This is a genomic window from Paraburkholderia sp. UCT2, from assembly GCF_014397665.1.
GTDB classification, from domain to species: Bacteria; Pseudomonadota; Gammaproteobacteria; order Burkholderiales; family Burkholderiaceae; genus Paraburkholderia; species Paraburkholderia tuberum.
Map to the genome: position 1 here is coordinate 1 of NZ_VZQO01000044.1, position 57,289 is coordinate 57,289.

The window sequence follows — 57,289 nt, forward strand, 5'->3', positions numbered from 1 at the left end:
CTTCCGGCATCATCGCGATAATCCGTTGCCGTATGACGTGGTCGTGATCGACGAGGCGTCGATGATCGACGTGGCGATGGCCACGCATCTGCTCGACGCGATCGGGCCGCAAACGCGGCTCGTGATGCTCGGTGATAAGGACCAGCTCGCCGCGGTCGAAGCCGGCGCGGTGTTCGCCGAACTCAGCGCGCGGCCGGCGTTGAGCGCGCGCGGATTGCAATGGGTCGCGCAGGCGCTCGACATCGACGAGGCGCGGCTCGCGCGGGCTTTGCCGCGCGCGTTGCGTGAAGTCGATGAAGCTCCGTTGGACGATTTATTTGCGCTGCCCGAGACGCCGCAAACTTTCGAGTCACCCGCGTCGGGCGATCTGTTCGGTGACGGCGTGACATCGGCGACTGGCGAGCAGGCGGATCGCGATAAGCGATCGGCGATCGAACGCAACCCGCTCGCGGACTGCGTCGTCTGGCTCGAGCGCAACTACCGGTTCGGTCTCGAGTCGCCGATCGGCCGTTTGTCCGTCGCGATTCGCAACGGCTCACCGAGCGCGGCGCTCGACGTATTGCAGATCGACCCGACCGAGGTCTGCGCCGCGGCGCTGCACGAGGACGCTCACACGATGCTGGCCGAGCGCACCACCGCAAGACTTGCCGGTGGCTTCGCGCCGTACGCCGACGCGCTTGCCAGGGCGCTCGCCGTCGATACGCCCGATCCAGTGCCGCTCTTCGACGCGCTCAACCGCTTCCGCATCCTCTGTGCGACGCGGCTCGGACCTCGCGGCGTCGATCAGGTCAACGCGGCGATGGCGGCTGAGGTGCGCCGCGCCGCGGGCGTCACGCTCGCGGTCGGCGCGCAGTGGTTTGCCGGACGTCCGGTGATGGTGACGCGCAACGATTACGCGCTGGGTCTGTTCAATGGCGACATCGGCATTGCGCTGCCGGGCGCGGGTGGCGCGCTGCGCGTGTACTTCCGCACCGGCGACGGCGGTGTGCGCGCGGTGTCGCCGGCCGCGCTGCCGCCGCACGACACCGCGTTCGCGCTGACGGTCCACAAGTCGCAAGGTTCGGAGTTCGAGCAAGCGGTGCTGGTGCTGCCGTCGGCGTTCAGCCGGGTGTTGTCGCGTGAGCTCGTGTATACGGCGATTACTCGCGCGCGCGAACGCGTCGAGGTGATCGGCGCGCGGGCCGTGCTCGCGCAGGCGATCGCGACGCCGACGCAGCGTGATTCGGGGCTGGCCGCGCGGATTGCCGAAGCATCGCGTTGATCGCGCGGCAGCAGGCAGAAAAAGCGGAGTGGCGGACTTGTGGTGCGAGCGGCGCTCAACCGGCAACCCCGCTTGCCCGCTCGATGGCCTCGACGCGGCTGCGCATCGTCCTGCGATACCACAGTGTCCACAGCGCGAGTCCCGCGTAGATGCCGTAGCCGATCAAGGGCGACACGACGAGGAAGCGTTCGATCGGCCACGTCAGCGCCATCCACGCGCGTAGCGCGGTTTCGGCGGTCAGCCCGATGCCCCACACGAGCGTCATGGTTCGCATCGCGGTGGCGAGACCGGGGCGCTCGCGCCATAGCGCCTCGAAATGCGCGGCGCCGCCTTCCATTTCGCGCGCGACCGTCGCGCGCGCGAGGTAGAAGATCAGAGGACGACGCATCGGCAGTGACAGCAGGAACGCGACGCCGACCGCGCCGGACACCAGCGACTCGCGCAACAGCAGCATGCGCGGACTGCCCCCGAGCGCCATGGCCGCGACCGACAGCACGATGCCCGCCACCACCATCACGCTGAGCGCATCGACGCGCCTGAAGCGCGCGAGCTCGATCGCGCTCCACACGAGCGGCGGCACGGCGGACGCGATCAGCGCGCCGGTCTCGCCGACCCGCGGCAACGCGAGCCGGTAGGCAAGCCACGGCAGCAGAAAGTTGACGGCCAGTTCGAGCACGAAACCGGGACGGATTTTCATATGAATTTACGCCGTAAGCGAAAGAACCAGTATCGATGAACCGGTCGGGCCGACGCAAATGGTTTTTTTCGTAGCGTTCGCGAGCCGGTGCCGCCGGGCGCCGCACCGGGCGCTCCGCCGCCTTCCCGCGAGTTCGCGCATCTCGCGCCGAGCGCTTGTACACTGACGCATCTTCCTTGCCGACCACACATGACATCCCGCTATCCGGTCCCGCCCAACGAAATCGAATTGACCGCCGTGCGCGCGCAGGGGGCGGGTGGTCAGAACGTCAACAAGGTGTCGAGCGCGATCCATCTGCGTTTCGACGTGCGTGCCTCGTCGCTGCCGGAAGTGCTGAAGATGCGTCTGCTCGCGCTGTCCGACCACCGGCTCACGCGCGACGGCGTCGTGATCATCAAGGCGCAGGAGCATCGGACCCAGGAGATGAACCGCGCGGCGGCGCTCGCGCGGCTCGATGAACTGATCGAAAGCGTCAGCGTGACCCGCAAGCATCGGGTCGCGACGCGGCCGACCCGCGCGTCGAACCTGCGGCGGCTCGACAGCAAGACCAGGCGCAGCGAGGTCAAGACGGGGCGCGGCCGCGTGCACGAGTAGCGGCGTGGGTCGCTAACGCCCGGCGCCGCGTCTGCCGGTGCGCACATCCGGCGGTGACGCCTCCGGCACGAAGTCGACGCACAGCACGTGCGTGCCGTCGCGCTCGAACGCGATCGCCGCGGTGTAGCAGTCCTGACCATCGGCGAGCGAATAATGCGGCCCCATCATCGCGACGCGGCCCGGCGCCGCGAGCGCGTGCCGGAAATACGCGCGACGCGACCAGTTGCTGCGCGTCTCCGTATAGAGCGGCGCGAGCCGCTTCGGAGGCGGCGGGACCGACGCCGCCGTCACCGAAGGCTGGGTCTGCTCGCCCAGGCCGTCGGTGAGGAATACGCGGCGCGCTTCGGGCAGATGCCAGATCTTTTGCGCGGCCTGTTCGAGGTCACCGGTCGCCTTGTAGGTGTCGACGGCGGCCAGCACCGCTTCCGCGAAGCCCTCGAACCCGAGCCGCTGGTGGCCGGCGTGCGCACGCTCGTATTCGGCGAACTTGCTCCAGATCGACGCGACGAGCGCAGGCACCTTCGTGCAGGCGGCCAGCACGCTGCTCTTTGGCTGACCGAACCAGAACCCCTGCACGAAATCGACGTCGGCCTGCATCAGGATCATCAGTTCTTCATCGGTTTCGACGCCTTCGGCGAGCACGAGCGTGCCCGACTGATGCAGCATCGCGATCAGATGGCTGATCATCGATTCGTCGCCCTCGCGCTTGCCCGCGCGCGCGACGAGCGAGCGGTCGAGTTTGACGATGTCGGGGCGGAAGCGCCACACGCGATCGAAGTTCGAGAAGCCGGTGCCGAAGTCGTCGATCGCGATCAGAAAATCGCGCGGCTGCGAGGCGGCGAGCATGCTGGCGACGGCGGATTCATCGTCGGCGGGCTGCTCGAGCACTTCGATCACGATGCGCTCCTGCGGCAGCCCGAAATGCGCGGACAACTCGTCGATGAAAGCGCGCTGCGGCCAGCCGGTTTCGAACACCTGCGGGCGCGTGTTGAGAAACAGCCACCCGGTGCTGATGCCTTGCTCCATGAAGTTCGCCACATGCAGGCAGCGCGCGATGCGATCGAGTTCGCGCGCTTCGGCGGCCGAGCGCGTGCCCGAGAACAATACTTCGGGCGAGACGGGCAGACCGACCGGATCGAACGCGCGCAACAGCCCCTCGTAGCCGACCACGCACTGATGCGTGACCGACAGCACCGGCTGGAACACGCTGTGCAATGTCAACGCGCGCCAGGTCGCGGTCCAGCCCGACTCGCCGCGGGCCAGGTGCGGGAGCAGGCCGCTCACGGTCAATTCGCTGACGGATGGCATAGAAGCGGGCATGAAAGCTGACATGGGATCGTTGCGGCAAGGGAATGAAGTGGCACGCAAACCCATTCGGCGCGTAGCGCTCGCACACCCGAAGCGCCGCCGGAACGAAACGAATGCGTCCCGCGAACACGGAGGGCGGTACCAGCCACGCTGGACTCCGGCGAATTGGTCAAAATGAGTCTAGCAGTTTGCAGCGCGCGACAATGTGCGGGTTATCACAAACGCATGGGCGCGAAAATTGTCTGCAAAACGGCTGCCTACGGCCGTGCGGCAATCCGTTGCGGTAATGCGCCGGGGCGTCCCGCGCGCTTGCCACGCGCGAAACCGATTCTCAATCGCAATGAGTTACCGTACCACGCCGAGGGTAGCAGGGCGCCCGGTGGTCGCCCGCCAAACTCCAGGCCGACGGTGCTCACATGCTAGTGCCGCTGTAGGCGCTGATGCGGCCATTCGGGCGGCGGGCTTGGCACTGCTCTGCCGGGCGGATTCTGGCGCGACGTGCAGGAGCCGCGCCGGTTCGTGTTCATCGAGCGGTGGGAAAGCCCATGAAGCGCTCGCGGCGCATGCGAAATCCGCGCATATCCAGGCTTATAAGAAGGAAGGCGGCCGCGGCTTGGATCGAGCACGCGGAGATTCGCGTGGTGTCGAAGATCGCCTGAATTCGGGCGCGGGCGTCAGCGGCGCGCGGACACGCTGGACAGGTGGGGCGGCCCTGAGGCCGCCGGCGCGCCGTCAGCGATCAGTGGGTTGCTTGCGGGACATCGAGAATCAGGATGATGGTCCAGTCGGCGTCGCCGTCATGGTGATACTGGCGCTCCGCGACAATGAACGGCTCCTGCTTGCCAGCCGGGCCGAGAAACAGCACGTCGCCTTCCATCGGCAGGCATTCGACGGGCGGCAGCGCGAGGTACGCTTCCTGACCGCCACGCGGCATCAGTTTTTCGATCTTGCGAGATGCTGCTTCGGTCCATTCGATATCAAGCTGGATGTTGCTCATGCTGTCCTCCGCACCAGGGTGCGCACGGGTTAGGGGATGCCGGCGGCTCGCCGGTCGGTGCGCGACTTTAGCATACAGAGAGCAGAGCGCCGGCGGCTTGCCAAGCCGGTGCGCGCTCGGAGTGCCTTGCCAGCGGCGAGCGGGTCGCACAAATAAAAAAAGCCGAAACCGGCGCTGCCAGCTTCGGCTTTTTCACCTTCACGACGAGGCCGCGAGGCGAGATCCGCGAAGTCGTTCAGGTGCCCGACGCGTCGGCACCCTTCTTCGGGTGATGCGGGGCCATCTTGTGATGCTTGGCCGGCGCGGCGGGTGCGCTTCCCATCGACTGCTCGCGGTTTTGCAAATCTTGCGCACGCTGCTCGACGTCGGCGGCCTTCGCCGGATCGGTGCTCGTCGTGATGCCGTTGTCCTGCGCGTGAGCCGCGCCGGCTGCGGCACACAAGGAAACCAGGATCGCCATGGACACTTTCTTCATCGTTACCTCCGTAGAATGGTGGTGGACCCGAGTATTGCCTGTCCAGTGGGAAAGACAATGCATTCTATCGAGCAAACTCTTCTCCAGCCGATGGCTTTGTAACCGTGCTCAACACTTGTTACGTTTTGTAATAGCTGGACGCTGTTTGAATAAACCGCGACGTCCTCGAGTGCGAGAGCGCAGCGGCCTACATCGTCCGTCAGAACCAGCCGATCGCGCGATACAGGTGAAATTGCGCGAGACCGATCAGCTCATGCAACGCTATCTCCGCGGCCACGAGATTGGCGAAGCGCGGCAGCACGCCGATCCGCGCGCGCCGCGCGCTCGAAATCTGTGGCTGCGGCTCGACGCCGAAGCGCTGAAAATCGAGCAGCGCACGCGGCATGTGATACGCGGAGGTGACGAGTATCAACGTGTCGTAATGTGATTGACCGACAATAACCGAGACGTTGCGCGCGTTCTCATAGGTCGTGCGGCTGCTTCGATCGAGCACGATGTCCGAGCGCGCCACCTGCTGACGCAGCAGATAGGGCAGGTAGGTGTCGGCTTCGGTCGCGCTATGCCGCTGCGGATTGCCGCCGCTGACGATCACCCGGCACGTGCTCGCCGTGCGCTTGCAGGCCGCGTAGTTCTGCGCGCTGACCTCGATGCGCGAGAGTACGTCGCGCGGTGGCACCAGCACGTGGTCGTGGTCGTAGACCGTGCCGCCGCCGAGCAGGATGATCGCGGTGCGTGGCGCGAAGGTGGCGGCCGTGGCGCTCTGTCGTTGTGGCTGCGCCAGATCGAGCAGTGGCGCGGTTAGCCAGCCGGCCGCGAGCAGCCAGAACAGCGCGATCATGCAGACGATGAGCGGCCGGCGCGCACGTTTCCATAGCACGATTGCTGCAAAAAAAAGCGCTAATAAAGTGAATAGAATCAATTTAAATGGGGTAACGTATGTCTTTCGGGACAAATCCACGGGCCTGCCATCGCGCCGCGGCGGTTGCATCGTCGGTTCATGGAGAGAACGCTAACATGCCGTTCTGACGGGGGTTCCGAAAACGAGACCAGGCAGCACCTGGCGGAAATCCGCCGTCAGACAGGCGGCGAGCTTCCGACCAGGAGCGGGTGCTACGCGCGTCGCCGGTGGCGCAGTGACGCGTGGGCATGAATGTGTCATAGCTGCACTTTAAGAAAGAAGTGAGATGACCACGTATTCCAACGAAGCGGTACTTGAAGCGCTGCGGCGAGCGCAATATCGTCAGGTTCCCTGGGCCAGAAGGCCGGGTGTCTTCCAATATCTTCGCGCGCTGGGGCTGATGGACACCGTTCGTCAGCGAACCGTCGCACCGGCGCCAGGCTTTCATGCTCCCGTCGACATCGCGGTGCTCACCGAACGCGGCAAAGCGGAGTTTGCGCGGCTCGAGCATGACGAGCGTCTGCTCACATGGACAGCGCAACGCATGAACGATTATGTTCTCGGCGCGGCCGAACCGCAGTCCGCCGCGACAGCCGAAGTCAGATCTTAGCTCAAGGTTCATCGTTTATCTGAACTGAGTCACTGTCCGCCCGGGCCTGTCGCCCCCTCGGCGGGCCGTCGCTGACGTCGACCGGTCGCCGTGCGCGTCCGGGGGCGAATCTCGGCTTCCCATCGACAAGGCGGCGACGCGATCCGCGCAGGTCGTTGCCGTTGCGCGCCTTTCATTCCATCAACGCCTCGAGGGCGAAAAAAAGCCCGTATCACGAAGATACGGGCATACCGGAATTACTACTGCCACGCTGTGCTAATGGCGTTGAGTCAGACTGGTGCCGCGTCCGGTGGTTCCCCGATCGTAGCTGCGCAATGCAAGATACTGGGCGACCGCGTCGCGCCACGCGCCGTCCGAGCGGCGACTTAGCAAATCAACGCCGCCGCTGATCCTCACGCGGCGCATCGGGCCGTGCCCGCACATTGCTGGCGATATCGCCGCGCAGATCGCCACGCGGCGTCGGCGGCGTGAAGTCGCGATTATGGGCCTCGCTCTGCTGCCACGCTTCCAGCGTGGCTTGGCGGTCCGGGCGCCAGTTCCACCCTTGCGGGCGTTGTTGCGCAATTGCGGGCGCGGCCATCGATGAAATCACAATGCCGCACAACACCAGTGACATTGGTTTCATTCCGAAATCCCCCTCAACCTCGAGCCCCTCGACTCAAGGCCTGTTTGCATAAGTATTAACGTATGCCGGGGGACGAAAGCACGCTGTAATTAATAGTAAATGGATGTTTCACCCGGAGCTATCGGGTAGTTTGGCAGTCTGAGGCAGCGCGCAAGGAGCGCTGTGGCGGTCGTGCGGGAGGCGCGACGAAAGGGGCACGCGAAGCGGAGAAGACAGCGTCTCGCGGCGACCGTCAAATGCTGGCGGGTCGTGGGCGCGCACGCAATCGTGGAAAAGTCGGCTGGATAAAAAAACCGGGTGCCTACGGGCGCCCGGTGACCGCGTAGTTTCGCGTCAGGCCATCTTGACCGGCGCGCGCCACGATTCCGGATTGGTCCAGAACGCGCCGCGTAGGCGGTCGCGGCTCGGCGGTGCCGGCGGTTTCGCGGCCGTTGCGCCGATCCGGCCGCGCAGCGAGACTTCGCGGCCGCTCGTGCCAAGCCGTTTCACAATTTCAGCGAGCGTGCCATCGGCTTGCCACTCGTCGAAGCGTCGGCGGCAAGTCGGGGGGGACGGGTAGCGGCCCGGCAACTTGGACCAGCCTTCGCCTGTCGACAACACCCAAAGCACGGCGTTGACCACCGCCCGAGCTTCCACGCGCGGTCGACCGCGCCGTTCGCTGCGCGCCGGCTCGGCGCAGAACAAAGCCTCGACCAGCGCCCACTCGTTATCTCTCAAATCGTCGAACAGCATCATGTTTCACCTCAGCGAAGCTAACTCCGGTGCGCTGCCCCGCGCCGCGCACTCTTCACGCACTCGATAGGCGAGTGCCAAAGGGGACGGGCTTGCCACGGATTGCCATCGGAAATCATGGCGCCCTCCCTGTGCGTTTCTCAACGCACGAAGTGTGCCAATCTGCTGCCGATTGCCTGAAAGCCCCGTGGCGGCGGGCCAACGCGGGCGCCAGCCAGGGCCGTATAAGAATCCAAAAAACCCATCTCGCAAATCGGGACAATCACCAATCTGGGGCAGAAAAGCCCGGCCGGCGTGCGTTCGCGCTTTTTTGCTGCATTGCAGCGGCCACGTGGACGGTGCTATGCCGCATGTATTTGGTCGTACAATGCGCATCAAGCTGCGCTATTAATGAGGTGAACAAATGAATGTGACGCTGCGACAGCTCAGGGTTTTCATCGAGGTGGCGCGCTTGCAAAGCTTCAGTCGGGCCGGCGACGAAATCGGCCTCACGCAGTCGGCGGTCAGTCGCTGCGTACGCGAGCTCGAAAGCGAGATCGGCCTGAAGCTCATCGATCGCACGACGCGCGAAGTGCAACTAACCGACGTAGGCGGCAACCTCGTGGCGAGTGTGTCGCGACTGCTGGGGGATCTCGACGACGCGTTGCGCGAGATCCGCGAAATCGGCGAGCAGCGCCGCGGACGCGTGGTGGTCGCGGCGAGCCCGACCGTCGCGTGCCGGCTGATGCCGCGCGTAGTCGCGTCGTGCGGACAGCAGTTTCCTTATGTGACGCTTGGGCTGCGCGACGACGTGCAAAGCGACGTAGTGCGCAAGGTGAAGTCGGGTGAAGTGGACTTCGGCGTGATCATCGGCCCGTTCTCCGACGACGATCTGCTCAGCGAGACGCTGATGACGGACTCGTTCTGCATCGTGTCGCGTGACGATCACCGGCTCGCCGCGCGCAAACAGGTTACGTGGAAGGACCTCGACGGCGAGCAACTCGTGATGCTCGATTATGCGTCCGGCAGCCGCCCCCTCATCGATGCCGTGATGCAGGCGCAGGGCGTGAACGCCACCGTGGTGCAGGAACTCGGCCATTCGGCGACGGTGTTCGGGCTCGTCGAGGCGGGCGTCGGGATCAGCGTGCTGCCGTGGCTCGCGCTGCCGCTGCCGGCGGGGGCGTCGCTGGTCGCGCGTCCGCTGGTGCCGCGCGCGGAACGCCTCGTCGAACTGGTGCGGCGGCGCGACCGGTCGCTGTCGCCCGCGGCCGAGGCGGTGTGGAATCTGATCCGCCAGTTGCCGGGCCGGGCCGAGGAGTTGAATTAACGGGCGGGATCGCGTGCGATCCGTTCGACCGGTGGATTGGCGCCGGGCGCGGCCCGCCGCCCACACCCCGCCTACCGCTACTCGCTGCGCCGCTGTCCGGTTACCCGGCGCGCTAAACTACCATCTTCATCGCGCACGCCTTCGCGGTTGCGCTTCGAGCCTCTTATCCTTCACCCACCCGGAAGCCTCGATGAGCGAATTGGACCTGCCCGTGCCCTCCATCCCGAATGCGCGCGACGCCGTACGCGCGCTGCGTCCATCGCAAATCCGTGAAGTCGCGAACGCCGGTTTCGGCGTCGACGACGTGCTGCCGTTCTGGTTCGGCGAGTCCGATCGCGTCACACCCGCATTCATTCGCGATGCCGCGAGCGCCGCGCTCGCCGCCGGCGCGACGTTTTACACGCACAATCTCGGCATCGCGCCATTGCGCGCGGCACTTGCGGGCTACGTCAGCGAGTTGCACGGGGCGACGTCGCCCGAGCACGTCGCGGTCACGAGCGCGGGCGTCAACGCGCTGATGCTCGCCGCGCAGCTGGTGGTCGGCGGCGGCGACCGCGTCGTCGCGGTGACGCCGCTATGGCCGAATCTGGTCGAAATCCCGAAGATTCTCGGCGCGCATGTCGAAACCGTCGCGCTCGGCTACGGCGAACGCGGGTGGGAGCTCGACGTCGGGCGATTGCTGAGCGCGCTGACGCCTGACACGAAAATGCTGATGATCAACTCGCCGAACAACCCGACCGGCTGGGTGATGAATCGCGACGACCAGCGCAGCGTGCTCGAACACTGCCGGCGGCACGGCATCTGGATCGTCGCGGACGAGGTCTATGAGCGGCTCTACTATCCCGGCGATGACGCCGCCCAGGCGGCCGGTGTGCGCACCGCGCCATCGTTTCTCGACCTCGCGACACGCGACGAACGCGTGATCTGCGTGAATTCGTTCTCGAAAGCCTGGCTGATGACGGGGTGGCGGCTCGGCTGGATCGTCGCGCCGACCGCGTTGATGGACGACCTGGCGAAGCTGGTCGAGTACAACACGTCGTGCGCGCCGTCGTTCGTGCAGCAGGCGGGCATCGCGGCGCTCGAGCAGGGCGAGCGTTTTACGCAGCAGCTGGTGCGCGACCTGAGGACGTCGCGCGATCATCTGGTGCGCGCGCTGTCGGCGGTTCCCGGCGTCGATGTGAAGGCCCCGCTGGGCGCGATGTATCTGTTCTTCTCGATGCCGGGCTCGACGCGCAGTCTCGATTTGTGCAAGGCGATGGTGCGGGAGGTCGGGCTCGGCGTGGCACCGGGCAGCGCGTTCGGGCCGCAGGGCGAGGGGTTCGTGCGCTGGTGCTATGCGTGCGATACGGTGCGGCTCGATGCCGGCGTCGAGCGCTTGACGCGGTTTCTGGCGCGCCACGCCGGGGCCTGATCATGCGGCCTCGTACGCCCCCCGCGCTTCGTGTTGACGCACCGCGAGCGGCGAAAAGCCGCGAATCGTGAGAATCTTCTTGCTGTCGACTCGACCCGGGCGGGCGCGGCTACACCGGTCGGCGCCGCACCAGAAGAGGCACGGCAGATCGCGGCTTTACGCCCCGGTCGTTTTTGCGTAATATGGCGCTCAGTCACGCGATTCCTTTCAGGAATATCGCCGCTCCGTCCGGCTGGGTCTGGCTCGATAAGTCTGTTCGCCACCCCCCGGTGCGTGCTCCCATCAATATGACCGATCAGAATCGGGCGAGCGCGTCTTCAGTTCCACATCGTCTGTTTGATCCGGTTCTTTGACCACAGGGTCTGACCTAGCTGCATGAATACCCAAGAGGCGAAGATCGTCCTCGAGACTGCCTTGATCTGCGCGCAGGAGCCGTTAAAGCTCGGCGAATTGCGCAAGCTCTTTGCCGACGGCGTGTCGGCGGACACTGTTCGGACCTTGCTCGAAGACCTGAAGCGGGACTGGTCTGGGCGCGGTGTGGAGCTGGTCGGGCTGGCGTCGGGCTGGCGGTTTCAAAGCAAGCCCGCGATGCGTTCGTACCTGGATCGGCTGCATCCGGAAAAACCGCCGAAATATTCGCGCGCGGTGCTCGAAACGCTCGCGATCATTGCCTACCGGCAACCGGTGACACGGGGCGATATCGAAGAAATTCGCGGTGTGACGGTGAATACGCAGGTCGTCAAGCAGCTCGAGGATCGCGGCTGGATCGAGGTGATCGGTCATCGCGACGTGCCGGGGCGTCCGGCGCTGTATGCGACCACGCGCCAGTTCCTCGATGACCTTGGTCTAACGGCGCTTGACGAGTTGCCTCCGCTTGCCGATCCGTCCGCACAACTGAACGCGGATCTGCTGGGTCAGCACGCGATCGAGTTTGCCGAGGGCGACGCGCAAAGCATGCAGCAGCCGATGCAGGATGCCGGGCACGACATCGCGGGCGAGGCTGGCGAGCCGGCTCCGCCGGAAGCGGCGCAGCACGCCGCGTCGGGATTTGAAGCAGCGCCGCCCGAGACGGTAGCCGAGTCGACGCTCGAACCGGAGCCCCGTGCGGAAGCGACCGGGCAGGCCGGCACGACGAGTGCGTCAGACGCGTCGAGCGCGCCGCACGACATGCAACAACAGCCCGAACCGGCACCCGCGGCAGCGCATGCCAGCGTCGCCGGCTCGGCACAGCATTACGATCCGGTCGCCCAGACCGATCCGGCAACACCCGCGCACGGCTCGGGCGTAGCTCGCAATACGGAGCACGCTGCCGAGCCGAACCCGATCGAGGCGGCGCACGACGATCCCGAGGATCGCCGCGATGCCGCGCAGGACGCAGGTTTTCTGACCGACGACGAAACCGAGTCACGCAGCGCCTGACGTAACCGAACTTTTTTGCCGCGCCCGCAACGGGCGCGCGCGACCTGACATTTTGAGGTTGTTTTGACACATACCCACGACACCGATTCGTCCGAATCCGAGCGCCCCGTGCCGTCGGCGCGGACCGACGAACGCACTACGCAAGCGGCGACAGGCGAGAGCGAGCGCCCGGCTCATGGCGCGGAAGCAGAGGGCGAAGAGCGCCCCCGCCGCGGTCTGCGTCGCGGGCCGCGCAGCCTGATCGCGCGACGCCGCGCCGGCGCGAAGACGAAGGCAGCCGAGGGCGCGCCCGCGCAAGGCGCGCCGGTCGTCGCCGAAACGCCGCCGGACGGCGAGGTCGTCGCCCAGGTGCGCATGCCGCGCAAGGACGCGGGCGCGAAACAGAGCGGGCGTCGTAACGCTGGCGGTGCGAAGCGCGAGGGCGCATCACGCGAAGACCAGCGCGAACGTCAGCCGCGCGAAGGTCAACGTGAGGGCCAGCGCCAGAATCGCCGCGGCGCCGATGCGGCCGCGGAGTCAGCTCAGGACGATCTGTTCTCATACGTGACGTCGCCCGCATTCGATGCCGACAACACCACGACTGGCGGCGTACGCGCGCCGATGCTGCGCCGTGGCAAGGCAGCGGGCCCGAAGCGCGTGCTGTCACCCGATGACGACGCGCCGAAGCTGCACAAGGTGCTCGCCGAGGCGGGCATGGGCTCGCGCCGCGACATGGAAGAGCTGATCATCGCCGGCCGCGTGTCGGTGAACGGCGAACCGGCGCACATCGGCCAGCGCATCATGCCGACCGACCAGGTCCGCATCAACGGTAAGCCGGTCAAGCGCAGGCTCGCCAGCAAGCCGCCGCGCGTGCTGCTGTACCACAAACCGACCGGCGAAATCGTCAGCCACGCGGACCCGGAAGGCCGTCCATCGGTGTTCGACAAGCTGCCACCGATGAAAACCGCCAAGTGGGTCGCGGTCGGGCGTCTCGATTTCAACACCGAAGGTCTTCTGATGCTGACCACCTCGGGCGATCTCGCGAACCGGTTCATGCATCCGCGTTATAGCGTCGAGCGCGAATACGCGGTGCGTGTCGTCGGCGAACTCGCCGAGGGTATGCGTCAGAAGCTGCTAAACGGCGTCGAACTCGAGGACGGCCCGGCGAATTTCTTGCGCATCCGCGATGGCGGCGGCGAAGGCACGAATCACTGGTACCACGTCGCGCTCGCCGAAGGGCGGAATCGCGAAGTACGCCGCATGTTCGAAGCGGCCGGCCTGATGGTCAGCCGGCTGATCCGTACGCGCCACGGCCCGATTTCCCTGCCGCGTGGTCTGAAGCGCGGCCGCTGGGAAGAACTCGAGGACAATCAGGTGCGCGCACTGATGGCATCGGTCGGCCTGAAGGCGCCGGCTGAGGAGCGCGGTAGCCGCAATGCGGCGCCGGAGCGTCGTCAGCCGGATCCGATGCAGACGTCGATGGGCTTTATTAACCGCGAGCCGGTGTTGATGTCGCACAGCCGCTTCGAGCAGCAGCCGCGCGGACAGGGTCGCCGTGGCGCGGCGGGCGGCGGCTTCGGCGCGGGCATGGGGGGCGGCACTGGTTCTGGTGTCGGTGTGGGCAATCGCGGCGCCGGGGGGCAGCGCGGCCGCGACGTCGACGGCAATCGCGCGTCGTCGCCCAACGGCAACCGTGCGCGCACTGGCGGCAAGCGTGCCGGCGCGTCCGGCGACAGCGGCGGCAATCGCGGGCCGGGCGGCAATCGTAGCGGCAACGCCAACCGTGCCGGCGGCAACGCGGGTTCGGGCGGCGCGAATCGTGGCGGCGGCACGGCGCGCGGTCGCTCGCGCGGCCGTTGAGCGGGGCGCTGTACCGCGTTTGAGGGGTGGCCGTTGAACGGCCATACCCTTTGGTGCAGTTCGCATGACCTGCCAGGCTGATATGACTCCCGGTGTCAATCGGGATCGGGTTTTTAGTTTCTCGAATTCATGTTGCCGGAATTTCCTCAGGGCGGCGTAGCAGTACATTTCGGCGGTGGATCAAGCTGATATCCGCGGGTTGGGTACCGCACTACAGATGTCCGCCCAATGAGCCTGCCGCTATCTGGAACCGCAAGTCGGATGCAGTAGTCCGTTGCGTAGCCTGGTCGCGGGTTACTCGTCCCAAGCGAGAGTAGAAAGGCCTTCACGCGTTGCCGTGCGCGCTTCAGGTCGTCTTTGGCGCCAGCCACGTCCGTGCCAGATCGCGTAACGCTTCGTCGTCGTCGCTCGGCACGTACACCGCGCAGAGGTCACCGGCGCGCAAAGACCACACAAGCTTGATCGCATCACGCCGCTCAGTCTTGACCCGTTCACCCGGTTTTTTCGGAATCAGTGATCGGGCGCACACGATGCACCCGAATCCCTTCTGCACGAACTGCCGGTAAAGTCCGTAGCCGCATGGACCGGCCTCGCAGACAACGCAGATGTGCCGCACTTTCGACTGCAGGCGCCTGCACAGGTGATCGATATCAGCCTGCGTCATGCCGATCTTGCCCAGCAATTCGACTTCGCCCGAGCCCGGCGCATACGCGACTTTGATCGAGTCCTTGTGTACATCGAGACCGACGCACAGCGTGCTGTCGTCTTCCATGCTGGCCTCCGTGCCGGAAATCGCCGGGAGCGGCCGTGTCCGCACTGTGCTGCTCTGGCTGCAATGCTAACCCGCGCTTGATTCCTTACGGCGGGCCAGCCATTGCCTCACGGGAGTCATACTGCATACTGACTAGCAATGTCGAGTGCTTCCCGGCCGAGCCGTTTATCGTTTTGGCGATTTTATGCCGCCTCTTGTTTGCCGCGTTCGCACGGCGTTCCGATGCGTCAAACGCCGTGCGAAACTGCGCTGAAGACCGACAGGACGCATCGCCGCAAAGTGTTGGCGTAGCCCGTCCGGCTCCCCTTCCCGACGGCTCGGGCGATCTTGCAAAAGCCCGGATTTGCCGCCACATTGTCGAAAGATTCCTATCAAATCAAGCGGAAATACGCATCGCCCGGCGTTCCGCAGATTGCGTTTGGGCCGGAAAATGGCTACAATCGCGAAGTCGCTGGGCGTACGGTTTCATGTGCGGCTCAGGTGCGACCACCGGCAATAAGATGATGGGCGTTCAGCCCATTTTTTTTTGCCGCTCAGTTCATCGTGGTTCGGCATCTCGGGTTCGCACGAACGTGCGCCGGCTTGGCGCGCGGCCCGCATTGGTTGTTTGCAGAAGAGGCGAGGCTCGCTGCGCGAACATCTAAGAGGGCACTGTGCAACTGACGGAACTGATTGAAACCACGGTCGTGGGACTCGGCTACGAGCTCGTCGATCTCGAGCGCACCGGGCGCGGCATGTTGTGTATCTATATCGACCAGCCAGCCGGCATCGCAATCGAAGACTGCGAGAAAGTTACGCGTCAGCTCCAGCACGTTCTGACGGTCGAAAATATCGATTACGAGCGGCTCGAAGTATCGTCACCCGGTCTCGATCGCCCGCTGAAGAAACTGGCGGATTTTGAACGTTTCGCGGGCAGCGAAGCGGTTATCACACTGAAAAAGCCATTGGACGGTCGGAAATCGTACCGGGGCATTTTGCATGCTCCGCAAGGCGAGACGATCGGTCTGGAATTTGAAGGAAAAGAAGGGGCCGCGATGCTCGATTTCACGCTCGCGGACATGGACAAGGCGCGCCTTGTTCCGAAAGTTGACTTTAGGAGCCGCAAACAATGAGTCGCGAAGTGTTGATGCTGGTGGATGCGCTGGCACGCGAGAAGAATGTCGATAAGGACGTGGTATTTGCCGCGCTCGAAGCGGCTCTCGCTTCGGCCTCCAAGAAACTCTTCGAAGAAGATGCGGATATCCGCGTCCACATCGACCGTGAAAGCGGCGAGCACGAAACGTTTCGCCGCTGGAAGGTAGTGCCGGACGAAGCAGGTCTGCAGGAACCGGATCAGGAAATTCTGCTGTTCGAGGCGCGCGAGCAGCAGCCCGATATTCAGCTCGACGAGTTCATCGAGGAGCCGGTGCCGTCGATCGAATTCGGCCGTATCGGCGCGCAGGCCGCCAAGCAGGTGATCCTGCAGAAGGTGCGCGACGCCGAGCGCGAGCAGATCCTGAACGACTTCCTCGAGCGCGGCGAACACATCATGACCGGCTCGGTGAAGCGCCTCGACAAGGGCAACTTCATCGTCGAATCGGGCCGCGTCGAAGCGTTGCTGCGCCGCGACCAGCTGATCCCGAAGGAAAACCTTCGGGTGGGCGACCGCGTGCGCGCGTATATCGCGAAGGTCGACCGCACCGCGCGTGGTCCGCAGATCGAGCTGTCGCGTACGGCGCCGGAATTCCTGATGAAGCTGTTCGAGATGGAAGTGCCGGAAATCGAGCAGGGCCTGCTCGAGATCAAGGCGGCGGCTCGCGATCCGGGCGTGCGCGCGAAGATCGGCGTGGTGGCTTATGACAAGCGCATCGATCCGATCGGCACCTGCGTCGGTATTCGCGGCTCGCGCGTGCAGGCCGTACGCAACGAGCTCGGTGGCGAAAACGTCGACATCGTGCTATGGTCGGAAGACCCCGCCCAGTTCGTGATCGGCGCGCTCGCGCCGGCAGCCGTGCAGTCGATCGTCGTCGATGAAGAAAAGCATTCGATGGACGTCGTCGTCGACGAGAACGAACTCGCGGTCGCGATCGGCCGCAGCGGCCAGAACGTGCGGCTTGCCAGCGAGCTCACCGGCTGGCAGATCAACATCATGACGCCGGACGAATCTGCGCAGAAGCAGAATCAGGAGCGCGGCGTCCTGCGCGACCTGTTCATGGCGCGTCTCGATGTCGACGAGGAAGTCGCCGACATCCTGATCGACGAAGGCTTCACGAGCCTCGAAGAGATCGCCTACGTGCCGCTCAACGAAATGCTCGAAATCGAGGCATTCGACGAAGACACCGTTCACGAACTGCGCAACCGCTCGCGCGACGCGCTGTTGACGATGGCGATCGCGAACGAAGAAAAGGTCGAGAATGTAGCGCTCGACCTGAAGAGCCTGGACGGCATGGACGCCGACCTGCTCGCGAAACTGGCCGAACATCAGATCCAGACGCGCGACGAACTCGCCGAGCTGGCCGTGGATGAACTGGTCGAGATGACTGGGATGGGAGAGGATGCCGCTAAGGCGTTGATCATGAAAGCACGTGAACACTGGTTCCAGTGAGAAATGACCATGGCGCACTGAATTGAACGCGGCCGTCAGGCCGCATGACCCGATGCTAACCGCAAGGAATCGGTCCTTGCATTAAGAGGAATGAATGGCGAGTAACAACGTAGCCCAATTTGCCGCGGAACTGAAAATGCCTGCAGGCGTGCTGCTTGAGCAGCTGCAGGCAGCTGGCGTCACAAAAGCGAGCGAAGCCGACTCCTTGTCCGAAACGGACAAGGCGCGTCTGCTCGACCACTTGCGCAAGTCTCACGGCTCGACTGATGCAGACAAGCGCAAGATCACGCTGACGAAACGGCATACGTCGGAGATCAAGCAGTCCGATGCGACGGGCAAAGCTCGCACCATTCAGGTCGAGGTGCGCAAGAAGCGCACGTTCGTCCGCCGCGACGAGACTGTCGCGGAAGGCGGGGATGCATCGAATCATGTGGCCGAGAACGCGGACGCAGAAGATCTCGAACTGCAGCGTCGTGAGGAAGAAGCACGTCACGAAGCTGAGCTGCTCGAAAAGCAGGCGCAGGAGCTGAAGGCGCGCCAGGAACAGCTCGAGCGCGAAGAAGCCGACCGTCAGGCGCGCGAGCAGGCTGCGGAAGCCGAGCGTCAGCGCGCGGAAGAAGATGCAAAGAAGCGCGCAGCGGCTGCGACCGAGGCGGCGGCTCGCGAGAAGGCCCAGCAGGCGGCGGCGAAAGCCGCTGCACCGGTTGCCGAGAAGGCAAACGAGCAGGACGACGAACGCGCGGCAGCGGAACGCGCCGCGCAACGCGAAGCCGCGAAGAAAGCGGAAGACGCCGCGCGCGTGGCCGCCGACAAGGCGCGCGCCGAACAGGAAGAAATCGCCAAGCGCCGCGCGGCGGCCGAAGCCGAAGCGCGCGCGATTCGCGAAATGATGAACACGCCGCGCAAGGCGCAGGTGAAGGCGCCGGAACCGGCACCGAAGCCCGCCGAGCCGGCCAAGGCGGCCGAAGCCAAGGGCACGCTGCATAAGCCGGCGCGTCCGGCTGGTGAAGCACCGGCGCGCCCGGCAGCGAGAAAGCCGGCAACCGCCGCGACTCCGGCGCCCGCGAGCGCACCGTCGGCGGGCGACAAGAAGAAGCCGGGCGGCGGTAAGAGCGGCTGGCAGGACGACGCAGCGAAGCGCCGCGGCATCAAGACGCGCGGCGATTCGAGCGGCGGCGTCGATCGTGGCTGGCGCGGCGGTCCGAAGGGGCGTGGCAAGCATCAGGAGCAGAGCACCACGTTCCAGGCGCCGACCGAACCGATCGTGCGTGAAGTGCATGTGCCGGAAACCATCACGGTCGCGGATCTCGCGCACAAGATGGCGGTGAAGGCTTCGGAAGTCATCAAGGTGATGATGAAGCTCGGCCAGATGGTCACGATCAACCAGATGCTGGACCAGGAAACGGCGATGATCATCGTCGAGGAACTGGGCCACCATGCGCTCGCGGCGAAGCTGGACGATCCGGAAGCCATGCTGGTCGAAGGCGAAGCGAGCGACGCCGAAGCGCTGCCACGTCCGCCGGTCGTCACGGTGATGGGCCACGTCGACCACGGCAAGACCTCGCTGCTCGACTACATCCGCCGCGCGAAGGTTGCGGCAGGCGAAGCGGGCGGTATTACGCAGCACATCGGCGCCTACCACGTCGAAACGCCGCGCGGCGTGATCACGTTCCTCGACACGCCGGGTCACGAAGCCTTTACGGCAATGCGTGCCCGCGGTGCGAAGGCGACCGACATCGTGATCCTGGTGGTGGCCGCCGACGACGGCGTGATGCCGCAGACGAAGGAAGCGATCTCCCACGCGAAGGCTGGCGGCGTGCCGCTCGTCGTCGCGATCAACAAGATCGACAAGCCGGAAGCGAATCCGGAGCGCGTGAAGCAGGAACTCGTCACGGAAGGCGTCGTGCCGGAAGAGTACGGCGGCGACTCGCCGTTCGTGCCGGTGTCGGCGAAGACCGGCGCGGGCATCGACGATCTGCTCGAAAACGTGCTGCTGCAGGCCGAGGTGCTGGAGCTGAAGGCACCGGTCGAATCGCCGGCCAAGGGTCTCGTCATCGAAGCGAAGCTTGACAAGGGTAAGGGTCCGGTCGCAACGATCCTCGTCCAGTCAGGTACGCTGAACCGCGGCGACGTCGTGCTGGCAGGCAGCGCCTACGGTCGCGTGCGTGCCATGCTCGACGAAACCGGCAAGCCGACCAAGTCCGCGGGTCCGTCGATCCCGGTCGAAATCCAGGGTCTGTCGGAAGTGCCGCAGGCTGGCGAAGAAGTAATCGTGATGCCGGACGAGCGCAAGGCGCGTGAAGTTGCGCTGTTCCGTCAGGGCAAGTTCCGCGACGTCAAGCTCGCAAAGCAGCAGGCCGCGAAGCTCGAGAACATGCTCGAGCAGATGGGCGAGGGCGAAGTGCAGTACCTGCCGCTCATCGTCAAGGCCGACGTGCAGGGTTCGCAGGAAGCGCTGGTGCAGTCGCTGCAGAAGCTCTCCACCGACGAAGTACGCGTGCAGATCGTGCACGGAGCGGTCGGCGGCATCAGCGAGTCGGACGTCAATCTCGCGACGGCGTCGAAGGCGGTCATCATCGGCTTCAACACCCGCGCGGATGCGCAGGCTCGCAAGCTCGCCGAAGCTAATGGCGTCGACATCCGCTACTACAACATCATCTACGACGCCGTGGATGACGTGAAGGCGGCAATGTCGGGCATGCTGGCGCCGGAGAAGCGCGAAGTCGTGACGGGCACGGTGGAAGTACGCCAGGTATTCAAGGTGCCGAAGGTCGGCACGGTGGCCGGCTGTATGGTCACGGACGGTTTCGTCAAGCGCTCGTCGTCGGTGCGCGTGCTGCGCAACAACGTCGTCATCTTCACGGGCGAACTCGATTCGCTCAAGCGGTTCAAGGACGATGTGAAAGAAGTCCGTCAGGGCTTCGAGTGCGGTATGTCGATCAAGAACTTCAACGATATCGTCGAAGGCGATCAGTTCGAAGTCTTCGAGGTCACCGAAGTCGCGCGTACGCTGTAATTCGCGCGGCACGGCACAGCGGGCGGAACGGGCTTGACGCCCGCTCCGCCCGTTGTTTTTGAGCCCGCAGTGTCGAGTTTGCTGCTGGCTTGGCTGCCGCGTTCGTCGCAAATGGACTCTCACCCCGCCGCGGCGACCGCGACGCCGTCGTATCGAACGAATATCGAACACGGCTCGCGCGAACCAATTTTTTGCATCCGTCTTAGCGGAGCACACAACACCATGCCTAAGAAACGTACTACTCCCAATCGCAACGTGCAGATCGCCGATCAGATCCAGCGCGACCTGGCTGAGCTTCTGCGCGAGGTCAAGGATCCGCGCATCGGCATCGTCACATTTCAGAGCGTTGAGCTAACGCCCGACTACGCGCACGCAAAGGTCTACTTCACGACGCTGACGGGCGACCCGCAGCAAACGCTCGAAGCGCTGACGCACGCTGCCGGCCATCTGCGCAATCTGCTGTTCAAGCGCCTGCATATCCACACGGTGCCGACGCTGCATTTCCACTACGACAAGACGATCGAGCGTGCCGTGGAGATGTCGCGTCTGATCGACGAGGCAAATTCCACGCGCGCGAAAGACGACTGAGCGTCTGCCATGCCGTGGCGTTCCATGTAGCGCGCGGCGCCGTTTTTCGCATTTCCCGAACGTTCTGCCTCCCTCGACATGACCGCACCTCAACGCCCCCGCGTGCCGCGTCGCGCGCTCGATGGCGTGCTGCTGCTCGACAAGCCGCTCGGCCTGTCGAGCAACGACGCGCTGGTTCGCGCGAAACGTCTTTATCTGGCGAAAAAGGCGGGCCACACCGGCACGCTCGATCCGCTGGCAACTGGCCTGCTGCCGCTGTGTTTCGGCGAGGCCACCAAGTTTTCGCAAGACTTGCTCGAAGCCGACAAGACCTACGAGGCGACGATGCGCCTCGGTATCCGCACGACCACAGGCGACGCCGAAGGCGAGGCGTTCGACATCCGCGCCGTCGACTGCGACGAAGCGGCGGTGCGGGCGGCCTTGCCGAAATTCATCGGCGAGATCGTTCAGATTCCGCCGATGTACTCGGCGCTCAAGCGCGATGGCAAGCCGCTGTACGAGTACGCGCGCGCCGGCCAGACGGTCGAACGGGAAGGGCGGCAGGTGACGATTCGCGCGCTCGAGCTGATTGCGTGCGCGTTGCCGGATGTGACGTTTCGCGTGACGTGCAGCAAGGGCACCTATGTGCGCACGCTTGCCGAGGATATCGGCGAAGCGCTCGGCTGCGGCGCGCATCTGGTCGCGCTGCGGCGCACGGGCGTCGGCGCGCTGACGCTCGAGCATTCGGTCACGCTCGACGCGTTGTCCTACGCGACCGAACTCGAACGCGACGCATGGCTGCAACCGGTCGACGCGCTGCTGTCCACGTTCCCGCAGGTCTGTCTGAACGACGATGACACGCGCCGCTTCCTTCACGGCCAGCGCCTGAAGCTGTCGTCGTTGACGATCGCCGCCGACGCGGTGACTGCCCCGCGCGTGAGGGTGTACTCGGCGCAGGGGCGGCTTCTGGGAGTCGCGAAGCCGGGCGAAGGCGTGCTCGCACCCGACCGTCTGATCGTGACGACGGAGAGCTAGAGGTCGCCGTTTTGCCAGCCCGGCGCGGACAATAAAAAAACGGGATCGCCATCGAGCGATCCTGTTTTGATCATGCCCTCCGGTGGAGCGGTGTCGAACTAAAGCAACACCACAAACGCCCCCTTCAATGTGCCGCGGCCGCCGCCGCTCCCGCATCGCCGCCTGCCCGTTCCGGCCGCGTGATCCAGATCAGCGCGATCAGCGCGACAAAAATACCGGCCGAAATGAAGAACAGATCGTTTACGCCGAGCTGCGCGGCCTGCTGCGTGACCATGGTGTTGAAGAGACCATAGGTCTGCTGCTGATCCAGGCCCGCCGCGCCCATCTGATGAATCGATTGACTGAACGCTGGGTTGTAAGCATTCGCCTGTTCGGTCAGTTGCGCGTGATGCATGATCGTGCGGTGATCCCAGGCGGTCTGGAAGATCGACGTGCCGATACCGCCGCACATGATCCGCACGAAGTTCGACAGCCCCGAGGCCGCCGGAATCCGATGGCCCGGCAAGCCCGACAGCGTGATCGACACGAGCGGAATAAAGAAGCCGGCCATACCGATACCTTGAATCAGCGTGGGCAGCATCAGCGAGTACGTGTCGACGCCCGTCGTATAACGCGAGCGCATCCAGAAACACAGCGCGAAAATCAGGAACGACAGCGTCGCGATATAGCGCGGATCGGTACGCGGCAGCACCTTGCCGGTCAGCGGCGACAACAGGATCGCGAACACACCGACGGGTGCCATCACGAGTCCGGCTTCGGTCGCCGTGTAGCCGATATCGGTCTGGAGCCACAGCGGCAACAGCACGAGATTGCCGAAGTAAAGCCCATAGCCGATCGACAGCGCGATCGTGCCGCCGGTGAAATTGCGCCGGCTGAACAGCGACAGATCAACCACCGGATGCTCGGCCGTCAACTCCCACACGATAAAAAACGCGAGCGCGATCACCGCGACGAGCGCGAGCACGACGACCGTCGTCGACGAGAACCAGTCGAGGTCCTTGCCCTTGTCGAGCATCACCTGAAGCGAGCCGACCCAGACGATCAGAAGACCGAGGCCGACGCCGTCGATTGGCGCCTTCCTGATGACCGAATCGCGGTTACGGAAGATCATCCACGTCGCGGCGGCCGCGACCGCGCCGACGGGAATGTTGACGTAGAAGATCCACGGCCACGAGATGTTGTCGGAAATCCAGCCGCCGAGGATCGGACCGGCAACCGGTGCGATCAGCGTGGTCATCGCCCACATCGATAGCGCCATCGGCGCCTTCGCGCGCGGATAGCTCGCGAGCAGCAGCGTCTGCGACAGCGGGATCATCGGGCCGGCCACCGCGCCTTGCAGCACGCGCGACGCAAGCAGGAACGGCAGGTTCGGCGACAGCCCGCACATCCATGACGACAGCACGAACAGCACGATCGACGCCATGAACAGCCGCACCTGGCCGATGCGGTCGGTGAGCCAGCCGGTCAGCGGCACCGAGATCGCGTTGGCCACCGCGAAGGACGTAATCACCCACGTGCCCTGGTCGGACGATACGCCGAGGTCGCCGGAAATCGACGGGATCGACACGTTCGCGATCGACGTGTCGAGCACGTTCATGAACACGGCGAGCGACACCGCGATGGTGCCGATCACCAGTTGCGCGCCCTCGAGCGGCGGGTGAGGGACTTGCGCCTGAGCCTGAGCCATTAAAAGAGCCTTCTTTGAATCGTCGGACGGAGCCTCAGCTCTTATGGGCCGCCGGTTTCGCGGCGGCCGCGGCGCTCGCCGCGGTCGACTTCTGCGCGCCGCCGCCGTTCGCGTTCGTGCCGGCGTTTTCCGAGATGATGCGTGCGATTTCCGCATCGGCTTCCGCGCCGTACTTGTCGAAGACGTTGGTCTGGTAAACCGTGGACGGCGCCTGACCGAGCTGGCCGCCGGTGTCGTCCTTGATGTTCACGTCAGCTTGCATCGACAGACCGATACGCAGCGGATGCTTCTCCAGTTCCTGCGGATCGAGCGAAATACGCACCGGCAGACGCTGCACGACCTTGATCCAGTTGCCGGTCGCGTTCTGCGCGGGCAGCAGCGAGAACGCCGAACCCGTGCCGGCCGAGAAGCCGACCACCTTGCCGTGATACGGCACCGACGAGCCGTAGACGTCGGCCGTCAGTTCGACCGGCTGGCCGATGCGCATGTGCTTCAGTTGCACTTCCTTGAAGTTCGCCTCGACCCACACGTCATGCAGCGGCACGATCGCCATCAGCGGCGAGCCGGGCGATACGCGCTGGCCGACCTGCACGGAGCGTTTTGCGACATAGCCTGTGACCGGCGCCGGCAGAGTATTGCGAGCGTGGTTCAGGTATGCGTCGCGCAGCTTCGCGGCGGCGGCCTGCACGTTCGGGTGATCGGCGATCGTGGTGTTCGCGGTCAGCGCGCGGTTTGCCGCGAGTTGCTGTTTGGCGGCGTCGAGCGCGGCTTGCGCGCTCTTCACGGAGTCGCGTGCGTGCGAAATTTCTTCCTGCGATACCGCGCCGGTCTGCGCGACCGTCATACGGCGCTTCAGGTCGTCCTGGGCGCGCGACAGATCGGCCTGGCTCGCCGCGACCCGCGCTTCGTACTGGCTGTCGTCGGCGAACAGACCGCGCACCTGGCGCACCACCTGCGCAAGATTGGCCTCGGCCTGTTCGAGTGCGACGCGCGCGTCGGCCGGGTCGAGCACGACGAGCGGGTCGCCGGCCTTGACGACCTGAGTGTCGTCCGCGTTGACCGCGATCACGGTGCCCGTGACCTGCGGGGTGATCTGCACGACGTTGCCGCTCACGTAGGCATCGTCGGTGTCTTCATGGAAGCGCGCGACGAGGAAGTAGTACAGGCCGTACGCGACCGCGGCAATCAGGATCACGATGACGAGCAGCGTCATCATGCGCTTGCGTTTGCCGTTGTTCGCCGCTTGCGGTGGAGTGGCGGGCTGCTGGGGGGTGCTCATTGATGTGCTCCGGGTTCTTTTGAACGTCGTCGTTTATTCGGGTGTTCGTGTGTATGCGTGTGCGTCGGCGCGGGCGGGCTCGCTCAGTTCGCGGCGGTGCTCGTGGCGTGGTTCGCGGCGTGGTTCGCGGCGTTGGCCGATGCGGGAGCATCGGTCGGCACGACGAGACCGGTCTGGGTTGCGTCGAAGCCGCCGCCCAGTGCCTTGATCAGACCGATCTGCAGACTGCGGCGGCGCATCTGCAGACCCGTGACCGTCTGCTCGGCGGCAAGGCGGTTTTCGTCGGCGGTGAGCACCTGCAGCTGCGGCGACAGGCCGGCCTTGTAGCGGATTACGGCGAGTTGGTACGCCTTGCTCGACGCGTCGAGCGCGCGCTGGGCGTCACCCTCCTGGCGGTCGATCGAGCGGATCGACGACACCTGCGTCGAGACGTCCTGCAGCGCGTCGATCAGCGTCTGGTTGTAGTTCGCGACGTCGCCCTCGAAGTCGGCGTAGCGGCCCTTCAACTGCGCGCGCAACGCGCCGGCGTCGAAGATCGGCAGATGGATCGCCGGGCCGAACTGGATCTGACGGCTCGACGCGGTCAGGAAACGGCCCCAGCCGAACGCGTCGAAGCCGAAGCCGGCCGCGAGATTCACGTCCGGGTAGAACTCGGCTTTCGCTTCCTTCACGTCATGCATCGCGGCTTCGACCTGCCAGCGCGCGGCGACGATGTCCGCGCGACGCGCCACGAGGTCGGCCGGGATGTTGTCCGGCAGAGCGACCACGTCGCCGCCGGTGAGCACCGGCTTGTCGATCTGCAGGCCACGGTCCGGGCCTTTGCCGAGCAGCGCGCCCAACTGGTAGCGCACGACGGTGATCTGTCCGTCGAGGTCGGTCAGGTTCGACTGGCTCGTCGCGACGTTGCCGGCGGCGGTCTGCTTCTCGACGTTGGTGTCGAGGCCGGCCGTCACGCGGTCATTCGTGATACGGCCGACGTCCTGGCGGTTCGCGATTTCACGCGCGGCGATGTCGCGAAACGCATACAGCTGCGCTAGCTGGTTGTAGGTGCTGGCGACCGACGCGGCGAGCGTCACGCGCGCCTGCTGCATATCGGCCTCGGCGGCTTTCTGCTGCGACACGGCCTGGCCGAGCCGCTGACGGTTCTTGCCCCACAGGTCGAGATCCCACGACGCGCTGGCGAGCACGTTGTTCTCGCTATACCAGGTGCCGCCGAACGGAGGCGGGTAAAGGGAGTTTGCCGAGTACAGCTCGCGGGTCCACGAATAGCTCGCGCTGACCTTCGGGAACAGCGCTGCGCGCGAGCTTTCGATATACGACGAAGCCTTTGCGAGCCGCGCTTGCGCCTGGGCGATCGACGGGCTGCCCTCGAGCGCTTCCGCGATCAGCTTCGGCAGTTGCGGGTCGCCGAACTGGTTGGCCCAGTCGAGCGATGGCCACTGGCCGCCCTCGTTGGGCAGACTCTGCGTCGACTCGTACTGCGTCGGCGACGCGATCTGCTTGTCGCTTTTGACGCCGAAGTAGTTCGCGCACCCCGTGAGGGCGAGCGCCGTCACCGCGGCGGCGACAGCGGCCCGGCTCGACAGCGCGGGCGCGGACAGGGAAAGGGATTTCATCGCTCGACTCTTCTTTGAGTGGAATGTATTGATGGACGCAGCAAGCAAGCTATTACGATTTGCTATCGGGATGGCTTGCGGCGTCGCGGGAAAGTCCCGTGTGTTCGCCGGAATTAACGAGCACGCGACGCAGCATGCTCTTCAGGAAGCCCACTTCTTCCGGGGTGAACCCGTTCAGCAGGTTATCGAGCACGCCATTGAAAATGGCCGGCATGCGAGCCGCGATCGCATGGCCTTCCGGCGTCAACGCGAGGCGCACGACGCGCCGGTCTTCGTTACTGCGCACCCGCGTGAGCAGGCCGCGCTTTTCGAGCCGATCGATCAGGCGCGTGACGGCGCTTGCGTCGATACCGTATTCACGCGCCAACTCAGCCGCGAGCAGGCATTTGCCGCTTGCCACCATGAACAGGATGCTGCCTTGCTGGCTGGTGATGCCGAGTTCGGCCATGCTGCGCTGCGAGATCAGGTTTGATAGCGTCGATTTCACCCGTGAGATGAGATAGCCGACGCTTTCGCCGAGCTGGTACTCGCTGGGATCCGGCGTGGATTCGTTGGACGGCTGCGTCATGATTCTCGTGCGAATGCAATGGTTGACTAGGCATTAGTATAGCTGGCTGTTGATTGACGCGACAAGCGTTAATACAGCTTAGGCAAGGATTATTTCGCGCTCAAGCAACAAACCGTACGGAATGACGTAGGGCGGGGCAAGGCGCGATTCGCGCAACTCGCGCAGGCGCGGAGAGCGGACGGTCTATCGGGGAATACCAGAAAAGGATCATCCGTGCGTGCTATAATTTTGGGTTCCCAAAAGTGCGCTTTGGGCTTGTTGTCGTGGTTTGGCTCCTCAACCAGCAGCATAAGCAAGCGGCGCACTCAACCGTCTTCAGGTTTCCTATGACCCGCGCCCTACGCAACATCGCCATCATTGCTCACGTCGACCACGGCAAGACCACGCTCGTCGACCAGCTCCTCCGTCAGACCGCCACGTTCCGCGAGAACCAGCAGATCGCCGAGCGCGTGATGGACTCGAACGACATCGAAAAAGAGCGCGGCATCACGATCCTGTCGAAGAACTGCGCGGTGGAGTATGAGGGCACGCACATCAATATCGTCGACACGCCGGGGCACGCCGACTTCGGCGGCGAAGTGGAGCGCGTGCTGTCGATGGTCGACTCGGTGCTGCTGCTCGTTGACGCGGTGGAAGGCCCGATGCCGCAAACCCGCTTCGTCACGAAGAAGGCGCTCGCACTGGGTTTGAAGCCGATCGTCGTGGTCAATAAGGTCGACCGTCCGGGCGCGCGGATCGACTGGGTGATCAACCAGACCTTCGACCTGTTCGACAAGCTCGGCGCCAGCGAAGAGCAGCTCGACTTTCCGATCGTCTACGCATCGGGCCTGAACGGCTACGCGGGTCTCACGCCTGATGTACGCGACGGCGACATGCGTCCTTTGTTCGAGGCAATCCTGCAGCACGTGCCGGTGCGCCCGGCCGACCCGGAAGGTCCGCTGCAACTGCAAATCACGTCGCTCGACTACTCGTCGTACGTTGGTCGTATCGGCATTGGCCGTATCACGCGCGGCCGCATCAAGCCGGGCATGGCCGTCGCGGTGCGCTCGGGTCCGGAAGGCGAAATCCTCAATCGCAAGATCAACCAGGTGCTGTCGTTCAAGGGTCTCGATCGCGTGCAGGTCGACTCGGCCGAGGCGGGCGACATCGTGCTGATCAACGGTATCGAGGAAGTGGGCATCGGCGTGACGATCTGCTCGCCGGAACAGCCGGAAGCGCTGCCGATGATCACCGTCGACGAACCCACGCTGACGATGAACTTCCTCGTCAACTCCTCGCCGCTCGCGGGCCGTGAAGGCAAGTTCGTCACGAGCCGCCAGATTCGCGACCGCCTGATGAAGGAACTGAATCACAACGTCGCGCTGCGCGTGCGCGATACCGGCGACGAAACGACGTTCGAAGTGGCCGGCCGCGGTGAGCTGCACCTGACCATTCTGGTCGAAAACATGCGCCGCGAAGGCTACGAGCTGGCCGTGTCGCGTCCGCGCGTCGTGATGCAGGAAATCGACGGCGAGAAGCACGAGCCGTACGAAAATCTGACCGTCGACATGGAAGACACCCACCAGGGCGGCGTGATGGAAGAACTTGGCCGCCGCAAGGGCGAAATGCTCGACATGGCATCGGACGGCCGTGGCCGCACGCGTCTCGAGTACCGTATTTCGGCGCGTGGTCTGATCGGCTTCCAGTCGGAATTCCTCACGCTCACGCGCGGTACGGGTCTGATGAGCCACACGTTCGATTCTTACCAGCCGGTCAAGGAAGGCGCAGTCGGCGAACGTCGCAACGGCGTGCTGATCTCGCAGGACGACGGCGCGGCAGTCGCGTACGCACTGTGGAAGCTGCAGGACCGCGGCCGCATGTTCGTGGCGCCGGGAGAAGCGCTGTATGAAGGCATGATCATCGGCATCCACAGCCGCGACAACGATCTCGTCGTGAACCCGATCAAGGGCAAGCAGCTTACCAACGTGCGCGCGTCTGGCACCGACGAAGCCGTGCGTCTCGTGCCGCCGGTTCAACTGTCGCTCGAATACGCGGTCGAGTTCATCGACGACGACGAGCTGGTCGAAGTCACGCCAAAGTCGATCCGTCTGCGCAAGCGCTACCTGAAGGAACACGAGCGCCGCAGCGCGAGCCGCAACAAGGTTGCCGGCGAATAAGCCGGACTCGAATATCCGTCTGGATAGCAGGAAGCGGAAGCCACCTTCGGGTGGCTTCCTTGTTTTTGGCGCATCAAAACGTTTGGCGCTGCATCATGCCTGCCACTTTCAGGGGCGGAACACATGTAGACACCCATTGCGCCGTTCGCCTTCATTTCTCACAGAACACTGTTGCGCGCTGTGAAAAGGCACCCCGTCGCCCGCGAAACGCCCGCCATCACAGGCTTTGCGCCTGTGCCGTTCGCTATCTGGGCTATTCGTTCTGTGCTATGCTCCCGGGTGCAAAGTTTTAGGTCCTTCCAAGCAAGACTTGATTCGCGCAATCCGCTAAACGGTCAGGCCGTGTCGCGGAAGGTTCGGTAACCCGCTATTTCTCGAGAAACTCGAAGAAAGGTGAGCGTAAAAATGATGAAGCAATTCCAGTCGAACTCTTATCTGTTCGGCGGCAATGCTCCGTACGTTGAAGAAATGTACGAAGCGTATCTCGATAATCCGGCGTCAGTGCCCGAGACCTGGCGCAGCTATTTCGATGCGTTGCAGAACGTGCCCGCATCGGACGGCAGCAACGCCAACGACGTGGCCCATGGCCCGATCGTCGAATCGTTTGCCCAGCGCGCCAAGGCCAATGCCTTCCTGCCGCGCGCAACGGCCGGCGGCGAAGATCTCGCAACCGCCCGCAAACAGGTTTACGTCCAGTCCCTCATCGGCGCATATCGCTTCCTCGGCTCGCAATGGGCCAATCTCGATCCTCTGAAGCGCCGCGAGCGTCCCGCGATCCCCGAACTTGAACCCGCGTTCTACGACTTCACCGAAGCCGACATGGACCAGGAGTTCAGCGCAACGAATCTGTACTTCGGGTTCGAGCGCGCGACGCTGCGCGAGATCGTCAAAGCCCTGCGCGACACGTACTGCGGCACGATCGGCGCCGAGTACATGTACATCAGCGATCCGGAGCAGAAGCGCTGGTGGAAGGAACGCCTCGAATCGATCCGTTCGACGCCGAGCTTCAACAACGACAAGAAGAAGCACATCCTGAATCGCCTGACGGCCGCCGAAGGCCTCGAGCGTTTCCTGCACACCAAGTACGTCGGCCAGAAGCGCTTCTCGCTCGAAGGCGGCGAGAGCTTCATCGCCGCGATGGACGAAGTCGTGCGTCACGGCGGTCTGCGCGGCGTTCAGGAAATCGTCATCGCGATGGCTCACCGTGGCCGTTTGAACGTGCTGGTCAATACGCTCGGCAAGATGCCGGCAGACCTGTTCGCCGAATTCGAAGGCAAGCACGTCGATGATCTGCCGGCTGGCGACGTGAAGTACCACAAGGGCTTCTCGTCGGACGTCGCGACGGAAGGCGGCCCGGTTCACCTGTCGCTCGCGTTCAACCCGTCGCACCTCGAAATCGTCAACCCGGTGGTCGAGGGCTCGGCGAAGGCGCGTATGGACCGTCGCGGCGACGAAAACGGCGTTCAGGTGCTGCCGGTGCAGATCCACGGCGACGCGGCTTTCGCCGGCCAGGGCGTCGTGATGGAAACGCTGAACCTCGCGCAAACGCGCGGTTACGGCACGCACGGCACGCTGCACATCGTCATCAACAACCAGATCGGCTTCACGACGTCGGACCCGCGCGACTCGCGCTCCACGTTGTACTGCTCGGACGTCGTCAAGATGATCGAAGCGCCGGTGCTGCACGTGAACGGTGACGATCCCGAAGCGGTCGTGCTGGCCACCCAGATGGCGATCGACTTCCGCATGCAGTTCCACAAGGACGTCGTCGTCGACATCGTCTGCTTCCGCAAGCTGGGCCACAACGAGCAGGACACCCCGGCGGTCACGCAGCCGCTGATGTACAAGACGATTTCGAAGCACCCCGGCACGCGTGCGTTGTACGCTGAAAAGCTCGTTCAGCAGGGCGTCATCAAGGCCGAGGATGGCGAGGAATTCGTCAAGGCTTATCGCAGGGCGATGGACGAGGGCCACCACACGGTCGACCCGGTGCTCTCGAACTACAAGAGCAAGTACGCGGTGGACTGGGTGCCGTTCCTGAACCGCAAGTGGACCGACGCGGCCGACACGGCCGTGCCGCTCGCGGAACTGAAGCGCCTCGCCGAACGCATCACCACGATTCCGGAAAACTTCAAGGTTCACCCGCTCGTCGAGCGCGTGATCAACGACCGTCGCGCCATGGGCCGCGGCGAAGCGAAGCTCGACTGGGGCATGGGCGAGCACCTCGCGTTCGCATCGCTGGTCGCATCCGGTTATGCCGTGCGCCTGACCGGTCAGGATTCGGGCCGCGGCACGTTCACGCACCGTCACGCAGTGCTGCACGACCAGAACCGCGAGCGCTGGAACGACGGCACCTACGTGCCGCTGCAGAATATCGCCGAAGGTCAGGCGAAGTTCACGGTGATCGACTCGGTGCTGTCGGAAGAAGCGGTGCTCGGCTTCGAATACGGTTACTCGACCGCTGAACCGAACACGTTCGTCGCGTGGGAAGCGCAGTTCGGCGACTTCGTGAATGGCGCGCAAGTCGTGATCGACCAGTTCATCTCGTCGGGCGAAGTGAAGTGGGGCCGCGTGTCGGGCCTGACCATGCTGCTGCCGCACGGCTACGAAGGCCAGGGTCCGGAGCATTCGTCGGCGCGTATCGAGCGTTTCCTGCAACTGTGCGCAGACCACAACATGCAGGTCGTTCAGCCGACCACGCCGGCGCAGGTCTTCCACCTGCTGCGTCGCCAGATGATCCGCCTGTTCCGCAAGCCGCTGATCGTCGCGACGCCGAAGTCGTTGCTGCGTCACAAGGAAGCCGTGTCGGATCTGTCGGAACTCGCGAAGGGTTCGTTCCAGCCGGTCATCGGCGAAGTGGACGAAACCATCGACACGAAGAAGGTCAAGCGCGTGCTGGCCTGCTCGGGCCGCGTGTACTACGACCTGGTCGCGCATCGCCGCGAAGCGAAGGTGAACGACGTCGCGATCATCCGTATCGAACAGCTGTATCCGTTCGCGCACAAGCAGTTCGAAGCGGAAATGAAGAAGTACGACAACGCAACCGAAGTGGTGTGGGTGCAGGACGAGCCGCAGAATCAGGGCCCGTGGTTCTACATCGAGCACCATCTGAAGGAAGGCATGAAGGAAGGGCAGAAGCTGGCGTACAGCGGCCGTCCGGCTTCGGCTTCGCCTGCAGTCGGCTACTACGCGAAGCACTACGAGCAGCAGAAGGCGCTGATCGAAGGCGCTTTCGGCCGTCTCAAGAGCGCGTCGATCGCTAAATAAAGAAACAGACGAGCCGGGAAAGCGCAGTGCGCTTTCCCGCGCCGCGCCGAACGTTTCCCATGAGGTTCAGGCGCGGCGTTCACGGTTCGCAGGCGGTCGTGAAGAAGCGCCGTCACCCGATACGTATTCAGGATACTCATAATGGCTATTGTTGAAGTCAAGGTTCCCCAGCTCTCCGAGTCGGTCTCGGAAGCGACCATGCTGCAGTGGAAGAAGAAGCCGGGCGAGGCTGTCGCTCAGGACGAAATCCTCATCGAAATCGAGACCGACAAGGTCGTGCTCGAAGTGCCGGCACCGGCAGCAGGCGTGCTCGCGCAAGTCATTTCGAACGACGGCGACACGGTCACGGCTGAGCAGGTGATCGCGAAGATCGACACCGAAGGCACCGCCGGCGCCGCCGCTGTCGAAGCCGAAGTGAAGCCGGCTCCGGTCGCTGCCGCGGCTCCCGCACCGGCGGCTCAGGCCGCTGTCGCAACGGGGTCGAACACCGCTGCTTCGCCGGCTGCCGGCAAGCTGATGGCAGAGAAGGGTCTGGCTGCGGGCGACGTCGCCGGCACCGGCCGCGACGGCCGTATCACGAAGGGCGACGTGCTCGTCGCCGGCCAGGCTGCTCCGGCTGCCAAGGCCGCACCGGCTCCGGCTGCCGCACCGAAGGCTGCGAAGCCGTCGCTGCCGGACGTCAAGGCCCCGGCATCGGCGGATCAATGGCTGAAGGACCGTCCGGAACAGCGCGTGCCGATGTCGCGTCTGCGTGCTCGTATCGCCGAGCGTCTGCTCGAGTCGCAGCAAACCAACGCCATCCTCACGACGTTCAACGAAGTGAACATGGCGCCGGTCATGGAGCTGCGCAACAAGTACAAGGACAAGTTCGAGAAGGAACACGGCGTGAAGCTCGGCTTCATGTCGTTCTTCGTGAAGGCGGCTGTTCACGCGCTGAAGAAGTTCCCGCTCGTGAACGCGTCGATCGACGGTAACGACATCGTCTACCACGGCTACTTCGACATCGGTATCGCTGTCGGTTCGCCGCGCGGTCTGGTGGTGCCGATCCTGCGCAATGCAGATCAGCTGAGCCTCGCCGACATCGAGAAGAAGATCGCCGAATTTGGCCAGAAGGCGAAGGACGGCAAGCTGTCCATCGAAGAAATGACCGGCGGTACGTTCTCGATCTCGAACGGCGGCGTGTTCGGCTCGATGCTGTCCACCCCGATCATCAACCCGCCGCAGTCCGCGATTCTCGGCGTGCACGCCACCAAGGAACGCGCAGTGGTCGAAAACGGCCAGATCGTGATCCGCCCGATGAACTACCTCGCGCTGTCGTACGACCACCGTATCATCGACGGCCGCGAAGCAGTGCTGTCGCTGGTCGCGATGAAGGATGCGCTGGAAGATCCGGCTCGCCTGCTGCTCGACCTGTAAGCGCACGTTCCACCGACACCGGCCGGCGGTTTGCGCGGGCCGGCGTCATCCGTAGCACGTCTTTAGCATTCCGCAGTACAGGAACGGCGCGCGCCACCTCGAGTGGCCCGGCGCCGTTCCGCCATCAAAGGGATTGTCATGTCCAAAGAATTTGACGTCGTCGTGATCGGCGCAGGCCCTGGCGGTTATATCGCCGCCATCCGCGCAGCGCAGCTCGGCAAGACCGTCGCATGTATCGAAAAGTGGAAGAACCCGGCCGGCACGCTGAAGCTCGGCGGCACCTGCCTGAACGTCGGCTGCATTCCGTCGAAGGCATTGCTCGCTTCGTCGGAAGAGTTCGAGAACGCGTCGCATCACCTTGCCGACCACGGCATCTCGGTGGAAAACGTTTCGGTCGATATCTCGAAGATGATGGGCCGCAAGGACGGCATCGTCGAGAAGATGACCAAGGGCATCGAATTCCTGTTCCGCAAGAACAAGATCACGTGGCTCAAGGGCCATGGCAAGTTCACCGGCAAGACGGACGCCGGCGTGCAGATCGAAGTGAGCGGCGAAGGCGAAGATGGTGCAAGCAGCGAAGTCGTCACGGCGAAGAACGTGATCATCGCAACGGGTTCGAAGGCGCGTCATCTGCCGGGCATTCCGGTCGACAACAAGCTGATCGCCGACAACGAAGGCGCACTCTCGTTCGACACGGCACCGAAGAAGCTCGCCGTGATCGGCGCAGGCGTGATCGGCCTGGAACTCGGCTCGGTGTGGCGCCGCCTCGGCGCGGACGTGACCGTGCTCGAAGCGCTGCCGGAATTCCTCGGCGTGGCTGACCAGGCGCTGTCGAAGGAAGCGGCCAAGCAGTTCAAGAAGCAAGGTCTCGACATCCGCGTCGGCGTGAAGGTCGGCGAAGTGAAGACGAGCGCGAACGGCGTGACGATCGCCTACACGGACAAGGACGGCAACGCGCAGACGCTCGAAGCCGACCGCCTGGTCGTGTCGGTCGGCCGCGTGCCGAACACCGACAACCTCGGCCTCGAAGCGATCGGCCTGAAGGCCAACGAGCGCGGCTTCATCGACGTGGACGACCATTGCGCGACGGCCGTGCCGAACGTGTACGCGATCGGCGACGTGGTGCGTGGCCCGATGCTCGCGCACAAGGCTGAGGACGAAGGCGTGCTGGTTGCCGAAGTGATCGACGGTCAGAAGCCGCACATCGACTACAACTGCATTCCGTGGGTGATCTACACCGAACCGGAAATCGCATGGGTCGGCAAGACGGAGCAGCAACTGAAGGCGGAAGGCCGCGAGATCAAGACCGGCCAGTTCCCGTTCATGGCTAACGGCCGCGCGCTCGGCATCAACAAGGCGGACGGTTTCGTCAAGATGATCGCCGACGCGAAGACCGACGAACTGCTCGGCGTGCACATTATCTCGGCGAACGCATCGGACCTGATCGCGGAAGCCGTGGTGGCGATGGAGTTCAAGGCGGCGTCGGAAGACATCGGCCGTATTTGCCATCCGCACCCGTCGCTGTCGGAAGTCATGCGCGAAGCGGCACTCGCCGTCGACAAGCGCGCGCTGAACATGTAAGCACGCACGCCTGACCGAAACGCAACCTTGGCATCACCAAAGGCGGGCGGGGTTCAATCCCTCCCGCCTTTCTTTTTGCAGCAACACGATGAACGTCACCGAATACTACGAAAAAGAACTGCAGACGCGCGGTTATCAATCCGATCCGGCGCAGCGCGCGGCGGTCGACCGCCTGCAGCGGTGCTATGAAGAGTGGGTCGCATACAAGTCGCGCCGCTCGAACGCGTTCAGGAAGCTGATCATTCACCCCGATCTGCCGCGCGGCGTGTACATGTGGGGCGGCGTGGGCCGCGGCAAGAGCTTCCTGATGGACAGCTTCTACATGATCGTGCCGTTGCATCGCAAAACCCGTCTGCACTTCCACGAGTTCATGCGCGAAGTGCATCGCGAACTCGAAGAACTCAAAGGCCGGGCCGATCCGCTCGACGAACTCGCGCGCCGCATTGCGAAGCGCTATCGGCTGATCTGTTTCGACGAATTCCACGTGTCGGATATCGCCGACGCGATGATCCTGTATCGCCTGCTCGACAAGCTGTTCGAGAACGGCGTGCAGTTCGTGATGACGTCAAACTACGCGCCCGACACGCTGTACCCGGACGGCCTGCATCGCGACCGCATGCTGCCCGCGATCGAGCTGATCAAGCAGAAGCTCGACGTGATCAACGTCGATGCGGGGATCGATTATCGCCAGCGCACGCTCGCGCAGGTGGAGGTCTATCACACGCCACTGGACGCCGCCGCCGGCAAGGCGCTGCGCGACGCCTTCGCGCGCCTCGCCGCGGTGCCCGACGAAAGCCCGCTGCTGCATATCGAGAAGCGCGAGCTGAAGGCGCTGCGCCGCGCGGACGGCGTGGTCTGGTTCGACTTCGCGACGCTGTGCGGGGGCCCGCGCTCGCAGAACGACTACCTCGAACTCGCGACCCGCTTTCACGCGGTGATCCTGTCGGACGTGCCGCAGATGTCGGTGCGCATGGCGTCGGAAGCGCGCCGCTTCACGTGGCTCATCGACGTGTTCTACGACCACAAGGTCAAGCTGTTGATGTCGGCTGCGGTGCCGCCGGAGCAGTTGTACGTCGACGGTCCGATGGCTAATGAATTCACTCGTACGGTGTCGCGCATCGTCGAGATGCAGTCGAAGGAGTATCTCGACACGCCGCGCCGGATCGTCGACACGTCCCTAACCTGAGCTACCGCGCACGACACATTTTCAGAAATCGGAGTGGTCTGATATTCAGCGCACGGATGACTGGCTATCTTTTGTCGTTGTTCTGACAAAGGAGGAAGCATGAACCCGTATCGCGAAATCACCGATGAAGAATGGCAGCGCGTTGCGCCACTGCTGCCCGAACTCCGGCCGCGTACCGAAATGCGTGGCCGTCCACTTGCCAATACCCGCTCGGTGCTCAACGGCGTGCTTTGGGTCATGCATAGCGGCGCCACCTGGTCCGCACTGCCGCGCCGCTACGCGTCATATCAGACCTGTCATCGCCGCTTCAAGTCGTGGTACGAATCGGGCGTGCTCAAGCACGTCACGGAGCAACTGCTCGGCACCGCGAGCGAAGATTTCTGCAGATTGATGGAAGCGCGTATGCGCACGCACGCGAGCGTGCAGCACAAGCGCGCCGCGTCCAAGCGCGTGCCCGCGGCGTTTCGTGTTCCGGCCGCCGCATACAATCCGGTACCGGCCACGTCGGTGCCGGCGTCGCCGATCGCTTACGCTGCACCGCTCAAGCAGGCAGCATGACCATCGCAAACAGCTTGCCCCAATGAAAACGGCCGCGCGATTCTTGATCGCCGGCCGTTTTTTATGTTGCACCTCCTGGCGCAGAGCGCGCATCGTTGCAGCATCATGCGCACATTCAGGCGACGTGCCAGGCGCCACGCATGCGCCGCACGTCGACCCTCATTGCTGCCGTATCCACGTTTGCGAGCGGCCAAGCAGCGCGACCCCAATGTAGCCACGCACCACGAGCTTGTTGCCGCCGTCCTCGAGATGCATCTTGCATTTGTAGACCTTGCCGTTTTCAGGATCGAGAATCTGGCCGTGATCCCACGCGTCGCCATCCTTCTTCATGCTGTTGATGATGGTCATGCCGAGGACCGGTTGATCCTTGCGCGCGTCGGTGCATTCGGTGCAACGGCGATCCGGTTGATCGTTCGCGCCGAGACCCTTGATAACCTTGCCGTTCAGTTCGCCATTGCCGTCTTGTGTGATCTGCACGAGCGCCTTCGGCTGGCCCGTGTGATCGTCGATGGTTTGCCACGTGCCAATCGGTGTATCGGTCTGCGCCATCGCGGTCACGGCGCTGGCGAGCAGGGCGCCGGCGAGCGCGGCGTGACGGGCGGTGCGCAGCGCAAGCGCGCCGGCACGTCGAGTGAATTGCGTCATTGCCTTCCTCCTTGATATGAGACAGCGCGATCATGGTCGCGCGGCGTTATGGGCATCGTGGTCGGATGTGCGGTACCGGCCCTCGCGATGCGTAACGGTGCCAGCGGTGTGCCGTTTTCATCGTCAGCGCAGAATACGCGAAAGTGCATGCGTCGTTTGATAGTGGAGCTTCTAATCCGCTCGCGGTACTTCTGAAGCGTGTCAATTCAGCTGGTAGCAGAACCTCGCGTTGATGCGCGGACTGTGCGATGCGCTCTCCACCGGAGCATCACCGACCGCTTTTCCGACGGACGCATCGAGGCTGTCGCAGTACGCATAGGTGAAGCCGAGCGTGATCGGCCGGTTGGCCTCGACCGTCGCGCCCCAGCCCGAATCGCCCGACGCATCGCCCGGCTCATGGCATGTCCTTGCCGACGAGCGGTGTGAAGCGTTGCGCGACTTCGTCGAACGAAATCGACTTCCCGCCGTCGACCTGCACGGTCAGGTTCGGACCGCGGTGGGGCGCCTCGATCAGCGGCAGGGAATCGAACGGATCGCCGTCTACCGCCGCGCCGGTGAGGCGGGACTACGCTTGTGCCTGTTATAGAAGCAAACGCGCAAGTACCATATTTTCGACGAAGAGCCCGAAACCCGCGAAAGTGAGTAATAATTCCCCGTTTTCTACTAAAACAAAATCTGTTCAACAGGTATCACATGGACCGAAAGTCGAAGCTACGAGAGATTGCTCTGGCCGCATGCATCGTATTGGGGGCCCTTCAGGGCGCGAATGCACAGGCTCTGGAGAACAGTGGTGCGAGCGGTACGGTCGTGTCCCAGCCGGGTACGACGAGTGCGTTGCCCGACACCTCGCAGGCCGGCCAGGCGGAAACCACTGCACTGACGCCGGATGAAAACCGGCAATCCGCCACCGGGAACGTGGCTGAACTGCAGCAGATGATCCACGGCCCGGATCTGAGCGAATTGCGTACCACGTATAACGGCAGCTATGGCGCGAGCCTGCTGTTCTACGGCAAGGAGATGACCTACTACGTCGCGCTGTTCCAGCAGAAAAACTTCTGGCGCGTGATCAAGTCGCAGGACGCCGCGCGCGCCGAGCTGATCTACAAGGATTTCGCGCGGCAGACGATGCAACTGTCGGACATCGAGATCCGCCGTACGCAACTCGAAGCGCAGAAGGCGTTCACGCAGCGCATGGTCGCGCTGTCGCAGGAACGCGCGAGCCGGCTGCAGGCCGACCTCGACGTCGCGCGTCAGCAGCAAAGCATCGTCGCGAGCCAGCAGGAGCAGAAGCGCGTCGAGGCGACCGAACTGGCGCAGCAGAAGGCCGCCGCGCAGGATCAGTTGCGCGTCGCGCAGCGCCAGGTGCGCGACCTGCAGCGTCAGCTCAATAGCGGCTTGCCGGTGCATTGAGCACGACGGTGTGAGCCTGGGTGGAGTGGCGGGACGGCGCGGAAATCGGTGCGCCGTCCGGCTCGTCCGCGGGCGTTACCGTTGTTATGTTTGATCGGTGCTTTCCGCACCCCCGCCAGCCCGCGCATCGCACTTTTGCCGTCGGGCTTTTCGGCATTTGTACTCGGCATTTTTCGCGAGCCCTGACGGCTCGTTGCCGCGTCGTTGTGCGCCGCCGTCGTACGACGCGAGACGGCGCGACTTCAATGCCGCTTGCGCGTATCCGCTTGCGTTTTGCGCATCCGTTCGCGAGGCGGCTGCGTCACGTCGACGGCGATCGGATCGCTGGCGGGAAAGCTTTCCATCAGCGCTTCGTCGAGCCGCGTATCGGCGGACGTCGGGGGCGTCCGGCGCGTGCGCGCCGGTCGGGAGGCATGCTGGTTTTTGCTGGTCATGGCGCGCTCCATCGGTAGAGGGTCGATCATTCAGCATAGCGCATCGCGGCTATCGGCGAACGACCGCCAGATGGCGCAGGCGCGTCGTTTAAAGCCGGCCGGCATCGATTCGTCCTCCGAGTGTCCCGGCCGCGCTCGAGCCGCGCTTGAGCCGCGCTTGAGCCGCGAACGACACCTCCATCGATTCATCACACAGCGAACCAGATGAACTGGAAAAAGCCGGCGGGCTCGCGGCGAGTGCTCGCAGCCCACGTCGTGGAAGCCGAACTGGAACACCTGGATCGGGCGACGCGGCAACCGGCGCTGCACCTGTTCGACGCCGGCTACTGGCGGCGCCGCGTGCTGGCGGTCAAGGGGAGATTCGAACTGACCGAGCGTCAGCTGACCCAACTGGAGAAAATTCTGCGGCGCCTCGGTCCGTCCACGGAGTAGCGAGGCGCGGCCGCTACAGCTTCTTCGTATTTATTCCTGATTGCCGCCGGGGTTGCCGCCGCCGTGATTGCCGCCGTGGTTGCCGCCATGATTGCCGCTTTCGCCGCCGGTGCCGAACAGACGCCGCCGCCGCGTGACGACCACCGGACCTTCGGAGTTGCCGCTGCGCTCGCTCGGCGCGCGTTCCGCCGACGGCGTGCCGTACGATTCACGCCCTTCGCGCGGCTCGCGATGTTCGCGCGAACCATGGGGACCGCGCGCGCCATGTTCGCCATGCGACGTTCGGCCCGTGCGCGGCGCCGGCCGCGTGCCGGTGTCGAGCTGGATCGTGGAGATCGCGCGCTTGTAGATGCCTTGCAGGCCAACCGGCGTGCGCAGCATCACCAGGTACTGATCGAACGACTCGATGCATCCGGTCAGGCGGATGCCGTTGACCAGATAGATTTCGACGCGCTTTCGTTCCTTGCGCGCAGCGTTCATGAAGTCGTTTTGCGGATGCGATTCTGCGGAAGCCATGGACAATTCAGGTTAGATAGACGGTGGTTCGCCGCGATTCTACCCTTTCTCCCCTATGCGGGGGCAGAGCGCGTCGACGGGGCGAACCTTGTCCACTATAACGACTTGTGAGCACATAAGCATCCGATAACGCGGGACTGTAACGTTGAGTTACGAATCTGCTGGTCAATGTCGTCTTCTTCCGGTCTCTCCAGGCATTGCCGGCATGGTTGGCGGAAAAGGAAGAACATAGGGGCATGTTGCGCGACCACGGCGGCGGCGTCGAAGCGCCGCGAAAAAGCCCGGAGAAACAGCGCAGCGAAACAGCGCCGCGACGGCGATGGAATAAACCACGCGATCGCGGCGTTAAGTCCAGTATGGCAGTACCGCATTCCGCGGCCTGCCGCCCGCCGCGCCGGTCGGTCGATCGCGTGCCGGGCATCTGCCAGGAGGCTCACCATGAAAGCATCCCGTATTCTGTCAGCGCTCTTCGTCCTGCTCGCGCTCGCGTGCGGCTCCCTCGCGCACGCGGCCGATACCGACAACGCCGCGTCGGGTTCGAGCAGCAACAGCAACAGCAGCGGCGGCGGCTACTAACGCCGCGACCGGGCCTGGCACGCCGGGTGACATTCGAAGCGGAAGTGATCGCGTGGCTGCCCCAGCTGCGCCGCTATGCGCGCGCACTGACGGGCGACCGCGCCTGGGCCGACGATCTCGTGCAGGATACGGCGGAGCGCGCGCTTGCGCGCTGGTCGGCATTCCGGCCAAACAGCAACCTGCGCGCGTGGCTGCTGACGATCCTGCGGCATCTGTACATCGACCAGCTGCGCGGGCGCCGCGAGATCGCCGTCGACGAAGAAAGCGCGCCGTGGCGCAATCTCGAGGCGCCGCACGGCGAGGTCGACGGTCTGGTGCTGCGCGACGTGCAGCGCGCGCTGTACTGCCTGCCACTCGAGCAGCGTGAGGTGCTGCTGCTGGTGTGCGTCGAGGAGCTGTCGTACCAGGAGGCATCGAGCGCGCTCGGGGTGCCGATCGGTACGGTGATGTCGCGGCTGTCGCGCGCGCGCGAGCATATGCGCGCGTTGCTGTGCGAGGAGCCGCCAGGGCCGATGCACGGACCGCAGCCCCGTGCGCCGCGGGCGGCGCATAAAGTCGCGCCGCTGAAAGTGGTGAGAAACCGATAATGAACAACGATGACTCCGATTCCGGCTTGCATGACGAGCTCGATCTGCGCGCGCTGTCGGCCTATGTCGATGGCGAATTGCCGGAAGAGCAGCGCGCCGCGATCGAAACGCAGCTTCGCCAGCATCCGCAGGCCACCGCGCGCGTGGCCGCGTGGCGCGCGCAGAAGGCGGCGCTGCGGGCGCTGTGCGGCGCGCCGGACAGCGATGCGCGGCAAGCGCAAGCAGGGCAGCGGGCCGACGATCGGCAGCAAGCCGCTGAAGCCGGCGAGCGAAGCGATGCAGGCAGCCAGCCCACGGAGGCGGAGGAGCCGGCTTTTATCGTCGTGCGTCGGACGCGGCCGTGGTGGCAGCGCGCGGGTCTCGCCGCCTGCTGGCTCGCGGCTGGCGCCGGGCTCGCGCTGGCCCTCGGTCCGCTCGCACCGCGGCTGACCGGTGGCGCGTGGAGCGGCTTCGGCGGACAGCCGGCCGGTTTTGCGCAGCGCGCGGATGTCGCGTACGCGGTGTACTCGCCGGAGCGGCGTCATCCGGTCGAAGTCGCCGCGAGCGAAGAGGAGCATCTGATCACCTGGCTGTCGAAGCGGCTGAATCGTCCACTGTCGGTGCCGTCGCTGCAGGAGTATGGTTATTCGCTGGTGGGCGGCCGGCTGTTGCCCGGCGAGGCCGGCCCGGCTGCGCAGTTCATGTACGAGAACCAGGCGGGCGCACGCCTGACGCTGTACGTGACCGGCGTCACCCGCGACGAAACCGCGTTCCGCCTGTTTCGCGACGGCAACCGCCGCACCTTCTACTGGATCAGCGACGGCATGGGCTACGCGCTGTCTGGCGTGATCGCGGAAGGCAAGCTGCGCGAGATCGCGATCGACGTGTGCAGCGAGCTCGGTGGTAAGCCTGAGACGTGGCAGCAGTAGCGGGCGGTAGGGTATCGTCAAGGCCGTCAGCGGCGACGCACGCATAGCTTGCCCGCGCGACTGCACCCGCGGCTTACCCGACCGACAAGGAGACGCCTTGCCCCAGACGCTGCCGCCCAACCTGTCCGCCGCGCAGTTCGACCGGGCGCTCGCCGGCTGGCGCGCGATCGTCGGTGAAGCGCACGTGCTGCGTTCCGACGCCGGCCTCGCCGCCTATGTCGATCCGTTCGCGCCTGGCGAGCCGGGGGCGTTTGTCGCGAGCGCCGCATTGCTGCCCGCGTCGGTCGATGAAATCCGCGCGGTGCTGCGCATCGCCAATCAGTACCGGATTCCGCTGTGGACCGTGTCGACCGGGCGCAACTTCGCGTACGGCGGCGCGGCGCCGCGTCTCAGCGGCTCGGTCGTGCTCGACTTGCAGCGCATGAACCGCATCCTCGAAGTCAACGAAACGCTCGCCTACGCGCTGGTCGAACCGGGCGTCAGCTATTTCGATCTGTACGCGCATCTGCGCGACAAGGGCTACAAGCTTTGGGTCGATCCACCGGCTGCCGGCTGGGGCAGCGTGGTCGGCAACACGCTGGAGCGCGGCTTCGGCTATACCGACTACGGCGATCACGCGGCGGCCCAATGCGGGATGGAGGTCGTGCTCGCCAACGGCGACGTGCTGCGCACCGGCATGGGCGGCGTCGAGATCGGCACTGCGTGGCAGCTGTATCAGCCGAGCTACGGGCCGTCGTTCGATGCGATGTTCATGCAGTCGAACTACGGCATCGTGACGAAGCTCGGCGTGTGGCTGATGCCCGCGCCGCCCGCGTATCTGCTCGGCGAAATCCAGTTTCGTCGCGAGGCCGATCTGGAGGAGATCGTCGAGATTCTGCGGCCGTTGCGGCTCGACGGCACGATCCGCAATCACGCGGTGATCGAGGGCGGATTGCGGCGCGCGGCGAGTCTGTCGCCACGCCGGCAGTGGTACGACGGCGCGGGCGCGATGCCCGGGAGCGCGGTGCAGGCGATGCTCGACAAACTCGGCGTCGGGCGCTGGAACCTGCATTTCGCGCTGTACGGCACGCCCGAGTTGATCGATGCGCGCTACGCGCTGATCGAGCGCGCGTTCGCGCGGGTGCCAGAGGCGCGGCTCACGGCGGCGCGTTATGGGGGCGATGCTCAGCCGACTGGCGGCGGCGATCGCAACATGGCCGGCATTCCCGCGATGACCGCGTTTCGCATGCTCGACTGGCGCGGCGGCGCGGGCGCGCACGTCGACTTCGCGCCGATCTGTCCGGCGACCGGGCGCGACGCGATGCGCCAGTACACGATGGTGAAAGCGCGCGCCGCCGAATACGGCTTCGACTACTACGGTGGCTTCACCGCGGGCGCGCGGCATCTGCATCATATTTTCGCGGCGATTTTCGATCGCGACGACGCGAACCAGGTGGAGCAGGCCGGCGCGCTGCTGCGCTCGCTGATGAGCGACGCGCGCGCGGCCGGCTACGGCGAATATCGCGCGCATCTCGCGTACATGGATTTCGCGGCCGCGCAATATAGCTTCAACGACGGTGCGTCGCTGCGCTTCGCCGAAACGCTGAAGGATGCGCTCGACCCGAACGGCATTCTCGCGCCGGGCAAGCAGGGCATCTGGCCGGCGGCGTGGCGCGACCGGCGGGGGTACACGTGAACGACGCGTGCGCACACGCACGGCAAACCGAAGCGCAAACAGAACGGAACGTACACGCCAATGGATCGACGCACTTTCATGCTCACCGGTGCATGCCTCGCGACGGCCGCGGGCGGCGCATGGCCGTGGCTCGCGCAAGCCGCCGCGTGCGCTGACGATGCGCGTGCGTTCGCGATCGTCGACTCGACGCTCGAATGCGGCGCGTCGTTCGCACGCTATGCCGCGCATCTTCGCTTGCCGACCTTCGAAACCGGCGATGATGCGGGCGCGCTCTGGTTCACCACACTTGCGCCACTGCTCGACGTTGGGCGGACCCCGCACGCGATGCCCGCGCTGATCGGCTTCACGCGCGCGTCCGATTACTTCGTCCTGCAACACCTCGCGCTTCGCACGGGACGCTTCGTCGAGCATCGTCACGAAGCGCGCGCGGGGTTGGATGCGCAACCCGCCCACGTGGCCTTCGCGCTGACGCCGCGCAGCGCGCGCTAGAACTTATAGTCCTTGTTCTTCGGATCGAAGGTCGAATCGTCGAATGTCTTCGGCGTGATGCTCTCGAACACGATCTGCTCGAAAATCTTGCCGTCGTTGTCGTAAGACTGGACGCTGCGAAAGAACGGATGACGCAGATCGAGCCCGAGCGTTTCCTTTTTCGCGTAGAACTGTGGCTGGCCGACCGGTGTTTCGAACGTGAACGCGACGACGCGCACACCGTCGATGGTCTTCACTTCGATCCGCACCGAACGCGGCAAGCCGGCCTCGGTGTATTTTTTTCCTTCACTCAGGTATTGATCGGCAACGTACTCGGTGCCGAGATCGCGCACGCTGTGATTCGATTGCGAGCGTGCGAGCGCGCCGGTCAGCGACGTCCACAACGGCATCACGTTCATGATGCCGCCGAGGTGGCCGTAGGTTTCGTCGCTACGTTTCGATTCGTCGTAGATGATTTCCTGGCCCGCGTGCGCGCCGTCGGGCAGCCACTTCGCGTAGATGCGCAGCGGGTCGTGCGCGACGCGCACCAGCATGTGATCGGGCTTGTCGGGCCAGATGCCGCGAATGCGCTCGGAGCGCGACATCGTGAACTCGTACGACGGGTAGTCGTTCGGCCCTTCCTTGATATAGCGCGGCAGCGCGAGCGGATCGAGCGACTGGAACAGCGCGACCAGTTGCGCGTCGTCGAGCTTTTCGAGCGTGCCGCTTTGCTGCGCGGCGCGCAGCCATTTGACCTGCTGGTCGAGCGTCAGCTTGCCGACCTGCGCGGCCGGCGTGGTGGGCGGCTTGACGGCGCTCGCGGTGTTGAGCGGGGGCGGGCGGTCGTCGTTCTGCGCGAAGGCCGTCGGCACCGACAGCAGGCCGAGCGCGACGAGCAGCGCACCCGGCAAGCGCTGTCGCAGGCGATGCGAACGGGCGGACATGCGGTGCTTCATGAATTTCTCCAGAAAGTGACGCGGCCGCTCATGCAACCTGCAAGGCAATAACGCGAAGCAACAAAGCAATAACGCTTTGAAGCAACGCTTATTCCCGTCAGGCGGACTTCTGTTTCGCGAGTTCCTCGTCGCGCAACGCACGGCGCAGAATTTTGCCGACGTTGGTTTGCGGCAGCTCGTCGCGGAACTCGACGAGCTTCGGCACCTTGTAGCCAGTCAGATTCTTGCGGCAGTACGCAATCACCTGCTCGGCGGTCAGTGTCGGCGTGCGCCGCACGATGAACACCTTCACGCGCTCGCCCTGCGCGGGGTCGGACACGCCGATCGCGGCGACTTCGCGCACGTCCGGATGCGCGGCGATCACGTCCTCGATTTCGTTCGGATACACGTTGAAGCCCGACACGAGGATCATGTCCTTCTTGCGATCGATCAGACGGATAAAGCCGCGCGAGTCCATCACGCCGATGTCGCCGGTCGCGAGCCAGCCGTCGTCGTCGATCACCTTCGCGGTTTCGTCGGGGCGGTTCCAGTAGCCCTTCATGACCTGCGGGCCCTTCACGCACAGCTCGCCCGCCTCGCCGATATTGGCCCAACTGCCGTCGTCCTTCCTGAAGCGCACCTGCGTGGACGGCGCGGGCAAGCCGATCGAGCCCTCGAAGTCGCGCAGATTGGTCAGATCGACCGGATTCATCGAGACGATCGGCGAGCACTCGGTGAGTCCGTAGCCCTCGATGATCGGCTTGCCCGTCACCGCCTTGAAGCGCTCGGCGACGGCTTTCTGCGTCGCCATGCCGCCCGCCATCGCGAGCTTCAGGTCCGAGAAGTCGCGCCGACAGAATTCCTCGTTGTCGAGGAACGCGTTATAGAGCGTGTTGACCGCGGTCATGCCGGTGAATTTTTCGTGACGGATGATCATCATCACGCGCTTCATGTCGCGCGGATTCGCGATCAGGATGTTGCGCCCGCCGAGCCCCATGAAGATCAACGCATTCACGGTCAGCGAGTAGATGTGATAAAGCGGCAGCGGCGTGAGCACCGTTTCGCCCTCGCCGGACAACTGCCCCGCGGCCCACGCCTTCGCCTGCAACAGATTGGCGATGATGTTCCGGTGCGTGAGCATCGCGCCTTTCGCGACGCCGGTTGTGCCGCCCGTGTATTGCAGGAACGCGATGTCTTCGTGGGTCGCGCGCACCGGTGTGTGCGGCCGCGCATAACCGACCGAAAGCGCTTTCAGGAGTGGCACTGCCTGCGGCAGCTTGTAAGGGGGCACCATCTTTTTCACGTGACGCAGCATGAAATTGAGCAGGTGTCCCTTCAGGTTCGCGCCGTCGGCGAGCAGATCGCCGAGCCCGGTCACGATCACGTTGCGCACCTTGGTGCCGGGCAATGCATCTTCGAGCGTCTTCGCGAAGTTCTCGAACACGACGATCGTCTGCGCGCCGCTGTCCTTTAGCTGGTGCGCGAGTTCGCGCACCGTGTAGAGCGGATTCACGTTGACGACCACCGCGCCCGCCTTGATCGTGCCGAACAGCGCGACCGGATACTGGAAGGTGTTCGGCAGCATGATCGCGACGCGCTCGCCCGGCTCCACGCCGATGCTTTGCAGGTACGCCGCGAACGCGCTCGCCTTGCGGCCCAGTTCACCGTACGTCAGGTTCGCGCCGACGCTCACGTACGCGACGCGCTCGCGGAACTGTGCGATGCATTCGTCGAAGAACTGATCGATCGACTCGTATTGCGTGACGTCGATGTCGCGCGGCACGTCGTCCGGATAGGACGCGTACCAGATGCCGTCGGTGTTCGGAGCGGGGTGGGGCACCGGGTTTTGACGAGGCATGCCGCCTGCGTCCGGCACGTGCAGCGGGGCTTGGGTGGGCTCGGTCATCGGTTGCCTCCTGAAAATGTTGGTATGCGCTGCCGCGCTAGGGCCTATTCACGCTAATAACGGGCTTGCGAACGTGCCTTTGCGCGCGTATTGCGGCGTCGGTCGTCGCTTGTTTGGCTCGGCCAAACGGCGCTCCTCTCTCCTTGCACTACGCGCGCAAAGGCACGTTCCCCTGTTTTAAAAAAATCCTTCCCGGGGCTGACCGCCAGAAGGGCCGATCGCCGCGTCATGCTCCTTGCGAATACGTCGAGTATTCGCTGCGTCGCAATCCTTGCGCTCGGCCCTTCTGGCGGCCAGCGCAAGCCCGTTATTAGCGTCAACAGGCCCTAGCGTTCCAGAATCGCGACGACCCCCTGGCCGCCCGCCGCGCAGATCGAGATCAGCCCGCGTGCGCTGCCGGCCGGTTTGTCGAGTTGCGCCAGCATCTTTGCGAGCGCGGCGACGATACGTCCGCCCGTCGCCGCAAACGGATGGCCGGTCGCGAGCGAACCGCCGTTCACGTTGAGCCTGGTGCGGTCGATCGCACCGAGCGCGCCGGCGAGGCCAAGCTGCGTGCGGCAATATTCGTCATCCTGCCATGCCGCGAGCGTGCACAACACCTGAGCCGCGAACGCTTCGTGGATTTCGTAGAAATCGAAGTCCTGCAACGTGAGGCCGGCGCGCGCGAGCATGCGCGGCACCGCGTAGGCGGGCGCCATCAGAAGGCCTTCCTGCTGGTCGAAAAAGTCGACCGCCGCGGTTTCCGACCAGCTCAGATACGCGAGTACGGGCAAGCCACGCTCGGCCGCCCACGCTTCGCTCGCGAGCAGTACCGCGGATGCGCCATCGGTCAGCGGCGTCGAGTTGCCGGCGGTCAGCGTGCCCGCGTCGCGGTCGAACACGGGCTTCAGGTTCGCAAGCCTTTCGAGCGACAGGTCGGCGCGCAGGTTGTTGTCGCGCGCGAGGCCTTTGTACGGCGTCATCAGATCGTTGACGAAGCCGCGCGCGTACGCATCGGCGAGCTTGCGATGGCTCTCGTACGCGAGCACGTCCTGCGCCTCGCGCGAGATGTTCCAGCGCTTGGCCATCAGCTCGCAATGCTCGCCCATCGACAGCCCCGTGCGGGGCTCGCCGTTGCGCGGCAACAGCGGCTTGAACAACATGCCGGGCCGCAGCCTGCTGAGCGCGGCGATACGCTGACCGGTACTCTTGCCGCGATTCGCTTCGAGCAGGATCTTGCGCATGCGCTCGTTGACGCCGATCGGCGCGTCGGACGTGGTATCGACGCCGCCCGCGATGCCCGCGTCGATCTGCCCGAGCGCGATCTTGTTGGCGACGAGGATCGCGGCTTCGAGGCCGGTGCCGCAGGCCTGCTGCACGTCGTAGGCGGGCGTTTCCTTCGCGAGCGTGGTGGACAGCACGGACTCGCGCGTCAGGTTGAAGTCGCGCGAGTGCTTGATGACGGCGCCCGCCGCGACTTCGCCGAGACGCACGCCGTGCAGGTCATAGCGATCGATCAGCCCTTGCAGCGTGAAGGTCAGCATGTCCTGATTCGATGCGCTCGCGTACGCGGTGTTCGAGCGGGCAAACGGAATCCGGTTGCCCCCGATGACGGCGACGCGGCGCACGGCAGGTTGCGGGTGGGACATGCTCGGCTCCTTTGGGTCGTTCCCAGATTATTGGTCGATGCGAACGGCGCGCTCGCGGTTCACAGCAGCCGCCACTGCATGCGCCCGCGCAAATGCGGCTTTTCCCCGGCGATATCGCGCACCTCGAGATCGCGCTCGATCAGCGAAGGCGATGCGCTCCACAGCGACGCTTCGCCCGGCAGCAGCATCGGCACCTTGAACTCGGCGCTGAGCGTTGCTTCGGCGAGCGGCTTCGGCGGCTGCAGCGACGACGCCGCGCGCGCGAGCGTCCACATGCCATGCGCGATCGCGCGCGGAAAGCCGAACACCTTCGCCGACAGCGCGCTGATGTGGATCGGGTTGTAGTCGCCGGACGCGCTCGCGTAGTCGCGGCCCAGTTGCGGCGCGAGCTGCCAGCGCGCGATCCGTTGCAGCGCATCGGGGCCGAGCGTCAACGCTTCGAGCGGATGGCCGAGCGCCGGCACCGCGCGCTTCAGGTAGATGCTGTCGCCGTCCCACACCGCCTCGCCGCGCCGATAGATGCGCGTATGCACGACGAACGCCTGGCCCTTGTCGTGACGCAGCAGCGCGCCGAATTCGACCTCGATGCGCAGCAGGTCCTTGTAGGCGAGCGGGCGGCGCAGTCGCACGTGATTGGCCAGATGCACGAGACCGAGCGCGGGCCACGGAAACGCGGGGTCGGTCAGCATCAGCAGATGCAGCGGAAACGCGAGCAGGTGCGGGTAGGTCAGCGGCACGCCGTGCTCGGGAATGAAGCCGCACACGCGCGCATAGCGCCACACGGGGCCGGGCTCGAGCACGACGGCGGGGCGCACGAGCCGCAACGGCGGCAGCCGCGTGTCGCGGCCGCGCTTGACGATGCCCGTGAGCGCGCGCCCGTATAGCTTTGCCGGCGCGGGCAGCGTTTCGATGACGACGGTTTTCGGCCGCGCGCCGTCGCCCGGCGCGGGAGCGAGCTGACGGCTGCCGAACGGATCACGCGGTTCGTCCATACCCATGCTCCCGTTCAGGCGCCAATCAGGCTTTGACCGCACACGCGCACGACCTGGCCCGTCACGCCGGCCGAGCCCGGATGCGCGAGCCACGCGATGGTCTGCGCGACGTCGACGGGCTGGCCGCCCTGGCTCATCGAGTTCATGCGGCGGCCGGCCTCGCGGATCGCGAGCGGAATCTTCGCGGTCATCTGCGTTTCGATGAAGCCGGGCGCGACCGCGTTGATCGTGATGCCGCGCGCGCGCAGTGGCGGCGCCATGCTCTGCACCCGGCCGATCACGCCAGCCTTAGACGTGGCGTAGTTGGTCTGGCCGGGATTGCCCGCGATGCCGCTGATCGACGACACCGCGACGATGCGCCCGCCGTCGCGCAGGATGCCGCCCGCGAGCAGCGCGTCGTCGATGCGTTCCTGCGCGCTCAGGTTGATGTCGATCACGCTTTGCCAGACGGCATCGGTCATCTTCGCGATGGTCTTGTCCTTCGTGATGCCGGCGTTGTGCACGACGATGTCGACGCCGAGCTCGTCGAGCGCGGCGGCGATCTGCCCGGGCGCTTCGGGCGCGGCGATGTCGAACGCGAGCGGGCTGCCGTTCAGCCGCCGCATCGTCGCATCGAGCGCGTCGCGCGCGGACGGAATGTCGAGCCCGATCACATGCGCGCCCTCGGCCGCGAGCACGCTCGCGATCGCCGCGCCGATGCCGCGCGCCGCGCCCGTGACCAGCGCACGCCGGCCGGCGAGCGGCTGGCGCCAGTCGAACGCGGGCGCGTCGTGCGGCAGCGCGCCATGTGCCGCGATCCGCACCACCTGACCGGACACATAGGCCGAGCGCGGCGACAGGAAAAAGCGCAGCGTCGCCTCGATGGCGTTTTCAGCGCCTTCCTCCACGTACACGAGATTCGCGGCGATGCCGCGCCGCGCTTCCTTGCCGAGCGAGCGCACGAGCCCTTCGAGCGCGCGCTGGGCAGTCCACTGACGCGGGCTCGCGCAGGCCTCGGGCGGCCGGCCCAGCACGACGATGCGCCCACACTTGCCGAGCGAGCGCAGCGTGTCGTGGAAAAAGCCGTGCAGCGGTTCGAGCAGGCTGCTGTCGTCGATACCGCTCGCGTCGAACATCAACGCGGCAAGCTTGCCCGGCGCACCGGCTTCGGCCGGCTCGAAGCGGCCGGTCATCAGGCCGTGGCGATGGGCGAGCGGCACCCACAGCCCGGCGCTTTCGTGCGCGACGCTCGTCATGCCGATGGTGGCGATCAGACTCCCGAGCGCGTCGAACAGGCGCGGCTCGCGGCCCGCGCCGATCGCGATCAGTCCGTCGAACTCGGGCCGGTCCGCGCGATAGCGCCGCAGCACCTCGGGCTTCGGCAGCCCGAGCGAGCGCGCGAGACGGCCGCCGAACGGCGAGTTGACGAACTTCAGGTAGGAATCATTCATGTTATCGGTTGCTCTGCTGGACGCGCCGCGGGCAGCCCCGTGATTTTCAGGGGCGCCGGACGTGTGTCAGTGTGCCTTGAGTTGCGTGACTCCGGTACGGTTTGCCGCGCCGGGTCGGTAGTTTTTTCTGCGTGAGCGCGCGCATCAGGCCACCAGTTCCAGCGCCTTTTCGAGCGCCTGCTTGCGCTGTTGCAAGCTCGCGAGCAGGTCGAAGTCGGCCGGGAAATCGTCGACCTTGACGACTTGCGCGCCGTAGCGCGCGTAGTCGTCGAGCACGCGCCGCTCGTCCGCGTCGACGAGGCCCTGGCGTTGCGCCGCATCGGTCCATGCGGCGAACTGCGGCAGGCTTTGCGGCAGCGGTTCGAGCAGACCCTGCTTCACCGCCTCGCGCAGCTTCTGCTCGATTTGCGTGAACTGCGGATTGAGCGCGAACGCGAGCTCGCCATAGCCGAGCGCATCGACGTCGGGGTGCGGCACGTACGAGTCGGCGACGAGCCGCTCGCGCGCGGCGCCGGGCGTTTGCATCAGTTCGGCGATCTCGCTGCCGAGCCCGTCCGACGGCTCGCGATGCGGCAGGCCGAACGGGAATGCGAGCACACGCACGAGCGTCGCGGCGACCCGGTTCGGGTAGTTCGCGAGCACGCCGTCGAGCGCGTGCTGCGCCTTGTACAGCGCATCCTCGACGCCCCATCGCACGAGCGGCAGGTCGTCGTGCTGTCGGCCTTCGTCCTCGAAACGCTTCAGCGTCGCCGAGATCAGGAACAGCTGCGACAGCACGTCCCCGAGGCGTCCCGAGATGCGTTCGCGACGCTTCAGATCGCCGCCGAGCACGAACATCGACACGTCGGCGAGCAACGCGAACACGGCCGACAGACGCGTCGCCGCGCGATAGTACGCATGGAGCGGCGCATACGCGCGGCGTGGCTTCGCGATCAGCGCGCCGCCGCTCAGCCCATACACGGCGCTGCGCACCACGTTCGACACCGTGAAATTCACGTGACCGAAGAACGCCGCGTCGAACTCGCGCAAGGCTTTCGCGCGATCGGGCTCGCGCGTCGCCGTCATTTCCTTCAACACGTACGGATGGCAGCGAATCGCGCCCTGGCCGAAGATGATCAGACAGCGCGTCAGAATGTTCGCGCCTTCGACGGTGATCGAGATCGGCATTTGCTGATACGCACGCGCCAGAAAGTTCGACGGCCCCATGCAAATACCCTTGCCGGCGACGACGTCCATGCCGTCGTTGATGACCATGCGCGCGCGCTCGGTGATGTGATATTTGGCGATCGCCGAAATGACGGAGGGCTTTTCGCCGAGGTCGACCGCCTGCGCGGACAGGCGGCGCGCGGCGTCCATCACGTACAGGTTGCCGCCCATGCGGCCGAGCGCTTCCTGCACGCCCTCGAACTTGCCGACGGCGGTGCGGAACTGGCGCCGAATCGCGGCATATGCGCCGGTGCCGCGCACGGCGATCTTCGCCATCCCGACGTTCGACGACGGCAGCGAGATCGCGCGGCCCGCCGCCAGACACTCCATTAGCATGCGCCAGCCGTTGCCGACCTGGGCGCGTCCGCCGATCACCCAGTCGAGCGGAATGAACACGTCCTTGCCCGAGTTCGGGCCGTTCTGGAATACCGCGTTCAACGGCCAGTGACGCCGGCCGATGTCGATGCCAGGGTGGTCGGTCGGAATCAGCGCGCAGGTGATGCCCGGTTCGTCGTTCGCGCCGAGCAGATGGTCGGGGTCGAGCGCGCGGAACGCGAGGCCGAGTACGGTCGCGATCGGCCCGAGCGTGATGTAGCGCTTGTCCCACGTGACGCGAAAGCCGAGCGTCTCGCGGCCCTCGTGCAGGCCCTGGCAAGCGATGCCGACATCGGGAATCGCGGCGGCGTCGGACCCGGCATACGGGCTCGTCAGCGCGAAGCAGGGGATTTCCTCGCCGCGTGCGAGACGCGGCAGATAGTAGTTCTTCTGCGCGTCGGTGCCGTAGTGCATCAGCAACTCGGCCGGGCCGAGCGAGTTCGGCACCATCACCGACACGGCCGCGGCCGAGCAGCGCGTCGCGAGCTTCATGATCACCTGCGAATGCGCGTACGCGGAGAACTGTTTGCCGCCGTACTGCTTCGGAATGATCATGCCGAGAAAGCCGTGCTGCTTGATGAACTGCCACGTTGGCGGCGACAGGTCCTGCCAGACCATCGTGGTTTCCCAGTCGTTCGCGAGGTCGCACAGTTGCTCGCATTCGACGTCGAGGAACGTCTGCTCTTCGGCGCTGAGCATGGCAGGGCCATAGCCGAGCAGCGTGTCCCAGTGCGGGCGGCCCGAGAACAGCTCGGCGTCCCACCAGACCGTGCCCGCCTCGATCGCGTCGCGCTCGGTCGGCGACATCTGCGGCAGGATCTTGCGGAACGTGTCGAGCACCGGTTTCGCGAGCCATGCGCGGCGCAGCGGTTTGATCGTCAGCACGAGGGCGGGGAGTACGAACACGATCGCGAGCAGTGTCGTCAGCAGCGGGCCGGCCGCGCCGCTCACGAGCGCGGCGGCGACCCAGACGATCAGCGAGGCGAGCCACCATGAGGCGCGGGCCTGAACGTAGACGAGAGCGAATGCGGCGATGACGAGCGCCAGGATGAACCACGGCATGACGTTTCCTCCTCTGTGGTGACGCAATCGCCGGGCCGGCTGCGAGTCGCGCTCTTGCGTCGGGCGTTACCGTGTCTTACCGACTCGACTGACGCTGCGCAACGTGGATGTACTGCTCGGGTAAGCGAGCTCGATCGGGTTCCATGTACGACGTGTGGTGGTTATGTCGAGTGATGACGCGCCGACGCCGTGAGACGTCGTCAGGTGGTGCCGTGCAGCCCATGCTGATAGCTTGCCGGCGCCGCTTCCATAGTGCCGCCGCGGCTGTTGCTGTCGACCGTGTCGCGTGCCACTGCGCACGCGGCCTCCTCGCCGCTGGTATGTTCGTGCGCACTGGCGAACGTGCCGTCCACGCCGCCGTCGGTCGCATCGCCGAGCACGGCGCCGAACGCGGCCAGTTGCGAGCCATCCGGCAGCGGCGCCTTCAGCGCGGAGACCATCAGCGACGCCAGGCGCGCGATGAGCTGCAGATCGTTCATCGACTTGCCTTGCGAGAACTCGGCAATCAGGCTGTCGGTATCGGTGCCGGCGAGCACCCCCGACAGCGCGCCGATCGCGAAATGCAACCGCCAGCCGAGCTCCTCGCGCGGCAGATGCGGCAGCGCGCGCTGGAACGCATCGAAGAAGCGCATCGCCACCGCTTCGTAATGCGCGTTCAGAAAGTCGCGGATGAACGACGCGGGATCGGTATAGGCGCGCCCGAGCAGGCGCAGAAACGCTTTGCCGCCGACACGCGGATCGCGCGACAGACGCAGCGCCGGAATGAACATCGCGCCGAGCACGTGCTCGCAGGTCAGGCGCGCGCCGAGCATGACGTCGAAACGGTCGAGCAGCTTCAGGCGCTCCCGGTTCAGCTGATCGAGCCGGCGTGACAGCATCGAGTGAATCAGCGATTCCTTGCTGCCGAAGTGATAGTTGACCGCCGCAAGATTGACTTCGGCGCGCGAAGTGATCTGGCGCAGCGACATCGCCTCATAGCCGCATTCGATGAACAGCGTCTCCGCGGCGTCGAGAATGCGTGACTTCGTATCGCCGGCATGCCGGCCGGGTGTGCGAACTGCCATGTTGCCGTCTCCCAGTTGCCGGGGCTGCCGGCTCGCAAACACGCGATTCAAATCGATATTTGAAACGACCGTTTTTTTAGGATAAGAAAGGATGGTCGGTGCGATCAAGGGACGGGCTCGACGAACTCCTCTAGAAGACCTGTCGGGGAGCCATGCTGGCGAAGCGCGGCGCGTCATGCCGCGCGGAAAATAAAAAGACCGTTCCGAACGAATCGGAACGGCCTCGTGTCGTGTTGCGATGTAATCTGGCCTTGCGCTCGACGACCGGGTTGATCCGGCTCCCACGCGTTGACGCGTATTGGCTAGCCGTCTGGTTCGAAAGCCTCAAGCTCTTAAACTCGTCCTCCGACCGCGCCGCCCGTCGATTCCGCGCCGACGACTTCACGCGCGGACTGCGTCATGTCGATGCCGCGGCGCTCGCGGCTGAACGGAATCAGCGCGCAGATCAGGATCGCGACGATGCCGACCACGATCGCCATCACGAGCGCGTAGTTGTTGCCGTGCAGTTCGGCGGTTTTCGCTTGCAGCGGACCGTTGACCGACGCGATCAGATTGCCGAGCTGATACACGAGACCGGGGAAGGTCGCGCGGATTTCATCGGGCGAGATTTCGTTCAGGTGCACCGGAATCACGCCCCAGGCGCCTTGCACCGAGATCTGCATCAGGAACGCGCCGAGCGCGAGCAGCATCGGCGTGGTCGAGAAGGCCCACAGCGGCAGCACCGGCAGCGCGATCAACGCGGCGATGAAAATCGCGCGCTTGCGACCGATCTTCTCCGACGCCCAGCCGAAGAACAGACCCCCGCAGATCGCGCCGATGTTCAGCGTGATCGTGATCCACGACACCGTGTGCGCGTCGAACTGGCGCTGTACGCGCAGGAAGGTCGGATACAGATCCTGCGAGCCGTGCGAGAAGAAGTTGAAGGCGGTCATCAGGATGATCGCGTACATCGACAGACCGACGTTCAGCTTGAGCGTCGCGACGAGGCCAGGACGGACCTTCTTCTCGAGCGTCTTGAACGCGGGCGACTCCGGCACGTGCGCGCGAATGTACAGCACGAGCAGCGCGGGCAGCACGCCGACGAAGAACATGCCGCGCCAGCCGATGTATTGATAGAACAGGCCGAACACGATCGACGCGAGCAGGTAGCCGCTCGGATAACCGGCTTGCAGAAGACCCGACACGATACCGCGCGACTTCGTCGGCACGGTTTCCATGGTCAGCGCGCCGCCGACACCCCATTCGCCGCCCATCGCGATACCGAACAGCGCGCGCAGCACGAGCAGCGTCATCAGGTTCGGCGACAGACCGGACAGCAGTTCGAGCAGGGAGAAGCACGCGATGTTGAGCATCAGCGTCGGACGACGGCCGTATTTGTCGGCGAGCCAGCCGAAAATCAATGCGCCGAGCGGGCGCATCATCAAGGTCAGCATGATCGCGACTGTGACCGAAGGAATGTCCGTATTGAATTCCTGCGCGATATCTTTCAATACGAACACCATCAGAAAGAAATCGAATGCGTCGAGGGTCCAGCCTAGATAGGCGGCGATCGTGACGTTTCTCTGTTCCCGAGTCCAGCT

47 protein-coding genes and 4 pseudogenes (1 of these 51 cut by a window edge) are annotated in these 57,289 nt (G+C 64.8%); 27 read left to right on the forward strand and 24 right to left on the reverse strand.

Annotated elements, in window-relative coordinates; genetic code table 11:
• Nucleotides 1–1,261 (forward strand): AAA family ATPase (locus tag F6X39_RS28065; protein WP_187618977.1); only part of this gene is annotated, 1,261 nt, incomplete at its 5' end.
• Nucleotides 1,262–1,316: 55 nt separating this feature from the next.
• Here F6X39_RS28065 and F6X39_RS28070 read toward each other — a convergent pair.
• Nucleotides 1,317–1,958, reverse strand: a complete 642-nt coding sequence (locus F6X39_RS28070) for a VC0807 family protein (protein WP_187618978.1) — start codon at nucleotides 1,956–1,958, stop codon at nucleotides 1,317–1,319.
• Between the two features lie 189 nt (nucleotides 1,959–2,147).
• Here F6X39_RS28070 and arfB point away from each other — a divergent pair, with 189 nt between their 5' ends.
• A complete protein-coding gene (gene arfB / locus F6X39_RS28075) occupies nucleotides 2,148–2,552 on the forward strand; it encodes an alternative ribosome rescue aminoacyl-tRNA hydrolase ArfB (protein WP_187618979.1) in 405 nt (134 codons plus the stop codon).
• A gap of 12 nt (nucleotides 2,553–2,564) precedes the next feature.
• On the opposite strand, the gene F6X39_RS28080 is transcribed toward arfB, so the two are convergent.
• On the reverse strand, nucleotides 2,565–3,860 hold the full coding sequence (locus F6X39_RS28080; protein ID WP_187619015.1) for an EAL domain-containing protein: 1,296 nt from the start codon (nucleotides 3,858–3,860) through the stop codon (nucleotides 2,565–2,567).
• A gap of 492 nt (nucleotides 3,861–4,352) precedes the next feature.
• Between F6X39_RS28080 and F6X39_RS28085 the strand changes: the two are divergent.
• Nucleotides 4,353–4,519 (forward strand): annotated as a pseudogene (locus F6X39_RS28085) (putative quinol monooxygenase); the annotation flags it as partial.
• A gap of 80 nt (nucleotides 4,520–4,599) precedes the next feature.
• On the opposite strand, the gene F6X39_RS28090 reads toward F6X39_RS28085, so the two are convergent.
• The 3 genes from F6X39_RS28090 to F6X39_RS28100 all read right to left on the reverse strand — a co-directional run bounded on the left by F6X39_RS28090 (nucleotide 4,600) and on the right by F6X39_RS28100 (nucleotide 6,251).
• Nucleotides 4,600–4,857, reverse strand: a complete 258-nt coding sequence (locus tag F6X39_RS28090; RefSeq protein WP_090804111.1) for a DNA-binding protein — start codon at nucleotides 4,855–4,857, stop codon at nucleotides 4,600–4,602.
• A 235-nt stretch (nucleotides 4,858–5,092) separates the two neighbouring features.
• Nucleotides 5,093–5,332 carry a hypothetical protein gene (locus F6X39_RS28095; RefSeq protein WP_090804113.1) on the reverse strand — a complete coding sequence of 80 codons (240 nt, stop codon included), beginning with the start codon at nucleotides 5,330–5,332 and terminating at the stop codon, nucleotides 5,093–5,095.
• Nucleotides 5,333–5,531: 199 nt separating this feature from the next.
• Nucleotides 5,532–6,251: a YdcF family protein gene (locus F6X39_RS28100; protein WP_410450480.1), complete on the reverse strand. Its 720-nt coding sequence runs from the start codon at nucleotides 6,249–6,251 to the stop codon at nucleotides 5,532–5,534.
• A gap of 265 nt (nucleotides 6,252–6,516) precedes the next feature.
• Between F6X39_RS28100 and F6X39_RS28105 the strand changes: the two genes are divergently transcribed.
• Complete coding sequence (locus F6X39_RS28105; protein WP_018418368.1) at nucleotides 6,517–6,840, forward strand: hypothetical protein; 324 nt, start codon at nucleotides 6,517–6,519, stop codon at nucleotides 6,838–6,840.
• A 373-nt stretch (nucleotides 6,841–7,213) separates the two neighbouring features.
• Here the strand turns inward: F6X39_RS28105 and F6X39_RS28110 are convergent, their stop codons facing one another.
• A complete protein-coding gene (locus F6X39_RS28110) occupies nucleotides 7,214–7,465 on the reverse strand; it encodes a hypothetical protein (RefSeq protein WP_090804114.1) in 252 nt (83 codons plus the stop codon).
• A gap of 336 nt (nucleotides 7,466–7,801) precedes the next feature.
• Nucleotides 7,802–8,197 (reverse strand): annotated as a pseudogene (locus F6X39_RS28115) (transposase); the annotation flags it as partial.
• Between the two features lie 403 nt (nucleotides 8,198–8,600).
• Between F6X39_RS28115 and F6X39_RS28120 the strand changes: the two are divergent.
• From F6X39_RS28120 to rluB, 4 genes are all read left to right on the forward strand, one after another.
• Nucleotides 8,601–9,503, forward strand: coding sequence for a LysR family transcriptional regulator (locus tag F6X39_RS28120; RefSeq protein WP_184071227.1), 903 nt, complete (start codon nucleotides 8,601–8,603; stop codon nucleotides 9,501–9,503).
• Nucleotides 9,504–9,693: 190 nt separating this feature from the next.
• Nucleotides 9,694–10,914, forward strand: coding sequence for a pyridoxal phosphate-dependent aminotransferase (locus F6X39_RS28125; RefSeq protein ID WP_187618980.1), 1,221 nt, complete (start codon nucleotides 9,694–9,696; stop codon nucleotides 10,912–10,914).
• 375 nt (nucleotides 10,915–11,289) lie between these two features.
• A complete protein-coding gene (scpB, locus tag F6X39_RS28130) occupies nucleotides 11,290–12,333 on the forward strand; it encodes an SMC-Scp complex subunit ScpB (RefSeq protein ID WP_187618981.1) in 1,044 nt (347 codons plus the stop codon).
• Nucleotides 12,334–12,396: 63 nt separating this feature from the next.
• Entirely contained in the window at nucleotides 12,397–14,172 is a 1,776-nt protein-coding gene (gene rluB / locus F6X39_RS28135; protein ID WP_187618982.1) for a 23S rRNA pseudouridine(2605) synthase RluB, read from the forward strand.
• Between the two features lie 302 nt (nucleotides 14,173–14,474).
• On the opposite strand, the pseudogene F6X39_RS28140 reads toward rluB, so the two are convergent.
• Nucleotides 14,475–14,944: pseudogene (locus F6X39_RS28140) on the reverse strand (transposase); the annotation flags it as partial.
• Between the two features lie 653 nt (nucleotides 14,945–15,597).
• Between F6X39_RS28140 and rimP the strand changes: the two are divergent.
• From rimP to truB, 5 genes are all read left to right on the forward strand, one after another.
• The gene (gene rimP / locus F6X39_RS28145) at nucleotides 15,598–16,056 is read left to right on the forward strand and encodes a ribosome maturation factor RimP (protein WP_006052964.1); all 459 of its coding nucleotides are present in this window, start codon (nucleotides 15,598–15,600) and stop codon (nucleotides 16,054–16,056) included.
• A complete protein-coding gene (gene nusA / locus F6X39_RS28150) occupies nucleotides 16,053–17,528 on the forward strand; it encodes a transcription termination factor NusA (RefSeq protein ID WP_176120042.1) in 1,476 nt (491 codons plus the stop codon). Before rimP ends, nusA begins: the two co-directional genes overlap by 4 nt.
• Before the next feature lie 94 nt (nucleotides 17,529–17,622).
• Nucleotides 17,623–20,544, forward strand: coding sequence for a translation initiation factor IF-2 (gene infB / locus F6X39_RS28155; RefSeq protein WP_187618983.1), 2,922 nt, complete (start codon nucleotides 17,623–17,625; stop codon nucleotides 20,542–20,544).
• 222 nt (nucleotides 20,545–20,766) lie between these two features.
• On the forward strand, nucleotides 20,767–21,132 hold the full coding sequence (rbfA, locus tag F6X39_RS28160; RefSeq protein WP_008922231.1) for a 30S ribosome-binding factor RbfA: 366 nt from the start codon (nucleotides 20,767–20,769) through the stop codon (nucleotides 21,130–21,132).
• Between the two features lie 78 nt (nucleotides 21,133–21,210).
• Entirely contained in the window at nucleotides 21,211–22,146 is a 936-nt protein-coding gene (truB, locus tag F6X39_RS28165; protein ID WP_187618984.1) for a tRNA pseudouridine(55) synthase TruB, read from the forward strand.
• A gap of 124 nt (nucleotides 22,147–22,270) precedes the next feature.
• Here truB and F6X39_RS28170 read toward each other — a convergent pair whose 3' ends face one another.
• The 4 genes from F6X39_RS28170 to F6X39_RS28185 all read right to left on the reverse strand — a co-directional run bounded on the left by F6X39_RS28170 (nucleotide 22,271) and on the right by F6X39_RS28185 (nucleotide 27,296).
• A complete protein-coding gene (locus tag F6X39_RS28170) occupies nucleotides 22,271–23,833 on the reverse strand; it encodes a DHA2 family efflux MFS transporter permease subunit (RefSeq protein WP_184029921.1) in 1,563 nt (520 codons plus the stop codon).
• A 34-nt stretch (nucleotides 23,834–23,867) separates the two neighbouring features.
• Nucleotides 23,868–25,112: an EmrA/EmrK family multidrug efflux transporter periplasmic adaptor subunit gene (locus F6X39_RS28175; RefSeq protein WP_187618985.1), complete on the reverse strand. Its 1,245-nt coding sequence runs from the start codon at nucleotides 25,110–25,112 to the stop codon at nucleotides 23,868–23,870.
• Between the two features lie 83 nt (nucleotides 25,113–25,195).
• On the reverse strand, nucleotides 25,196–26,728 hold the full coding sequence (locus F6X39_RS28180) for an efflux transporter outer membrane subunit (protein WP_187618986.1): 1,533 nt from the start codon (nucleotides 26,726–26,728) through the stop codon (nucleotides 25,196–25,198).
• A gap of 52 nt (nucleotides 26,729–26,780) precedes the next feature.
• A complete protein-coding gene (locus F6X39_RS28185; protein ID WP_187618987.1) occupies nucleotides 26,781–27,296 on the reverse strand; it encodes a MarR family winged helix-turn-helix transcriptional regulator in 516 nt (171 codons plus the stop codon).
• A 326-nt stretch (nucleotides 27,297–27,622) separates the two neighbouring features.
• On the opposite strand from F6X39_RS28185, the gene typA reads away from it, so the two are divergent.
• From typA to F6X39_RS28215, 6 genes are all read left to right on the forward strand, one after another.
• Entirely contained in the window at nucleotides 27,623–29,452 is a 1,830-nt protein-coding gene (typA, locus tag F6X39_RS28190) for a translational GTPase TypA (protein ID WP_187618988.1), read from the forward strand.
• A gap of 405 nt (nucleotides 29,453–29,857) precedes the next feature.
• Nucleotides 29,858–32,719: a 2-oxoglutarate dehydrogenase E1 component gene (locus F6X39_RS28195; protein WP_187618989.1), complete on the forward strand. Its 2,862-nt coding sequence runs from the start codon at nucleotides 29,858–29,860 to the stop codon at nucleotides 32,717–32,719.
• A 141-nt stretch (nucleotides 32,720–32,860) separates the two neighbouring features.
• Complete coding sequence (gene odhB / locus F6X39_RS28200) at nucleotides 32,861–34,135, forward strand: 2-oxoglutarate dehydrogenase complex dihydrolipoyllysine-residue succinyltransferase (protein WP_184029896.1); 1,275 nt, start codon at nucleotides 32,861–32,863, stop codon at nucleotides 34,133–34,135.
• Nucleotides 34,136–34,273: 138 nt separating this feature from the next.
• Nucleotides 34,274–35,716, forward strand: a complete 1,443-nt coding sequence (lpdA, locus tag F6X39_RS28205; RefSeq protein WP_187618990.1) for a dihydrolipoyl dehydrogenase — start codon at nucleotides 34,274–34,276, stop codon at nucleotides 35,714–35,716.
• 88 nt (nucleotides 35,717–35,804) lie between these two features.
• Entirely contained in the window at nucleotides 35,805–36,902 is a 1,098-nt protein-coding gene (gene zapE, locus F6X39_RS28210; protein WP_090804139.1) for a cell division protein ZapE, read from the forward strand.
• A gap of 99 nt (nucleotides 36,903–37,001) precedes the next feature.
• On the forward strand, nucleotides 37,002–37,460 hold the full coding sequence (locus F6X39_RS28215) for a transposase (protein WP_187618991.1): 459 nt from the start codon (nucleotides 37,002–37,004) through the stop codon (nucleotides 37,458–37,460).
• A 159-nt stretch (nucleotides 37,461–37,619) separates the two neighbouring features.
• On the opposite strand, the gene F6X39_RS28220 is transcribed toward F6X39_RS28215, so the two are convergent.
• Nucleotides 37,620–38,105 carry a DUF2147 domain-containing protein gene (locus F6X39_RS28220; RefSeq protein ID WP_184066797.1) on the reverse strand — a complete coding sequence of 162 codons (486 nt, stop codon included), beginning with the start codon at nucleotides 38,103–38,105 and terminating at the stop codon, nucleotides 37,620–37,622.
• A 201-nt stretch (nucleotides 38,106–38,306) separates the two neighbouring features.
• A pseudogene (locus F6X39_RS37065) lies at nucleotides 38,307–38,504 on the reverse strand (ShlB/FhaC/HecB family hemolysin secretion/activation protein); the annotation flags it as partial.
• On the opposite strand from F6X39_RS37065, the gene F6X39_RS28225 reads away from it, so the two are divergent.
• Together F6X39_RS28225 and F6X39_RS28230 are read left to right on the forward strand one after the other, a co-directional pair.
• Entirely contained in the window at nucleotides 38,425–38,691 is a 267-nt protein-coding gene (locus F6X39_RS28225) for a hypothetical protein (RefSeq protein ID WP_187618992.1), read from the forward strand. The pseudogene F6X39_RS37065 and the gene F6X39_RS28225 sit on opposite strands and share 80 nt — an antisense overlap.
• A 107-nt stretch (nucleotides 38,692–38,798) precedes the next feature.
• Complete coding sequence (locus F6X39_RS28230; RefSeq protein ID WP_187618993.1) at nucleotides 38,799–39,515, forward strand: DUF2968 domain-containing protein; 717 nt, start codon at nucleotides 38,799–38,801, stop codon at nucleotides 39,513–39,515.
• Between the two features lie 242 nt (nucleotides 39,516–39,757).
• On the opposite strand, the gene F6X39_RS28235 is transcribed toward F6X39_RS28230, so the two are convergent.
• Entirely contained in the window at nucleotides 39,758–39,949 is a 192-nt protein-coding gene (locus tag F6X39_RS28235; RefSeq protein ID WP_090805694.1) for a hypothetical protein, read from the reverse strand.
• 204 nt (nucleotides 39,950–40,153) lie between these two features.
• On the opposite strand from F6X39_RS28235, the gene F6X39_RS28240 reads away from it, so the two are divergent.
• A complete protein-coding gene (locus F6X39_RS28240; RefSeq protein ID WP_187618994.1) occupies nucleotides 40,154–40,381 on the forward strand; it encodes a hypothetical protein in 228 nt (75 codons plus the stop codon).
• Nucleotides 40,382–40,411: 30 nt separating this feature from the next.
• On the opposite strand, the gene hfq is transcribed toward F6X39_RS28240, so the two are convergent.
• The gene (gene hfq, locus F6X39_RS28245) at nucleotides 40,412–40,897 is read right to left on the reverse strand and encodes an RNA chaperone Hfq (RefSeq protein ID WP_187618995.1); all 486 of its coding nucleotides are present in this window, start codon (nucleotides 40,895–40,897) and stop codon (nucleotides 40,412–40,414) included.
• A gap of 438 nt (nucleotides 40,898–41,335) precedes the next feature.
• Here hfq and F6X39_RS28250 point away from each other — a divergent pair, with 438 nt between their 5' ends.
• The 5 genes from F6X39_RS28250 (at nucleotide 41,336) to F6X39_RS28270 (ending at nucleotide 45,132) form a co-directional block, all read left to right on the forward strand.
• Entirely contained in the window at nucleotides 41,336–41,473 is a 138-nt protein-coding gene (locus F6X39_RS28250; protein ID WP_184071258.1) for a hypothetical protein, read from the forward strand.
• A gap of 26 nt (nucleotides 41,474–41,499) precedes the next feature.
• The gene (locus F6X39_RS28255) at nucleotides 41,500–42,060 is read left to right on the forward strand and encodes a sigma-70 family RNA polymerase sigma factor (protein WP_187618996.1); all 561 of its coding nucleotides are present in this window, start codon (nucleotides 41,500–41,502) and stop codon (nucleotides 42,058–42,060) included.
• Nucleotides 42,060–42,968 (forward strand): anti-sigma factor family protein, encoded by a 909-nt coding sequence (locus F6X39_RS28260; protein WP_187618997.1) that lies wholly within the window; start codon nucleotides 42,060–42,062, stop codon nucleotides 42,966–42,968. Before F6X39_RS28255 ends, F6X39_RS28260 begins: the two co-directional genes overlap by 1 nt.
• A gap of 97 nt (nucleotides 42,969–43,065) precedes the next feature.
• Nucleotides 43,066–44,643, forward strand: a complete 1,578-nt coding sequence (locus F6X39_RS28265; protein WP_187618998.1) for an FAD-binding oxidoreductase — start codon at nucleotides 43,066–43,068, stop codon at nucleotides 44,641–44,643.
• Nucleotides 44,644–44,703: 60 nt separating this feature from the next.
• Entirely contained in the window at nucleotides 44,704–45,132 is a 429-nt protein-coding gene (locus tag F6X39_RS28270) for a hypothetical protein (protein ID WP_187618999.1), read from the forward strand.
• Here the strand turns inward: F6X39_RS28270 and F6X39_RS28275 are convergent.
• The 8 genes from F6X39_RS28275 to F6X39_RS28310 all read right to left on the reverse strand — a co-directional run.
• Entirely contained in the window at nucleotides 45,129–46,067 is a 939-nt protein-coding gene (locus tag F6X39_RS28275; RefSeq protein ID WP_187619000.1) for a DUF1571 domain-containing protein, read from the reverse strand. The two genes, F6X39_RS28270 and F6X39_RS28275, sit on opposite strands and share 4 nt — an antisense overlap.
• A 97-nt stretch (nucleotides 46,068–46,164) precedes the next feature.
• Nucleotides 46,165–47,952 carry an AMP-binding protein gene (locus tag F6X39_RS28280; protein WP_187619001.1) on the reverse strand — a complete coding sequence of 596 codons (1,788 nt, stop codon included), beginning with the start codon at nucleotides 47,950–47,952 and terminating at the stop codon, nucleotides 46,165–46,167.
• A gap of 326 nt (nucleotides 47,953–48,278) precedes the next feature.
• The gene (locus F6X39_RS28285; protein WP_187619002.1) at nucleotides 48,279–49,580 is read right to left on the reverse strand and encodes an acetyl-CoA C-acetyltransferase; all 1,302 of its coding nucleotides are present in this window, start codon (nucleotides 49,578–49,580) and stop codon (nucleotides 48,279–48,281) included.
• A gap of 59 nt (nucleotides 49,581–49,639) precedes the next feature.
• The gene (locus F6X39_RS28290; protein ID WP_187619003.1) at nucleotides 49,640–50,572 is read right to left on the reverse strand and encodes a MaoC/PaaZ C-terminal domain-containing protein; all 933 of its coding nucleotides are present in this window, start codon (nucleotides 50,570–50,572) and stop codon (nucleotides 49,640–49,642) included.
• Between the two features lie 14 nt (nucleotides 50,573–50,586).
• The gene (locus F6X39_RS28295; protein ID WP_187619004.1) at nucleotides 50,587–52,002 is read right to left on the reverse strand and encodes a 3-oxoacyl-ACP reductase; all 1,416 of its coding nucleotides are present in this window, start codon (nucleotides 52,000–52,002) and stop codon (nucleotides 50,587–50,589) included.
• A gap of 144 nt (nucleotides 52,003–52,146) precedes the next feature.
• Nucleotides 52,147–54,645 (reverse strand): acyl-CoA dehydrogenase, encoded by a 2,499-nt coding sequence (locus F6X39_RS28300; RefSeq protein ID WP_187619005.1) that lies wholly within the window; start codon nucleotides 54,643–54,645, stop codon nucleotides 52,147–52,149.
• Between the two features lie 200 nt (nucleotides 54,646–54,845).
• The gene (locus F6X39_RS28305) at nucleotides 54,846–55,709 is read right to left on the reverse strand and encodes a TetR/AcrR family transcriptional regulator (RefSeq protein WP_187619006.1); all 864 of its coding nucleotides are present in this window, start codon (nucleotides 55,707–55,709) and stop codon (nucleotides 54,846–54,848) included.
• Nucleotides 55,710–56,041: 332 nt separating this feature from the next.
• On the reverse strand, nucleotides 56,042–57,289 hold the 3' portion of the coding sequence (locus F6X39_RS28310; protein ID WP_187619007.1) for an MFS transporter. 3 nt of this gene lie beyond the right edge of the window; 1,248 of the gene's 1,251 nt are visible here — the last part of the coding sequence; its start codon lies beyond the right edge, outside the window; the stop codon is at nucleotides 56,042–56,044.

Bases quoted from the DNA above. Each gene is read 5' to 3' on its own strand.
- F6X39_RS28070 (WP_187618978.1), bottom strand. From the start codon at position 1,958: ATGAAAATCCGTCCCGGTTTCGTGCTCGAACTGGCCGTCAACTTTCTG.
- odhB (WP_184029896.1), top strand. From the start codon at position 32,861: ATGGCTATTGTTGAAGTCAAGGTTCCCCAGCTCTCCGAGTCGGTCTCG.
- F6X39_RS28195 (WP_187618989.1), top strand. From the start codon at position 29,858: ATGATGAAGCAATTCCAGTCGAACTCTTATCTGTTCGGCGGCAATGCT.
- zapE (WP_090804139.1), top strand. From the start codon at position 35,805: ATGAACGTCACCGAATACTACGAAAAAGAACTGCAGACGCGCGGTTAT.
- F6X39_RS28175 (WP_187618985.1), bottom strand. From the start codon at position 25,112: ATGAGCACCCCCCAGCAGCCCGCCACTCCACCGCAAGCGGCGAACAAC.
- rbfA (WP_008922231.1), top strand. From the start codon at position 20,767: ATGCCTAAGAAACGTACTACTCCCAATCGCAACGTGCAGATCGCCGAT.
- F6X39_RS28290 (WP_187619003.1), bottom strand. From the start codon at position 50,572: ATGGACGAACCGCGTGATCCGTTCGGCAGCCGTCAGCTCGCTCCCGCG.
- scpB (WP_187618981.1), top strand. From the start codon at position 11,290: ATGAATACCCAAGAGGCGAAGATCGTCCTCGAGACTGCCTTGATCTGC.
- lpdA (WP_187618990.1), top strand. From the start codon at position 34,274: ATGTCCAAAGAATTTGACGTCGTCGTGATCGGCGCAGGCCCTGGCGGT.
- F6X39_RS28275 (WP_187619000.1), bottom strand. From the start codon at position 46,067: ATGAAGCACCGCATGTCCGCCCGTTCGCATCGCCTGCGACAGCGCTTG.
- F6X39_RS28250 (WP_184071258.1), top strand. From the start codon at position 41,336: ATGAAAGCATCCCGTATTCTGTCAGCGCTCTTCGTCCTGCTCGCGCTC.
- hfq (WP_187618995.1), bottom strand. From the start codon at position 40,897: ATGGCTTCCGCAGAATCGCATCCGCAAAACGACTTCATGAACGCTGCG.
- typA (WP_187618988.1), top strand. From the start codon at position 27,623: ATGACCCGCGCCCTACGCAACATCGCCATCATTGCTCACGTCGACCAC.
- F6X39_RS28180 (WP_187618986.1), bottom strand. From the start codon at position 26,728: ATGAAATCCCTTTCCCTGTCCGCGCCCGCGCTGTCGAGCCGGGCCGCT.
- F6X39_RS28105 (WP_018418368.1), top strand. From the start codon at position 6,517: ATGACCACGTATTCCAACGAAGCGGTACTTGAAGCGCTGCGGCGAGCG.
- F6X39_RS28285 (WP_187619002.1), bottom strand. From the start codon at position 49,580: ATGTCCCACCCGCAACCTGCCGTGCGCCGCGTCGCCGTCATCGGGGGC.
- F6X39_RS28270 (WP_187618999.1), top strand. From the start codon at position 44,704: ATGGATCGACGCACTTTCATGCTCACCGGTGCATGCCTCGCGACGGCC.
- F6X39_RS28230 (WP_187618993.1), top strand. From the start codon at position 38,799: ATGGACCGAAAGTCGAAGCTACGAGAGATTGCTCTGGCCGCATGCATC.
- infB (WP_187618983.1), top strand. From the start codon at position 17,623: ATGGCGAGTAACAACGTAGCCCAATTTGCCGCGGAACTGAAAATGCCT.
- truB (WP_187618984.1), top strand. From the start codon at position 21,211: ATGACCGCACCTCAACGCCCCCGCGTGCCGCGTCGCGCGCTCGATGGC.
- F6X39_RS28120 (WP_184071227.1), top strand. From the start codon at position 8,601: ATGAATGTGACGCTGCGACAGCTCAGGGTTTTCATCGAGGTGGCGCGC.
- nusA (WP_176120042.1), top strand. From the start codon at position 16,053: ATGAGTCGCGAAGTGTTGATGCTGGTGGATGCGCTGGCACGCGAGAAG.
- F6X39_RS28300 (WP_187619005.1), bottom strand. From the start codon at position 54,645: ATGCCGTGGTTCATCCTGGCGCTCGTCATCGCCGCATTCGCTCTCGTC.
- F6X39_RS28110 (WP_090804114.1), bottom strand. From the start codon at position 7,465: ATGAAACCAATGTCACTGGTGTTGTGCGGCATTGTGATTTCATCGATG.
- F6X39_RS28235 (WP_090805694.1), bottom strand. From the start codon at position 39,949: ATGACCAGCAAAAACCAGCATGCCTCCCGACCGGCGCGCACGCGCCGG.
- F6X39_RS28215 (WP_187618991.1), top strand. From the start codon at position 37,002: ATGAACCCGTATCGCGAAATCACCGATGAAGAATGGCAGCGCGTTGCG.
- F6X39_RS28185 (WP_187618987.1), bottom strand. From the start codon at position 27,296: ATGACGCAGCCGTCCAACGAATCCACGCCGGATCCCAGCGAGTACCAG.
- F6X39_RS28260 (WP_187618997.1), top strand. From the start codon at position 42,060: ATGAACAACGATGACTCCGATTCCGGCTTGCATGACGAGCTCGATCTG.
- F6X39_RS28280 (WP_187619001.1), bottom strand. From the start codon at position 47,952: ATGACCGAGCCCACCCAAGCCCCGCTGCACGTGCCGGACGCAGGCGGC.
- F6X39_RS28220 (WP_184066797.1), bottom strand. From the start codon at position 38,105: ATGACGCAATTCACTCGACGTGCCGGCGCGCTTGCGCTGCGCACCGCC.
- F6X39_RS28240 (WP_187618994.1), top strand. From the start codon at position 40,154: ATGAACTGGAAAAAGCCGGCGGGCTCGCGGCGAGTGCTCGCAGCCCAC.
- F6X39_RS28080 (WP_187619015.1), bottom strand. From the start codon at position 3,860: ATGCCATCCGTCAGCGAATTGACCGTGAGCGGCCTGCTCCCGCACCTG.
- F6X39_RS28170 (WP_184029921.1), bottom strand. From the start codon at position 23,833: ATGGCTCAGGCTCAGGCGCAAGTCCCTCACCCGCCGCTCGAGGGCGCG.
- F6X39_RS28295 (WP_187619004.1), bottom strand. From the start codon at position 52,002: ATGAATGATTCCTACCTGAAGTTCGTCAACTCGCCGTTCGGCGGCCGT.
- F6X39_RS28090 (WP_090804111.1), bottom strand. From the start codon at position 4,857: ATGAGCAACATCCAGCTTGATATCGAATGGACCGAAGCAGCATCTCGC.
- F6X39_RS28095 (WP_090804113.1), bottom strand. From the start codon at position 5,332: ATGAAGAAAGTGTCCATGGCGATCCTGGTTTCCTTGTGTGCCGCAGCC.
- arfB (WP_187618979.1), top strand. From the start codon at position 2,148: ATGACATCCCGCTATCCGGTCCCGCCCAACGAAATCGAATTGACCGCC.
- F6X39_RS28125 (WP_187618980.1), top strand. From the start codon at position 9,694: ATGAGCGAATTGGACCTGCCCGTGCCCTCCATCCCGAATGCGCGCGAC.
- F6X39_RS28305 (WP_187619006.1), bottom strand. From the start codon at position 55,709: ATGGCAGTTCGCACACCCGGCCGGCATGCCGGCGATACGAAGTCACGC.